Origin of the sequence: Staphylococcus sp. LKG3-1 (assembly GCF_048568385.1) — a bacterium.
Taxonomy (GTDB): domain Bacteria; phylum Bacillota; class Bacilli; order Staphylococcales; family Staphylococcaceae; genus Staphylococcus; species Staphylococcus saprophyticus.
The window spans coordinates 1,384,115-1,441,785 of record NZ_CP183796.1; the positions used below are offsets into that span (position 1 = coordinate 1,384,115).

The following is a 57,671-nucleotide window of genomic DNA, read 5'->3' on the forward strand; positions in this document are numbered from 1 at the left end:
AGATTTAACATATCATCATTCATATCTACGCCAATAACTTTACCTGTTTCACCGACAATTTGAGAAACTATATAAGGAACTTTTCCTCCGCCAGAACCTAAATCCAAAACGGTATCTCCTTCTTGAATCTTACCTAAAGGATCGCCACAGCCATAATCTTTTTCTATGATTTCATCGGGTATGATTTTTAAGTATTTCGTATCATACTCTACTGGACAACATAAATTTTCTTCATGATTTTTTGCAGCATTTCCATATCTATTAATTACTGACGTTTCTGGATTCATTAATTTATCCCCCTTAAATTTAAATAATCATATTAACAATTAGTCCTGTAGCAATGGCTACAACTAAAATTGCGATAACGAATGATATTACAAATTTTTTCTTGAATAACTTAGATAGCAATACGACTTCTGGAATACTTGCGCCAGCACCACCAATTATTAATGCTACTACTGTTCCTAGCGACATACCTTTTGATACTAATGCTTCGGCTATAGGTAACATTGTTTCTGGTCTGATATACATAGGGATACCGATAACAGAAGCAATAAAGACCGATATAAAACCATCACCACTTGCATACTTAGTTATAAATTCTTCAGGTATGAATCCGTATATAAAGGCGCCAATAAATACACCAATAAATAGATAAGGTAACATTGGGTATAAAAATGCCCACGCATCGTTTAATGCTTGTTTAAAACGAGATCCTGATTTATTAGCAAAAAAGCCATCACCTTTAACATTGACCCCTTTATAACTTTCAGCTAAATTCATTTTTGAAAACACTAAACCTGTTAAAATACTGAAAATTGCTAGTACTACAAAATAAACAACAGCTACTTTCCACCCTAATAATGCCCATAACATAAATATCATTAATGGATTCATTAACGGTGAAGCAATTAAGAAACTCATTGCTGGACCAAAAGGAACTTTGGAATTTAATAGACCTGCAAGTATTGGAATAGTTGAACAAGAGCAAAATGGTGTAACAGCACCAAATATCATACCTAATATATAATTGACGGCTTTATTAGGTTTGCTCAAAAGCTTTTTAATTTTTTCTTCTGAAACAACTTGTTGAATCAGACTTACTATAAAACTCACTACTATAAATAGTAATAATAATTCAAAAAATAACATCAGAAATGTTTTTATGAATTCCATAATTGAATCTACCATTAGTATAACGCCTCCGAATTTATTTAATCAACTTTTCTTGATATAATAATCAAAAAAAATTGATTAATTCTATGTTAAAAAGAAGATACTTAAAGTATCTTACAGCAAGTATCTTCTTTTAAAACCACCTGTATTTGTTGCTCATTAATTTTATAATAATTCCATGTGCCATGCTTTTCAGCAATAAGAATATTTGCATCTACTAATTTTTTTAAATGATAGGAAAGTTTAGATTGTTTTAATGCTAATAATTCTTCTAGATCACAAACACATAAAGATTTTGAATCACTTTGACGTATTGAATGTAGAATTTTAAGTCTGATTTTATCAGCTAGCGCATTAAACATCTGTTCATAAAAGTCTAATTGTTCTTCCTCAGTTCTATTAGGACTGGACTGAATAATTTCCATTAAATAATCACCTCTCTTATATATAGATATTTCTATTTTTGTTTGAGTTCTTGTATTGCTTGATTAAAATGAGTTTTTGTTATTTTACCATACATGTCAGGTTCACCTTTAAAGAACTCATTTTTCATATATGATATAGCTTCTTTTAAAGAAACTTCTCTTGATATCATAATTAGATTTAAGTAGCTAACAAAATAATCAACAGATAATGTACCTGCATGATTTATTCTCATAAAATCGAACTCCTTTATAAAATACTAAAACAATACATCAATTTTTTTTGATGTATTAACTATAAATTATTAATGCAACTTTTGCAAGTTATTAAATTCTGTTATTTAGGGTTTACCCTAATCGAACAATAAAAAATACTTGTAAAATGCTATTTTCATTTGTATGATTAGGGTGTATGAAAAAGGGGTGCTAAAAATGATAGTTGGTTATGCAAGAGTTTCGACCATTGATCAAAATTTAGATAGGCAAATTGAAAATTTGCAATCTTTTGGTGCTGAGAAAATTTTCACAGAAAAACAATCAGGTAAATCTATAGAAAACAGACCTGTTTTTCAAGAAGTATTAAATTTTTTAAGAATGGGAGATCGTTTAATTGTTGAATCTATTGATAGACTAGGAAGAAATTACGAGGAAATAATTCAAACAGTTAATTACTTAAAAGATAAAGAAGTTTAGCTCATGATAACGAGTTTACCTATGATGAATGAAGTCATTGGAAATCCACTACTAGATAAATTTATGAAAGATTTAATTATTCAAATTTTAGCAATGATTTCAGAACAAGAAAGAAATGAAAGTAAACGTCGACAAGCTCAAGGGATTCAAGTCGCCAAAGAAAAAGGTATATATAAAGGGAGACCTGTTCTGTATTCTCCCAATGCTAAAGACCCACAAAAGCGTTTAGTTTATTACCGAGTTGTTGAATTACTTGAACAGGGTAAATCTATAAGTACTATAGCTAAAGAAGTTGGTATTACACGTCAAACTATATATAGAATAAAAAATAGTAAATAAAATAACATAGACAATAATCTATATAGATGTTAATCTATTTAATGTCTAGGAGGTTTATTCATGTCTTATAAAGAACTATCAACAATATTAAAAATTTTATCAGATCCAAGTAGGTTAGAAATATTAGATTTACTTTCTTGTGGTGAGCTATGCGCTTGTGACTTATTAGAACACTTTCAATTCTCACAACCTACACTAAGTCATCATATGAAGTCATTAGTAGATAATGAATTAGTTACAACACGAAAAGACGGCAATAAACATTGGTATCAACTTAATCATGCTATTTTAGATGATATTATCCAAAACTTGAACATCATTAATACATCTAATCAAAGATGTGTATGTAAAAATGTGAAATCAGGTGACTGTTGATGACTATTTTAGCAATTGTAATTTTTCTTTTAACTTTAACCTTTGTGATTTGGCAACCAAAAGGTTTAGATATTGGTATTACAGCTTTAATTGGAGCTGTTGTTGCCATCATTACAGGAGTCGTAAGTCTTTCTGATGTATTAGAAGTAACAGGTATTGTTTGGAATGCAACTTTAACTTTTGTGGCTGTTATTCTTATTTCATTAATATTAGATGAAATTGGTTTTTTTGAATGGTCTGCGATACATATGGTCAAGGCTTCAAACGGTAATGGCTTAAAAATGTTTGTTTTTATTATGTTACTTGGGGCAATTGTAGCAGCATTTTTCGCAAATGATGGTGCAGCTTTAATCTTAACGCCTATTGTATTAGCGATGGTAAGGAATCTAGGATTTAATCAAAAAGTGATTTTCCCCTTTATTATTGCCAGTGGTTTTATTGCTGATACTACATCACTTCCCTTAATTGTAAGTAACTTAGTTAATATCGTTTCTGCAGATTACTTCGATATTGGATTTATTGAATATTTTAGCCGAATGATCATTCCTAATATATTCTCTCTGATTGCTAGTATTCTCGTTTTATGGTTATATTTCAGAAAATCCATACCTAAAACGTTCGATACAGAAAATCTATCAGATCCTAAAAGTGCAATTAAAGATTCTAAGTTATTTAAGCTTTCATGGATAGTATTAGCAGTACTACTCGTTGGATATCTTGTTAGCGAGTTTATCCAAATTCCTGTATCAATTATTGCTGGTATTATTGCTTTTATCTTTGTAATATTAGCTCGTAAATCTAAAGCAGTTCATACAAAACAAGTGATTAAAGGTGCACCATGGAATATCGTTGTATTCTCTATTGGTATGTATCTTGTTGTGTTTGGACTAAAAAATGTAGGTATTACAACGATCCTTGGGGATGTTTTAACAAACATTTCAAATTATGGGTTATTTAGCAACATCATGGGTATGGGCTTTATAGCTGCTTTCTTATCTTCGATTATGAACAACATGCCAACTGTTTTAATAGATGCAATAGCGATTGGCCAATCCAGTGCTACAGGAATATTAAAAGAAGGCATGGTTTATGCGAATGTCATAGGTTCTGATTTAGGACCTAAAATTACGCCAATTGGTTCTTTAGCAACATTATTGTGGCTACATGTCTTAACACAAAAAGGTGTGAAGATTTCGTGGGGAACATACTTTAAAACTGGAATTATCATCACTATTCCAGTCCTATTTGTAACACTCTTAGGTTTATACCTTACACTAATCATATTTTAAGAAAAGGGGCTTTAATTATGGATAAGAAAACAATTTATTTTATATGTACAGGAAACTCTTGTCGTAGCCAAATGGCTGAAGGTTGGGGAAAGGAAATATTGGGTGAAGGTTGGAATGTCTATTCTGCTGGTATTGAAACACATGGTGTTAATCCTAAAGCAATAGAAGCTATGAAAGAAGTAGATATTGATATATCAAACCATACGTCAGACTTGATTGATAATGATATTTTAAAACAATCAGATTTGGTCGTAACGTTATGTAGTGATGCAGACGATAATTGTCCTATTTTACCACCAAACGTTAAAAAAGAGCATTGGGGTTTTGATGATCCAGCAGGTAAAGAATGGTCAGAATTCCAACGTGTTAGAGACGAGATTAAATTAGCTATAGAAAAGTTTAAATTGAGATAATCATAAACACCTCTTATTTAGTTAATAAGAGGTGTTTTGCCATTTAAAGAACAAAATTTGTGCCATATAACTCCAAAACTGACATATATATATAGATATAAAAAGAGAGTGTACAGAAAATGGTTATTTTCTGTACACTCTCTATAATAATGTATAATATTTATTAAAAGATATCTTGTTAATTATGTTAGTTGAATAATTTTAATACCCGAGGAGTGGAATACTTTGGATGAAAAAATAACAGATATACGTATAATAAAATCAAGAGAAAAGATAGAAAGTGCTTTAGTAAGCTTATTGAATACATATAACTTTGATGAAATATCAGTAAAAGATATTTGTAAAAGGTATTAAAGAAAATTCGGCCTTTCTGGTACGTCCAGATTGTTATGTGTCTGTAACTACTGATGTTCAAAATCTGGAACCAATAAAAAATATGATTCATAAGTATAGTATTCGTCACTTAAACTAAATAGTCCAAAATAGAGAGAAGAGAATTGCAATGTTCAAATTGCATTTCTCTTTCTTATTTATTAAGTAAAAATATTCTCATATATCAAGTAAAGTGGCACCAACGTGTTAGAGATGAAATAGGTAATACAATTAAAGATTTTAGTAAAAACATCAAGTAGATACTTGATGTTTTTTACTACTACTTCACTGATTTCAAACTTAATAAATTAATTGACAAGAGTATTTACACATATTAAAATCGAATTACGATATCGTAATTCGATTTTAAGTAAGGAGAGATATATTGAAAAGTAAAATACAACGAAAACTATTTTTAGGATTTATCTATATCCATATATTACATCATGCAAAAGAAGATAAAATATATGGGGCTTGGATGATTAAAGAATTAGAAGAACATGGTTATAATATGAGTCCTGGTACCCTTTATCCAATATTCCATACACTAGAAAACGAGAACCTTTTAAAAAGTACCACGAAAACTGTAAATGGAAAAAATAGAAAATACTATTCAATAACTCCAGAAGGTGAAAAGTTTTTAGAAGAATCTAGAGAAAAATTAAAAGAGTTAACCAACGAAATATAAGGAGACCTTTATGTATAAATATATAAATATTTTTTTTGTTGCATTAAAACTTGGTTTATTATCATTCGGTGGACCTACTGCCCATTTAGGCTATTTTTATGATGAATATGTAAAAAAAAGAAAATGGCTTGATGAAAAAGAGTATTCTGATTTGGTAGCACTATGCCAGTTTTTACCTGGCCCTGCAAGTAGCCAAGTAGGTATTGGTATAGGAACTATAAGAGCCGGCATCGGAGGAGGTATTATCTCATTTATCGGATTTACGCTCCCATCTGTAATTATACTAATGATTTTTTCAGCGCTATTTACAAATAGTGATGTAAGTTTCACTTGGATGCAAGGTTTAAAACTAGTAGCTGTTGCTATTGTAGGCCAAGCTATTATAGGAATGGGCAAAAAATTAACAAATACCAAAACCACTATTGCATTAGCATTATTTGTTCTTATATTATCGTTAGTAATAAATAATCTTTATATACAAGTCATTGCACTATCAATAACTGGTGTATATGGTCTCATCTTTCTAAAACAAACATCAACAGATAGAACCAAAATAAAAAACAAATCATTTAAGTTACCTAAAAAATTAGGTTTTGTTTCATTATTATTATTCTTTTTACTATTAACTGTATTACCTATCGCTAGTTCTATGACAAATAATCTATGGTTAAAAATGTTTGATAGTTTTTATAGATCAGGTTCTTTAGTTTTTGGAGGAGGACATGTTGTCTTACCTTTATTGAAAAATGAGTTTGTACCATCAGGATTAATATCACCCGATAACTTCATAACGGGTTATGCTGCTGCTCAAGCTGTACCCGGACCGTTATTTACGTTTGCTTCATACATTGGTATGTCTATGGAAGGGATTGGAGGAGCAATTTTGGCTACTATTGCTATTTTCCTACCAGCATTTCTTTTGTTATTTGGAATTTTGCCATTCTGGGATAATATTAAATCTAATATTTATGCTGAAGGATTTTTAAAAGGGATAAGTGCAGGCGTAGTCGGTATTCTTATTGCTGCTTTTTATAACCCAATTTGGACTTCAACGATTAAATCAGAATTAGATTTTGCTTTAGCCAGCTCATTGTTCATATTATTAATGTATTTTAAATTGCCTTCTTGGGCTATTGTTTTGATAGGTATTATTTTAGGTGTTTTATTTTATTAATATAAATCAATGAATATAAACAATAATTAAAATACTTATATTCTATACGAGTCTGGGACATAAATCCCAGGCTCCTTTTATAACTTTATAAACTAAACACTATAGACAATATTAATTTATTTAATATTATTTATGCCATTTAAAGAACAAAATTTGTGCCATATAACTCCAAAACTGACAATGTTTTCAACTTGTAATCTATAACAACTTTTAGCTATTTTGAAATGGCTTTATTCCCTTTTCTATAAGATAGCCCATATGTTAATCCAAATGCTACGATAAAGGCGATTAACATGCCTATCCCATAATGTAACCAGCCATTATGTTGGCCACTTATAGAAATAAAACCAGGGATTCCTGCCGTACCTAACGCGATTGCTTTCACTTTAAAGAAAGATATATAGGCTGCTCCTATACCTGAACCTACTATCGCACCAATAAAAGGATATCTAAGTTTTAAGTTAACACCAAACATAGCTGGTTCGGTAATACCTAATAATGCTGATATACCCGCTGCAGATGCGACGCCTTTAAGTTTTTTATTTTCTTTAACAATAAAGAAAGCTGCTAGTGCTGCTGCACCTTGCGCAATATTCGACATTGTCGCAATTGGGAAAATAAATGACCCACCTGTTGAAGCACTATCTGCAATCAACTGTGTTTCAATCGCAATAAAGCTATGATGCATACCAGTAATTACAATAGGCGCATATAATAATCCGAAAATCAGACCGCCAATCGCACCACCAAATTCATACAGCCATGTTAAACCATCTGACAACCAATAGCCTAATGTCCGTGTAATTGGTCCTACAAATGAAAATGTAACAAATGCAGTAACTAATATAGATAATAATGGCGTAAGTAAATTATCTAAGACAGTTGGTACTACTTTACGTAGTGCTTTTTCAATTGTCGCAAGAATATATGCAGCCACTAACATAGGAAGCACTTGCCCCTGATAACCAACTTGGTTAATGTCTAAACCAAAGAGATTCCAGTGAGGGATTGCCTTACCTTCTTCTACAGCTTTCGGATAATCATAGGCATTCATTAAATCGGGATGTACCAATATCATCCCTAAAGCTGCACCAAGAAAGGCGTTGCCTCCAAACCGCTTCGCAGCACTAAAACCTATTAATATAGGTAACAATGTAAATGGTGCATTAGCAAAGACATTGATCATCTCAGCTAGCCCTTTAAACTGGTTATGTACGTCAATTAATGATTGACCATCATAAAAAATACCTGGTGCTGTTAAAATATTATTAATACCCATTAATAGACCACCAGCTACAATTGCCGGTATGATTGGTACAAAAATGTCCGATAACATTTTGACAAATCGCTGAAATGGATTCATATTTTTATTACCTTGTGCTTTCACTTCAGAAGTTGTAGAAGCTTCTTTACCTGTTATGTTTTCTAATTCATTAAACACTTTATTGACAGTACCAGAGCCAATAATAATTTGATATTGACCACCTGTTGAAAACGTTCCCTTAACGACATCCATATCATTCAATACTTTCTCATCAACTAAACTTTCATCCTTAAGAACAAGTCGTAAACGCGTAGCACAATGCGCCATTGCGTCTAGATTGTCTTCTCCTCCTATTGCATTTAATAGTTCTTCCGCAGACTTTTTATAATTCAATTAAATCCCTCCTCATTAAATGGAACCGGTACCAAAAATCTTTATCCTTATTGTAACCGGTTCCAACTAAGAACGCAATATCCTACTTTAATTATTTATTATTACATCTATGGCAACTACAACATATTACCCTACCGTTTTTAATTCTTCATCTGATATATAACTAGCATAGGACTTAATTCTTTCAATAAAATAATCTTGTAATTTTTGTATCGTTTGCTGATTTGTTTCTACGTTACCTAAATGAATTTTCCACGCTCGTGCAGGACATTCAGTGTCAAAAAATTCCTTATGCAATCTCACTGTTTCACGGTTTATAGGTAAATGATATTTGTTCAATATAAGTGCAGCCATTTTGAAACTAGCTTCTTCATTTCTCATAAATGCCTCATCATCTAAAACACCATTTATTTTAGATTGGCAACGTTCTATACCTACATAATGTGAATTAGCAAATGCGTTACCACAGTGCCATTCTATATATTCAGATGGATGAAACCAATAGCACGTATTAGCGTCTACATAGAGACATGCCCAGCCTTTCTCTAATTCATTTCTATTTATTCTGCGCTTCAACCACTCAATGTATGCTTTAGCTGTATAATTTTCAGCATCATCATGAAGTACTACGCCTAATACTTGTAATTTAGGTTCTGTGATCTTTTCTGTTTGTCTATAAAATTCAGAATAAATATGTTCCATTGTGAATCCTCCTTCGTATTTTTGAATTCATTTTAAAAATTAACTCTCTTCATTCGGAAAAATTATCCAACCTTAAAATTAAATTGTGGTAAATTTAATTTTAAGCTTTAAATCACTTTGTAAGATTTAAAATTATTTATATTTAAAGGATTAAAATTTTCAACTTTTTATAATATAATGTATTTTGTTCAATATATTTATAGCATGTTATTTTATTATCAGGAGTTGCTTTTACGATGGATAATACAACTTTATGTATTCATGAGTATTTAAACACCATTACACGCCGTTGTATCAATCAAGTGATCTTATTGTTTTCACTGAGTAATCATTTAGACATAACTTTAAATGGAAGAAAAATCTCAGCTGGAAATAACATTATTATCATTAACCATAGTGATTTATATCAAATATCGAATGCACAACAAGTAGTTGAAATATGCATACCTATTAGACATTTTATAAAATTAGAAAAACACTTTTTCAATTCCAATTATAATTTTAAATTACTAAATTCTGAACCATATTTAAAATATCAAATTTTGACAATGGCGCAACAATTAAACCAATCATTTACTATTGATACTTCTCTAATGACAGAAATTATCACGAAATTAAACAAAGAAGCCAGAGTCGAATATGATACGCCTTATATTCCAACGATAGACACTGAAAATAGTTTATTAAATAAAATTACTGAATTTATTAAAGCTAATATTTCACTACCTCTTTTATCTAAAGACGTGTCCAAATCATTCTATATCTCGGCATCTTATATTTCAATTCTGTTCAAAAAACATCTAGGCATGAGTTTTAAAAATTATATTACGAGCTTGAAAATTGCCCTTTCACTTTCCGAACTTGTTCAGAATAAGCAAACCATTTATCAGGTTTCCGAACAGTTTGGTTTTAATCATTATTCAAACTATACGCAACAATTTAAACATTTTATGCAAATGACACCAAATGAATTCAGAAAAAATGTTCAATCTAATCCTAAAATGATTGTTCAACTTGTTAATGAAGATATTAGCCAGTATCAAAGTGCTATAGATACTTATACCTCAGATAAACCGCAGACCATAAATCAAATCAACATTGAGTTAAATCAATTAACTTTTAATGATGCTATTAAATCACCTACTGTTTTTATACACGTTGATAATTTGATGGATATTGTGCAATCTGACTACAATACAAAGTTTAGCTTTAAAGATTTAACGAATGCCTATATTTTAATAAATAATAGTCGTAATTTAGCATTAGAAAATCTAAGTCTTACAGGTATGATTGACTTTATCGATGCTTTATTTTCAAATTATGTTGGTATTGCCATAAGAATTAAATCCTTAAATCAGTTTGATGTCATCGAGGATAGTATCTTTCAATTTTTAAAATATAAACCTGAGTACGTCAAACAAAATCGTGATTATAATTTCCTATTGTTACTAGATGCGACACATTTATCTCTAACAGATATTAATCGTTTATACATTAAAATCAAAAATTTCAATGTGAAGCTCAATATTAAAGTTGGCATCACAGTTGAAGGTGTCATAGAGCAGACACACTCATTAAAGAATGCGTCAAAATTATTAAATCGGTTTAATTTTGATTTTCATTTCATCGATATTGAGCAAGACAACGTACAAACATTACTTAACAAAAAAAGTACGCATTTCAATAACTCAATGAGTCATTTTGAATACTATAATAAACTCATCGAAGAAACACAAATTGATGCTTCAAAATTTGTTTATACGAAATTATCTAAAAAAGGTTTTTTACTTTATGACGGAAAACATCCCTTACAAATTACAGATTTAATGTGCCATATGCTTATCATGTTAAAAAGAGGTAGTGGCGTCGGCTATGAATTAATACGTAAAGAAAAATATGATATCGCCTTAATGAATAACCATGGTATTTATGAACCATTAATGTACTTATATCAATTTGTTAAACCTTTCATTAGTAAATATACAGCCATTCACCAAAACTATATTATTCTGCATGAAGATCATTCTATTCATCTTTTATTGTTTAACGCACCATATCAAAGATCATCAACACAAGATGTTCAAAAATTCATTTTAAAAGAAAAACATCTACCAGCTAAAACAACGTTGTTCATTCAAACATTGAACAGAGAGCATGGATTTGTTGATTATGCATTACCTTCTTCATTTAATGACACTTATATTGAAAGATCATTATTACGCTATATTGAAGATTCCACAATTCCTAAAGCTGAAATAAGACACTTCTCTCGTTCAGATTCACCATTATACTTCACTTTACATCATGATGAATTGAAATATATACGTATTTTACCATCTTAGAATCACACTAATGTTAAACTTAACTTAATTTACATCTCAATGAATCTGTACAATTATAGATTATTAACACGGTATCTGAATCATTTCATTTTGAATGGCAATGTTATAGAATGTTATTTGTAACAGAAACAAATAGTTTGAAAAGGAGCGTTGCACATTGAAAAATAGTAAAGTATTTGCTATATCGTTAAGTGTAATCATGTTAGTTATAGCTGTTATATTGATTATAATGATGTTCACAAGTGGACAAAAAGAAACTTATTACGGATATATGAAAGATGCTACGACAGCTGATAAAGTCATAAGTGAAAAAGATCATAAAATTGAGAAGAATGTTAAGTTACCATCAAAGTCTGATTTTTCACCTAAAAAAGGAGACTTTGTTAAATTAGTAAAAGCTGACGGTGACGACACTTATAGTAAGATGGAAGTTGTAGATCATGACGATATTCCACATGGCTTAATGATGAAAATCCATGATATGGGCGGCATGAAGGGTATGTAAATATATTTTCCACATATCAAATTCGATATACTAAAATAGCTATGAAGAAATCTATAGTAGTAGATTTTTTCATAGCTATTTTTACATTTATAGAAATATGTCTCGTTCAAACTAATTATAAAAGCGTGAGAAGTAAAGTCAGTTTAGGAACTAAATGGTTTTCCACAACCGCTTTTTATAATTAAATCGATTTTAAATATGCTTGTCCTTTTTCTTTATCATAAGCATTCTCCCATTTTGCTATAACAATTATAGACAATGCATTCCCCATGACATTTACGCATGTTCTAACCATATCTAATATACGGTCAACACCTATAATTAACGCAAGTCCTTCTGCTGGTAAGCCCATAGATGTCAATGTTGTTATCAATACAACTATAGAAACCCCTGGTACACCTGCCATACCTTTAGACGCTACCATCAAAGTAACCATCAACATGATTTGCTGCCCTATGGACATATCGATACCATACATTTGTGCTACAAATAATGCTGCAATTGATTGATATAATGCTGATCCATCTAAGTTAAATGTATAGCCGATTGGTACGACAAAAGAGGTAATGTCTTTCGGTGAGCCAAAGCGTTCCATTTTTTGCATTATAATAGGTAGCACTGATTCAGAACTAGAAGTTGAAAAAGCTAAGATTAATTCGTTTTTCAAGATTTTCATTAAAGCAAAAATACTGACACCACATATTTTTGCAACAATGCCTAATATGACTACTACAAAAAATATCATAGCGCCTATAACAACTAATAATAATTTTAACAATGGAATTAGTGCTGATGCACCAAACGTCATAATCGTTGTACAAATAAACGCAAACACACCAATAGGTGCAAGTTTAAGTATCTTGTTTATCATCCAAAAAACAGCTTCTAATGTACCTGATAAAAAGAGCTTTACAGGTTTAGCTTTTTGACCTATTGTCGATAAAGCAATACCAAAAAATACTGCAAAGAATATAATTGGTAACAATTCACCACTTGTCAAAGCTTCAAAAATATTGGTCGGTACAATATTGACAATCGTATCTATAAAATGGTTGCCATATGTAGATTGTTCTGCAGCTTTTGCTGAACTTTCATAATGACTTATATCCCCTTTAGGTAACTTATTTGGATCTAAGCCTGCGCCTGGTTTAAAAATATTAGCAAATATAATGCCTAATCCAATAGCAATTGTTGTTATAATTTCAAAATAAAGAATTGTTTTAAAACCATAACGACCCACTGTTTTAGATTCACCAACATTAGAAATAGATAAAGCTAGTGAACAAAATACTACTGGTATCACTATCATTTTTATTAAATTTAAAAAGATGTCCCCAAATGGTTTAATATAATTAGCAACGTCACTATGACCATAGAGCAATAAACCTACTATGACACCTAATACCAAAGCAATCATAACTTGCATTGGTAAACTTATTTTCTTAAATATTGTCATGATGTTTCTCCCCTTTTATAATATCGACTAATTATACCAAATTAAATCTTTTTTACACATCTATTTTTTCTACATTTTAAAACTTTATACACTTAAAATAACTTAATTCATTTTTAATTATTATTTAAGTTACATAATTAAACCTTTACGACAATCAATACAAAGGCTTTAACAATAACATGCTTTTTTTCTTAACTTTAACTCTTTTTAGTATATATAGTAATTATGCGATGGAATTGAAATTTTTCTATTTAATTTTATATTTGAGTAACATAAAAAAACCATACTTCTTATATATTTAAAAGCCAGAAATTCTAACAAAACAGTATATTTACAAAAAAGAACGAATCCATAATAAATGGATTCGTCTTTTTTAAATATTAACTTTTAAGCGTGCTTGATAATCTACAGAAGTAACTCATATAATCATTTGATTTCTGTGTTATTCCTATTTTTAAAGGCTTTCATACTTCAGCTATTTTATGAGCTAATCCTTAGGTTTGTAATCTTGTTTAAATGCATTGTGCTTCGCATCTTTAACATTTTTATTCGTTTCACTATCAAAACCTTGAACTAATATGCCTTTATAAGTACTAATCGGTTGAACAACATAAGTGTATTTTGGATCATCCTTAAACTCTACTTTTTTATAATACAATCCTTTTTTGGCACTATAAAGTGTCTTTTCTGTCTTAATTTTTTCTGTTAAATGCTTTTCGTCCATATAATGGTCAACTAATTCCAAATTTTTATGACCTTGATACGTTCTCATACCAAAGAAAAATACGATAGCAATAATCAGTGATATGACCAATAGCCCTATGATTTTTAAAAATGTTTTCATCATTAAACTCCTTTTATTAAAACATAACCTTCTATAAACAATGATTAATCATAATTGTTGTAACTTTTTTATACATAAAACGATATGTATATATTAAAATCCATAATGTTATTATTATGACTGATTACAATTCATTAATAAAGTATTAAAGCACTTTTGTAACAAAATCTTCTTAAATTCATTACTCATTATAAGTAAATTACGCCCTGTCATTTGTTAAGAATAAATCCTATCAAATGAGTTGGTTTTCTATATATTGTTTTGCATTATGTATTATATATAAAATATTATAACGAGAGTGTAAAAGAGGCGCACAACTGTTGCTTGACAATAGACAACGTTCATAATAAGGTTAACTTTCATAAGGGGTGATTTATAATGGAGGAAAAAGACAACACGTTAGAACGACAACTATGTTTTCTTTTTTATGTTTCTTCTAAAGAGATAATTAAGAAATATACATCTTATTTAAAAGAATTCGATTTAACATATACAGGCTACATTGTTTTATTGGCAATCGGAGTGGAAGAAAAATTAAATATTAAAACACTAGGTGCACGTGTTTTTCTAGATTCAGGTACACTTACACCATTATTAAAAAAACTAGAGAAAAAAGGTTACGTGACTAGAACACGTGAAATTGATGATGAGCGCAATTTACAAATAGCGCTTACAACAAAAGGTAAAGATATTAAAGAACCACTTTCTAATATATCTAAACAAGTCTTTAGCGAATTTGATATGGAAGTTGATGAAGCGATTGACTTAAAAGAAACATTACAAAATTTTGTTAACAAGCATTTCCAACAAAATATTTAATTTACGATGGATAAGTTAAAGTTAGAAGTACATTTTATAATTATTTTTGACTTTACTTATCTTTTTTTAACTACCACTGTATTTCACTATTTTTGCCATATGTAGTTGTATAAATCTATTTACATATATTTATTTAATGAACGCCCTATTACAAGTGGTGTTTTTTTATGTCTAATGCTTTGACTTTGACTTTCTTTGACTATAGTATTATACTGTAGTTGTAAGGTTAAAGGAGAGGTGATTAGAGATGATACAAAATACCAGTAATCTTCCACAAGATTTATTAGAAAGTTTATTATCAAATCATCATGAATTCAAAGTAAACGTTTATCAGTCAGATAATCAATACACAGTTGAAGCTGAGCTCCCTGGTTATCAAAAAGAACATATTTCAATCAATTATGAAGATAAAACACTAACAATTACTGCAAAACATTCAGATGCACAGCAAGATGAGATGACATATCTTATCAAAGAGCGTAGTACTGATGAACAAAGCAGACAATTTATATTCAAAAACATCGATACAAATGCTATTAAAGCCACAATGGATGATGGCATTTTATCTGTTATGCTACCAATCAAACAAACAAAAACACAAATTTCAATAGACTAAATTTTTATAAAATAATATTTAAAGGAGAGATGTACGATGGCTTTTGATATGAGACCGTTTAACAATTCATTTTTTGAAGGAAATCCTGGAGATTTATTTAAAGATTTTGGACGTCAGTTTTTTGAGCAATTCCCAGATAGTACAAGCATTAAATCAGACGTAAAAGAACTAGATAATGCCTATGTCGTGGAAGCTGAACTCCCTGGTTTTCAAAAAGAAAATATTAGTTTACAGTTTGAAAACAATGTTTTAACTATTGAAGGAAAACAAGTTATTGAAAACAATGAGGAAGATGAAGCAGGTCGTCTAATTCATCAAGAACGTAGTACGAGCAACGTCAAACGTCAATACCCATTTGAAAATGTTGATGAAAATGCTATTAAAGCTTCATATGAGAATGGCATGTTAAATGTAACATTACCTAAAAAAACACAAGAAGAACGTTCTTCATCTAATATTCAAATAGACTAACGATAATGAACGTTTACACGAGTTAATTTTTATAGTAAAAATCATAACGGTAGAGTCACTTTATTGGTGACTCTACCGTTTTTCTTTATGTTGATCTATTGGGTTTCCCCTACTTACACATAAGCTAATAATTAAGGACATATAAGCATATTAAAAAACCATCTCCAAAAATTTATGGAAATGGGCAATAACTTTATTTAGCTTATTGGTAGTTTAGACAGCTAGATTTCTATTTTCGGATTCGTCTACGCGCATTAAATGATCAACAATACCAGTATAAAATTGTTCTAATTCTTCACCAGTGCGTTTATAATCTGTAGGATCCATACCAACAAAATCCATATAATCCCAATCCTTTTTAACTGGTAAGACTTGCCAAATACCTTTTTCATTAGCTGAACTAATATCTGTTACATTTTTATAGGCTTGTCCATTTGGATATAAGGATGAAATAGTAGGTACAATACCATCATTTAATCTCAATTGCTGATTCTTATCTTTACCAATGATCCGACTTGTTAAATCCATTAGTGGATATTGTCTAATATTTGGAACATATTTGCCAGATAATGTTGCATGTGAAGCTTCCCCAGCATATGACGTATAAACAATATTAGGGTTCAGTGAGGTATTTTGATTTAATTGTTCCGAACCTTCGGCTGTTAAGTCGGTTAATGCATTATCCTTTGTATCCCATAAAAGACTATTCTTTATACGTTTTGAGTATTCGATATAACTTTCATTTGGATGCTGTTTGAATCCCCATTGACTAAAACCTAAATCTAAATTTGAAAAACGATTACCGCTGACTTTACCAATATCATTTAGTATTTTTTTCGCAAAGTCACGATTACCTAAATTATCAGATGCGGGCGAACCATTATGAGGTGTTACTAAAGTGGTTATAGAAGATATCATATTATCCTTTTGCCCTTTGAAAAGTGGTGAAATCTCTCCACCATGTTCCTTTTGATAAGCTATTTCTTCGGGATTACCGTAACGTAACATTTGTTCAAGTAGACGAATGGTTTGACCACCCATACTATGTCCAACTAAATGAACTTTTTGACCTGGTTGCCATTCTGGCATCACGCCAGTATATGTACGTCCGTATCTATCATGACCATATTTTTCAGCATGTGCTTGACCATAATCTACACGACCGCCTTTGATATAATAATAAAGTTCCGTTGCTCTATCATGGTTACTACTGAAAGTACCAACTGTAGCTTCATGTACTTCATACCCTGACTTTTCAAATTGCTCTTTGATATGGAATTTATCCCCACACCAATAATTAGGGTAAAAAACAGGTCTATTTTCACCTACGCCACCAAAGAAACCGTTTACTAAAATCAGCGGGTATTTGTTTTTATATTCACCTTGTTTTGCAGTTTTTGAATCTTTAAGTAACTTATCCGCTTCTACTTCTTCAGCATCAGCACGTTTTCGAGGTGTAGCTGTTTCATTTTCAACTTTATCTTTTGCTTTATAAGAACTATCTTTCGCGTTTGGATCTAAATCTACTTTTTCTGTATCAAATTTTTTTTTGTTTTTAAATTATTCTTATCGCCATTATTTTCTATACGTTGTGGTTCTTGTGTTGTTTCATCTTCTGTGAGGCTTTGTTGGTCTTGTTGCTCATTTTTTGTGTCTTCTTTTGAATTAATATCAGGCGCAGTTTCTGGTTTAGCTTTATCTTCTGATGAAGTTGGATTCGCTTTTACGTCTGCTTGATCATCTACTTTTTCATTTTTAACATTTGATGTTTCTGTTGAATCTTCTTGAGTTTCAACTTCCCATGATTGACGTTTTTCTTTTTGTTCATCACTTAAATTAGATGAACTTGCTTGATGGTCTATCTCACTATCATTTTCATCAGCCGTTGATTGTTTATCTGCTGTATTTTCATTTAGTTTACCTGTATCAACTTTATTATCTGATGAATGCTTATCAGATGCATTAGGAGTACCCTATTCACCATCTTTTGCTTGAATTTGTTCTATTGATGGATTAAATTCTGTTTTTTCTGAATTTTCATCTTCTACTTTATTGCTATCTTCTTTCTTTTCTTGATTATCATTGTTTTGGTTTGATTCAGGAATTTTTCCGTCTTTATATCTTCGGTCGAATTTTCTTGATTAATTGGTGGTTGTTGAGATTTAGACTCTACTTTTGTAGACGTATTTGAGCTATCATTGTTAGCTTGTGATTGGTTTGTATTTTGAGATTCATCTTGTGGTTGTGCTTGAAGATTTTTTGTTTGGTCATCCGTTGATTTGACATCAGTAACACTACTTGCGTTTTCATTTGTAACTGACGGCGATATTGGACGATTTGACTCGTCTTTCGCTGAAGTTTGTTCATTCTTTAATTCATTACTTGAAGATTCACTTGCAAATGACACATTTCCGCTAGCAATAAAAAATGTAGCCGCTAATACAGATACTGTGCCGATAGAATATTTTCTTATACTGAATCTTTGCCTCGAATTACCATTTTTTTGGATATTGTTTTTCTTCAAAAAATCACCTCTAAATTATTTTTTGTGAAACTACATCCCTTGTTAATAATTTCCGCAAAAATTATAAATAACTGTATATATAAGATAATATATTTTATATTGAAGTAAATTAATTTCTATTATTAATACATTTCTTTAATGCATAATTGATCAAAATCTCATTTAAAAAGCAACTTTTGTATAGTTAAATGTAATTGCTAATCATTGGAAAAATTAAGGTTTATTTCTTTATAAAATTAAAAGTAAACCTAAATGCGATTTCGATATCATTTGTTGTGTTTATCAGTTTTATCTTATATAAAATCATCAAAAAAGGAATCCTCTTATTCAACTAATAAAAGGATTCCCTGATTCATATATTTATTAATGGAATGGTGGTTTTCCCAACACATCTTCATCGAATCTTTCTGGTATAAGTACTTTTCTCATGATAACACCTAAATCGCCATCTTCACTTTCATGTTCATCATAAATTTCATATCCACGTTTTTTATAAATATCTAGAAGCCACGGGTGTTTACGGGCTGAGGTACCTAAAGTTACAGCTGGTACTTTAAGTGTATCTCGTAAAAATGTTTCTTCTACATATTTTAACAATTTACTACCTATCCCTTTACCATCATATGAAGGCTTAGTTGCAAACCACCACACAAATGGATATATGGAAATACGTCGTTTACTTTCCCATGGAAAACGCACTGTTATAGTTGAAATGATTTCTTTATCATCTTCTAATACAAATGTAGTATTTTTTGTTAGATTATCTTTTACCAAAGCTAAATCAGCATTGACAGATGGCCAATCAATTCCCAATTCTCTTAATGGTGTAAAAGCCTCATGCATAAGTTGTTGTAGCGCTTCTGCATCTGACTCTGTTGCAATTCTTATATTGTAATCAGACATGTTGTCACTCCTATCATTCCCAAGCTTATTAAGTCATTAAAATAAAATGATTTTCATAAACTTACTTTTAAATTATATAAATACAATATGTCTTCTTTATAATCGAGTCAATTGATATGTTTTAGAATATAGATCCAATACATACGTGAAGGCAAAGCAATCACACTTTGCTATCATGTTTTCGTGAATCTACGTCAACATTAATTGCTGTTTATAGCGTCACAAGTGTTAAAGCTATTGTGTATACATTATGTATTTGTAAATCAATCAGTTATAGCACTATTGATTAAATTTTAGAGATACTAACTGTTTTCATAGATGCTCATTTTATGATTTACTATGCCAACTATCCCTTCTACCATTCAAATATGCATAAACTAAACCTACGAAAATACCTCCACCGATAAAATTACCAATAAACGCGCAGACAATATTTTTCAATACATGTAACCATGCTACCGCGTCGAAATCATAAAAAACCATACCTGAATACAACCCAGCATTAAACACAACATGCTCGTATCCCATAAATACAAATACAATCACTCCACAAGCGATGAAAAATGCTTTGGATAAACCATCTTTAAATTGAATTGATACATAGATGCCGATATTAATAAAGAAATTACAAAAAATCGCTTTTACTAAAATCGCATACCAACTACTATCAATGGTTTTGCCGTCGACCATACTAGTTAAGCTACTGATCATTTCTGGTGTCATAATAGGTGTGAATTTCATTAATGCAAAAAGTATAAAACCACCGATTATATTAAATAAGAAACAAACCAACATAATACCTAACGCTTTATTCATACCAATGATTTTATAATACCATCCCACTGTCAGATACATAAAATTACTAGTTAATAATTCTGAATTAGTTAACACAATCAACACCAATGCTAAACTAAAAGAAATGGCGCCCATCAGATTCACTAAACCTTCATTCGTTCCTGCAAATTGTGTTTTGATACCTAGCATAAATACTGTAACAATAGCTAATAGAAATCCTGACATAATGGATTTTAGTGCATAGCGTCCTGGAGTTTGACTAAACATGACTTCTTTCATTTGTACTTGATTATTAATATTTTCAATTGTTTCTTTTGACGTATATGTATCGTTTATAGACTTGCCATTATCAACCATAAATCATTCGCACCCCTTATCAATTTTTAAAAAATCAAATTTTCCTAACAATATTATTATAAGAGTTTATACCTATACTTAATAGTCGTTTTAGAACATTTTATTAAATTAATACATTGCACGTTTAAATAATATATCGTAAACTCTACTTGTAACTAAAATTTACACAAGCACTAGCAAAAGGAGTCTTAATCTTGAACACTCAATTTTCTGTGTCCATACACATTCTTACACTATTAGCCACTGAAAAAGAACCAGTGTCTAGTCAATATATAGCAGATAGCATCAATAGTAATGCCACACTAGTTCGTAAAATATGTCGTTATTTAAGAGACGGTCATTATATTCAAAGTAGTCAAGGTATCTCGGGATACAGTCTATCTTCTTCCGCAAATGAGATTCACTTAGGCGACCTATACCAGCTTATCTTTTCAGAAACAATGCATTTCGCAAAAATTCATAAAGATACCAATCAACATTGTCATGTAGGTAAAAATATTAGCCATGCGCTAGATGAAATTTATAGTGAAGTTGATACAACCATAATTAATAAACTAAACACGTATACAATCCAATCGGTCATTGATCATTTTTAAAAATGCTTACGTAACTTACTTTTTAATGGGTTATACACCATGGAGAATCATTGATATTATTTCATTTACAACTGGAGAAATGAAAAAACGTTATGGTCTCATTTATGTAGATAGAGATAATGAAGGACATGGTACTTTAGAACGTAAGAAAAAAGCTTCCTTTGATTGGTACCGTAATGTGATTAAAACAAATGGTGAGTCCCTCAATCAATATGATAAATAAAACAGCCTGAGACAAAATAGATGTCTCAGGCTGTTTTCAATTAGGCAGTAGATGACTGACTTAAAATATAAAGACTCACTTGTTTAAAGAAATGATTTTTCCATTCCCATGGAAACGAGACGCTCTAATGCATAAGCCAAAGCCTATATACCACATGAAATTTCTAGAAAGACATATACATGAGCATTAGTTCAGGTGAACCTTTATACAAGTCATCGTTGCCTTGATTGCATAGGTGGGAGTACGAAATCTCTATTAGAAAATTTGATTTCTGCCCCTCCCCTTTTTGGTTAAACAACTATAGTATTATTGTTTAAATTTACTTAAAAAATGTAGACCATAGGCAAAAATACCATATCCAGCTAATGTACGTAAGAACCATTTAAATGTATGACTACTTAAGGTTTTTTCATTTAATAATAGTGTAGGAATTAATGTACTAAATGAATACAAACCAAGTACTTTCATGTAACGTTTATTCAATACACACACCTCTTTTCAATACTATTATATCGAAAAACGCTAAATGATTACTATGCCAATTCCAACATTTTTTTGAAGTTTTACTGTTATAAAGTTTCTAATAATGTCTCTAAGTTATCAAACGTACTATTCATACCTTCTTCGACACCCATATCTAATAATTGTTGTGCCGCTTTAGGGTCGGGTAATACAGCAACTGAAGTAAGTTTTGCTACACCATTATCGTTATCTTCAATATGAATCGTATTGTGCATACCAGCCATTTTTTGATCAATATTACCATCTTTATCTGCAAAATAATCATTATAATCAATCAGCGTGGGTTGTATCACTTCGTTATATTGCGTTACAGTATAGCTCGTACCTTGTGGTGCGCGTATAGCAAAAAAGGCATTCCCACCCGTTTGTACATCAAATTCATACACTTCTGTAGTGGCACCTTGTGGGTGAAACCATTTTTCAAATAAATTTTGGTCTGTATATGCTTTAAAAATTTGTTCTGCAGTAGTTTTAAATTCCCTCGTAAATATGATGTTATTTTCTACAATTTTTACACTCATTTATGATTCTCCTTCATTCATTATTATATATGATGTTATTGATTTAACTTTGGCATCTTTACGGTGACTTGTAAATTCAAACATATCAGCAAAATAAATCGTTGTACCATTTTCCAAAATCTGCGTACCATGCAATGCACCAGATTTACCGTGACTTATATTCATTTTCACATCTATGGATACAATAGTTTCTTTGTGGTCTTCAAGCTCTTGATAAAATGCGTCAAATCCAGTTAATTGAAATGCGTCTACTACTTCCCATTTAAAGTCCTCTGCAACGATCGCTTGCAATTTGTCTTTATCCACAAGTGCTGAGCCAATTAAAAAATCTAGCATGACTCTTCTCTTAGGTGCGTTATCACATTTCAAATCACCAGTTAAGTTAAATGGCACATCAAATCCAATATCCTCTTTAAAATTCATGTTATGTTTTTTCAAATTATCTTCCAATATATCCATTGCTTTCGGTCCTACACCATGTATTGCTAATAATGTCGTTCTATCATATCCAGCAACATCTTCTAATGTTTTTACCCCTATATGGTGTAATGCATTCGTCGCTGGTTTCCCTATTTTAGGTAAATCTATCGTCATTTTATCAACCCCTTCTTTTTAATAGCTATACCCAATTTAAAAAGTGATTAATTTTTAAACAACTATCTTTTATTGAAAGATAGTTGACCTTAATCAAAATTTATACTATCTTTTATTATAAGATAGTGAAAAGAGGGATTATATGTCAATATCTGATCAAATGATGAAAGGATTGTTAGATGGAGCTATTTTAGGTTTAATTGCACAAGGCGAAACATATGGCTATGAAATATTAGACAAATTAAAATCACAACAATTTCCAGAAATCAGTGATGGCAGTATTTATCCAGTATTATTACGCTTAAATAAAAAAGGTTATGTTACAAGTGTTTCTAAAAAATCGATGACTGGTGGACCTAAACGTAAATATTACTCAATTACTGATACTGGTAAAAATGAATTAAATCAATTTAAAGCAAATTGGCATTATTTGAATAATGGTATGAATAATTTGATGAGGAGTGTAAACGATGTTAACTAAAAAAGCTGAAGATTTTTTACTAAAGCTGCGTATCGAATTATTATTTCGTGGTAAAAACGAAAAAGATGTTAACGCGATTGAAGAAGAATTACGTGACCATATTACCACTGCTGAAGCACAAAACGAAAATGTCGATGACTTATTGAATACACCTATAAAAAACTATGCCGACACATTTTCAAAGGAACTAAATTTAACACAAGGTATTTATAAATATATATTTTATTTCATTTCTTTCATGATTATTATGGTAGTCATTCCTAGGATGCTTGATAACTCATTTTAACTAACGTTAGCGCTCATGCTTTATATACTATTTATATTTATAGGTTCTTTCGTACTTATATTATTTGTCATTAAAAAATTAATTATGACATGGGGAGATAGTAAAAAGACTTATATTGCTGTTGGTTTTTCATCAGCTATCGTCTTCGGTATTTATATATTAAGTGAGTATTTATTACGACATTATCCAATATTTATTTTTTGGTCACCTAATCAAACTACTAATTTTATTATTGCATAATACTTTTATTACTAACAATGGCCATTTGCTTGCTATTAAAGAAAAAATATTTTGCTGGTCTTATTTTAATCTTATGTCTGCCTAACATAATAAGCAGGATATTTACTGGCGGCGATTACTCTAATAAAAATTTCTTAATCATTTCATCTATTGTATTAACAATTATCTCTTTATCTTTCATTGCTTATATTGTTGTACAATATTATCGTGACAAAAAATCAACCGACAATAATTAAATATAAAAAGCTACTCGATTAACAATTTGTTTCAAATATAGACCAAGCTACTACATTAATTTTGTGTTAGTTTGGTCTATTTTTATATCGTTTGCGTAATTCAATGTAATAAACATTATGGCTTTTTAATTTAGATATTCTCATGTTTTTAATGTATTGGCATTTATTTGGACCGACTCCTACGGGAAAAGCACTAGCCGAAGACTACAGGTTATGGCAGTGCCAACGGAAAGCGTGCACAAAAAAACTGCCGACAAAGTCAAAGACTTTGTCGGCAGTCTGAACCTACTCGATAATCTAGTAGTTTTTTATATAGTTTAGTCTTCTAATGCGAATTCTAAACTCACTTGGAATTTCACATCTTTACCAATCATTACGCCACCAGTTTCAAGTGCTTGGTTGAACGTGATACCATATTTTTCGCGGTTAATTGAACCGTTAACAATAAATCCAACCGTTGTTGCACCGTTCATTGGGTTTTTACTTTGGCCTTCATATGATAAGTCAAAAGTTTCTTCATTCGTTTCGCCTTTAATTGTTACATTACCTGTGATTGATTTTTCATCTACTTTAGTAATTTCAAATTTGATTTCTGGATTATTTTCTACATCTAAGAAATCTCCACTACGTAAATGCGCATCACGATCATCTACACGTGTATCAATAGAGCTCGCATTAATTGTAAAATCACCTTTAATTGTACTTAAATCGTTAATGTCGCCATCAATATTTGCATCAAACTCTGTAAATCTACCTTTAATATTTGAAATCATTAAATGTTTTACTGAAAATTCTACTACTGAATGTGCTGCATCGAAATTAAATTTTGTCATTATCACTATACCTCCAAAGTATTATAAGTTTTATTGATACATTTATTATACCAAGTATATAAAATACATCAAACAAAAAGCTTAAATATTTTCTTCTAAATTCATTATTCCCATTTCTGAATAAAGTATTCATTTGAAGATTCAAACAATTGTGAAGGTTTATTGAAAATTATCATTCTTAATGAGCTAACATTTCCTCTTTAATTTCCTCGCTATTTAACGAATTTGGATAATATGTTGGCCAATTATCTAATTCTTTTAAAATCTTATCTTTATTATTGCCCATAAAAATATGGAAATGTGCAGCTTTTTTCGGTGCAATATTATGATCACTGAACTGTACATATTTAGGTAAATGACTATTTTGATCTACTAATTTAAAAGTATATCTCACACCTCTGTTACCTTTTTCATATTTTAAAATATCTTTGCCATCATATACATATTTCCCAGTTTCTTTTTTACCATCTTTTTCAAACGTTATTGTATCGTTTGAAATAGTAATATGACTTATATCTGTTTTATAACCTTTTTCATAATATGACTTATATGCTTTAGCAGACATGGAATCATCATCTTCTGCTTTATGTTCCATAACTTCATCCAAAGTACCATCTTTTAAGTAAGGATAAACTGATTGCCAGTTGCCTTTATAATCACCCAATGTTCTATCTTTAACTTGGCTATCTTTAAAATAACCGTCAGAAATCGCTTTATCATATTTACTCTGTTCCTTATCGTCTTCAGTTTGAATAGAATCACTCAATGCTTTATCCATATTTGTAATATTTTTCTTCATCAATGATTGATAACTCAACTTATGATCTTGTTGCTGCGATTTATTTAAAGATTCCATATTATAAAATTTTAAAGGTTTTGCCTCTGTTTCTTTACGTATTGTGTCTGTCACTTTATTTGATACATTATCTTCATAAAAAATGTATTTAGCTCCAGAATCTTTAATTTCTTTCACAATGTTCGACAATGATTTTTGTGAAGGATCTTCAGCATTCATATTTTGTACACCTTTTTGAACAAAATCATATCTTTCTGCAAGATATCCAATAGATTCATGAGATATAAATATCGTATTACCTTCTTTATTTTCAGTAATAGATTTCAAATCTTTATCTATTGCTATTAAATCTTTATTTAATTTTTCATAGTTTTTTTCATATGTTTTCTTGTGTTTAGGATCCTTCTTAATTAGTTCATCTTTAATCTCTTTAGCAAATGTCTGATCAAATTTAGGATCTAACCAAACATGAGGATCGTATCCGCCATGATGGTGATGTTCATCATGGTCATGTCCTTCTTCCTCATGACTATGTTGGTCCGTAAGCAATTGAGATTTATCTAATTTATCTTCAAGTGCTAATTTTTTATCATCTTTTTTAATTGTACTTGCTACTTTTTTAGCAACTGGATCTAAATTATCACCAGTATATAGAAATAAGTCCGCTTTTGATGCATTAATTATATCTTTTTGTGTAGGTTCGTAATTATGTAAATCTGTTCCAGCTGGGTAGATAGAATTCACCTCTACGTGTTTACCACCTATTTGTTCAGCAAATGACTTCAAAGGGAAAACAGTTGTATTTATTTTTATTTTTTCATTCGATTTTGTATTATCGGACTCTCCTTTTCCACAACCGGCTAGAACTACCATGAATGCCAGAACCATAATACTAATGTATGTAATTTGTTTCAATTTTAAAACCTCCTAAATAGTAATTGTTACGATTTATAATTATATGCTTTCTTCCCCATAAAAACAATACTAAATATAAAATTTTCGTAATTATTACGATTTAATGCCGAGAAAAAACACAGACAAGTAAAATCAAAAATGTGATTATACTTGTCTGTGCTCATTTCAACTTTTAGTTAAATTTCTACTCTTTTTCTAATATTTTTTTGTAATTCTCAAAATCATAAGGATCTTCTACTTTTTGGCCATGGACGAAAACAGTAGGCGCTGTTTCAATATGGTTATCTTTATATTGCTTTTGATCCTTTTTTGCAGCTACCCAAGATTTACTGTTTTCTTGTTTATAGTCGTCTTTGATTTCTTTTTTAAGCGTCGTATTAATTTTAAGTTTATCTATTTGTTGATCAACTATTTGATTTGTAATCCATGCTTTTTCTGAATTAGGTTGTTGTTTAAACATTAATTCTTGAAATTTTAAATATTGTTCTGGTGCTAGCCTTTGTACAGCATGACCTGCTCTTGAACCAATAATAGAATCATCACCTAAAAATGCCATATTAACAAATTGATAGTCCACTTTATCTGTATCAATATAGTGCTTTTTCAATTTTGGCATTACATTTTTTTCGACTTTTTTACAATATGGGCACTTAAAATCTCCATACTCAATAATCTTTATTTTCCCATCAGACGTTGTTTTATCATCTTTATGTGTATCTTCTGGGTTGGTACAAGCAGTTGCTAATACAAGTGTAAGCACTAGCACGATTGATAACCATGCTTTTTTCATTTATTACACCTCAATTTCATTTACTCGTTATTCGTCTAAATCCATATTTTCTTCTTTATAGTCTGGGTCATGTTTCTGTATATAGCCTTTTGAATTAAAATCTTTTTTAAATGTTGTTTTACCATCTTTATATTCATAAGCATAATAATGAATCTCTTCATCATTCTTAATAGGTTTATAGGCAATGATTACAAATTTGCCTTTTTCATATACATATATATTGGCATCTTTTTTGTCAAATTTGCGTTCAATATCACCTTTGTGTTGTTCTGCAAGTTTTTTCTGATAATGTTGTTGTTTATTTACTGCTTTATCTATTTTATCTGCATATTTACCACTACTACACCCAGCAATCATTAATGTAGAGATGACAATTAGCGTTATAATCTTTTTCATACTTTATTTCACTCCTAAAACAATCCTCTTTTTAAATTAAATACTTTGATATACATTATAACCGTAAGTAATATCATACACTGAATTAGCAAAATGTACTATAGTATTTTTAAAGTATATAGCCTACCAATGTGATACACTATTTAATAAAAATATTTTTAATATTACAATCTGTTTTTTTGTAAAACATGGTATTTAATAGTAAATTTGGTATACTACTTATAAGTTGTCCAACTCAATTTCAAAATAAACGTTGCCATTTAAGGAGGCAAAATATATGTTCTTTGTGAATCTTACCCCTGAAGAATTCCAAACATTCACACAAAATCACTTTTCACATTACACACAATCACGTGTTAATTATGAAGCTCAATACAATGCACACTTGTTAGGTGTTAAAGACGACAATGGCGAAGTCATTGCTGCTGGTATGTTTACAGAAGCACGCGCGCTAAAATTCTTTAAATATTTTTATAGTCAACGTGGACCTATCTTAGACTATACCAATTTGTCACTAGTTGATTTTTACTTTAGCGAATTAACAAAATATCTTAAACAACATAATTGCCTATACGTATTACTTGATCCGTATATCTTAGAAAACTTGAGAAATGCTGATGGCGAAATCAAGAAATCTTACGATAATCGTATGCTTATAAGCACTTTAGAAAAACTAGGTTATAAACATCAAGGTTATCCTGTAGGTTATTCAAAAACGAGCCAAATACGTTGGCTATCTGTCTTAGATTTAAAAGACAAATCAGAACAACAATTACTTAAAGAAATGGATTACCAAACGCGACGTAATATCAAACGTACTGAAGAAATGGGCGTTAAAGTACGTCAACTTCCTATAGAAGAAACCAATCGCTTTTTCAAACTATTTAAGATGGCTGAAGAAAAACATGGCTTCAGCTTCCGTGACGAACCATACTTTGAACAATTACAAAAAGATTATCAGAGCTTTGCTTCAATACAATTAGCATATATTGATTTAAGCGAATACGTTAACGGCCTTAAACAAAAACTAGACACATTAAATCATCAAATGAAAGACGTGGAAGCTGCATTACAAGAAAGTCCAAATTCTAAAAAACAAAAAACGAAACAAACACAACTTAATCAACAAATTGTCAGTACACAACGCAAAATTGATGATACTAATAAGACAATTACGACGGATGGCCCAGTCTTAGACTTAGCAGCTGCTATCTATATTTATAATGATTATGAAGTATATTATTTATCTAGTGGTTCTAATCCAGACTATAATGCCTTTATGGGTGCTTATAAGCTGCAATGGGAAATGATTAAATTTGCAAAGAATCACAATATCGATCGTTATAATTTTTACGGGATCACTGGTGACTTTAGTGAAGACGCCATTGATTATGGCGTTCAACAGTTCAAAAAAGGCTTCAATGCAGATGTTGAAGAATATATTGGAGATTTTGTTAAGCCAATCAAACCATTACTCTACAAACTAGGAAAACGAATTGGAAAATTATAGCCTCATTGTGTAACTATGAAATAAAAAAGGTTTAGGACATGTTTTAATGTCCTAAACCTTTTTTCATGTACTAAGTTATGCTTTTACAAAATACATTTCTCTATTATGGAACTAAATGTATTTCAATTGCTAATGCACCCAAATGAAGTTCGTCAGTTTGATTATATATTTGATAGATAGATGCTAATTTTTGAGATAATTGCATCTCATCACTAAAACCTACTTCTTTATTTGAATAATGTTGTAGTAATGCTTGGAACGAATCGTACACTTTAACATTATCCACTTTCACCTTCACTTGTTCACCTGTTGCTAAATTAGTAAATTCTATGAAATCGCCTATTTGCACTGCTTGTCTTTTCTCATCATTCAATCTAACTTCTACAGTTTTTGTACTATTACTTACTAACCGAAATGGTTCTTCATATAAGCCCATCGAATGTTCTATAAAGCCTTTCACCCTTTTCCTATAAATCTTATGATGTAACATTAAAAATACCATAATCCTGTCATTTAAAACACTAAATTCGTCTTGCTCGATAATAATATAAAAACTGTCGGCAACATACACGCTGCAGACAGTTTCGGTCTTTTAATAATTATTTGCTTTGTTGTTGTTCGAGTTCTTGTTGCTCTTGATTTATTTTACGTTTACTTTTAAGCATAAATACACTGATTAAACTGATAATAGAAATGATTACAGCAAACCAAAATGCTGCGTGATAACCGCTTAACAATGCTTCATGTTGTATTTGCATTGCCATTTCTTTTTTACCCATTCCTTTATAATCACTCATATTAGGTGAAAAGTCTTTTGCTACTTGACTCATAATTGTTATTAAACCTGCCGTCCCTATGGAAGCTGATATCTGTTGAACTGTATTAGTCATAGATGAGCCATGCGCATTCATCTCTCGTGACAATTGGTTCATTGTATGCGTCATAAGTGGCATTAAACCAAGTGCTATACCAATCATTCTAATAGCGTAAATTGTCGCTAATATAGCTGATGATGTGTTTTCATCCATAAATATAAAGTATGAACTTGTTACAACGACAATCAGCATACCTATAAATGCAAGTATTTTTGCACCATATTTTTCATATAGGAAACCTGAAGCTACTGACATAATACCCATCACAATTGCACCAGGTAATAATATTAAACCAGACTGTAATGCTGTATCTTTCATAATATTTTGCACAAACATTGGTAATACTGTTTCCGAACCTATCATAGCAATCATCGTAAAGGCCATGATAACAATTCCCACTGCAAATTGACTATTTTTAAATACTGAAAAATCAAGTAACGGGGTTTCTAATCTTGTTTGACGGAAAATGAATAACACGACTAATATTAAGCCGCCAATAACTGTTGTCAGTACAACAGGATCATTCCATCCATCTCGAGATAAAGAACTTGTCCCATAAAGTAAACCACCAAAGCCTAAGACTGACAAGGCTATAGATAATATATCAATAGGCGCTTTCCTGTTGGTACCAACATTTTTCACAAATTTTATCGCACCAAGAAATGTTAGCGCTGCAATCGGCGCAACGACATGAAATAGTGAACGCCAATCAAAATACTCCACTAAATAACCTGAAAGCGTTGGACCAATGGCAGGCGCTAAACCGATAACTAAACCAAAGGTACCCATGTATTTACCACGTTCATGTGGTTCGAAAATATCTAAAATTGTAGTCATCATTAATGGCATCATAATACCTGATCCCATTGCCTGCACAATTCTTGCACATAATAAAACCGTAAAATTCGGACTAAATCCTGCAATGATTGTACCGATAAAGAATATAAAAATTGCAGTTAAGAAAACTTGTCTTGTTGAAAAACGTTGTATAATCATTGCTGATAACGGAACAACAATGCCGTTTGTTAATAAAAAGGCAGTTGTAAGCCATTGTACTTGCGTATAATCTATATCAAAATCTTTCATTATACTCGGTAATGCCGTTGTTAACAGTGTTTCATTTAATAGTCCAAAGAAACCACCAAACAACATCATTAGAATCATAATTATTTTTGTTTTTTGAGTCATTTTTATCTCCTATTTACACATTCGTCTTTAGCACATTTATTTGTCGCATTTATGCATTATACATATAAAATGTTTATCTGACATTAAAATAACTCAAAAAAATGGTGATTTTTACAAATTAGGTTATTAGATAAAAAATTAATTTTAAATCGTAATAATTACTATTTACAAAACGTACTTTTTAATTCATAATCAATTTCTATAAAGGAGGTTTTATGTATGAAATTAGACTTACAAACAGCACGTAGAAATTTAAATAGTCCTAATATCAAAACACGTAAACGCGCACGCAAAATTATTCAACAACATAAGCGTAGTAAATAATTTATCTTCATAGCATGTCGCTGTCATTTTAAACATGCCACGTTATTTTTAATATCCAACTATTTTTTCCACAATTAAAAGAGTCTAAGACATCTATTTTTGTCTCAGACTCTTTTAAACATATGCATAATAATTATCTTCCTTTAGATAACCTATTTGATTAGCTATCCTTGGTACCCTACTACTACAAACTCTTATTAAAATTATTTTTTCTGACTGGTTTGCTTTTTAAAGGCTATTTACTATTACTTTCAATTATAAGTAATATTTGTCTATAACTTGTAAGTCATCTGTAAGTTCATATATTAATGGTGCACCTGTTTTAATTTCATATCCAACGATATCTTCATCAGAAACATTCTCTAAATACTTAATCAATGCACGTAATGAATTACCATGAGCTGATACTAACACTGTTTTACCATCTAAAAGTTGTTGAGAAATTTGATCGTTCCAATACGGTATCACTCTTACTAACGTATCTTTTAGGCTTTCAGATTCAGGCATGACACGTCTATCCAAATGTTCATATTTACGGTCATTTAAATAACCTTCTCGTTGTGCTTCATCTTGTTTTGGCGGTGCAACATCATATGAACGTCTCCAAATATGTACTTGATCTTCACCAAACTTTTTACGTGCATCATCTTTATTTAGTCCTTGTAAACCACCATAATGTCTTTCATTTAATCTCCAAGATTTAATTATAGGAATAAATAATTGATTAGATTCATTTAATAAGTGATAAGTTGTTTTAATCGCACGTTCGAGTAGAGATGTATAAACTATATCGATTTCAATGCCTTGTGCTTTTAATTTTTCACCAGATGTTATGGCTTCATTTTCGCCCTGTTCTGATAGATCAACATCTGCCCATCCTGTAAATAAGTTTTCTGCATTCCACACACTTTGTCCATGTCTACATAAAATTAATTTTGGCATAATATTCCTTCTTTCATTAAGTGAAATTAAATTTTTTGCGATATTTACAGTAATATTACAATTCGCATATGCACAACATATCCCATAAATACTTTAATAATCGCATTTATGCTGTCGTCTTTGCTTTGATATATTAAAATTATAACAATTTACAATAGCTTTTGAAATAATTGTAGTCCTTTATTCACAAAAGATACTTTCTTTTTATTTTACTGTAACCTACGTTATAAAATTAGGTGTTATAGTTGTAATCGTTGAAAAAAAGCAAAGCAAATAAGGCAGTAAATTAAATAAATAGTACTTTAAACAAATTAGAACACAAACCTGTTCATTATATTAAAACAGACAGGTACATTCATTAGGAGGATTTTTAAACTATGAAAAAATTATTATTAGCATCTTTCGCATCAATTACAATTGCAGCTACTGGATACGGCGTAACATCAACAGCGGATGCTGCAGAAACACCAGTACAACAATCATCTCAATCTAATAGCGATGTATACAGCCAATTTATCGAAGCTGGTGGAACTAAAGCATTATGGGACAATATTGTAATGCCTGAATCAAGTGGTAATCCTGATGCAGTAAATGAATTAGGATATAGAGGTTTAGGACAAACGAAAGAAGCTTGGGGAACAGGCTCAGTTGAAGAACAAACTAAAGGTATGATTAAATATGCTGAAGACCGTTATGGTTCAATAGATGCAGCAATTGACTTCCGTTTAGCTAACGGTTGGTGGTAAGTATCATGTCACGAGAGTGACTTTAAAATAAATAACTTAGACTAATGAAAACAGCAATTTCTATTTTATTACAATAGAAATTGCTGTTTTTTTACGATGACATCAAATCATTATTGATTCTAATTAGGCCTGTATTTAAAGCTACTCACGAATGCAATAAATACCTTTGTAAGAGCATAACTGATTTTGATAACATCATTTTTATATACAAAATAACTGATAGTTAAAATATGAATATTTAGATCTCAAACGCTTTTACAGTCAAGTCACATATTGACACGCTCATTTTTCATTGTATGGAAACAGGTTCTGGATGTACATAAACTGAAGAAATACCTTTTTCATGCATGTGATGTTCTACTTTGTCACAAATATGATGAGCTTCTTCCAAAGATAAATCAGATTCCACTACAATAGTGACATCTACAAAGATGCTACTGCCATGATATCGACCTTTAATTGACTGAACATCAATAACCTCTTCTATTTCTAAGACATAATTTTTATATGCTTCTAATTCTTGCTCATTGAATCCATCGCTCAAAGTGAAGATAGATTCTTTAAAAATTCCAAAGCCTGTATATATTATAAGTAGGCCTAAGATTGTCGCTAATATGATATCCACAATTGGAAAGCCGATTTGTGTAAATACTAAGCCAATAGCCGTACCAATACTGACCAAAGCATCAGACAAGTTATCTTTTGCTGCAGAATTTAGAGAACTACTATTTGTACGTTTAGCTAATTTTTGATTAATAAAGAAGACTATGATCATGATGACACCACTGATAACACTGACATAAATCGTGATTGCATTTGGTGTTGCATGTGCTCCTGAAAAAATTCGAGGGAAATTTTCTATAACAACTTGAATACCAACAAACATGATAATAAATGAAACAAGCAGTGTGGAAATATTTTCTGATTTTAAATGACCGTATGGATGATTTTTATCCGCAGGTTTTATTGAAATTTTCAATCCTATAATTACAGCTAGCGAAACGATAATATCCGTCATATTATTTAAACTATCCGCTCTTACTGCTGCTGAGTCATATACATAACCAACAAAATACTTTACTATAGACAGAATGATATAAACAATTAAACTAAGATATGCGCCTTTTTGAGCGATTTTTAAATTCTCACTTTGTGTCATGTCTGTTTCCACCTTAATTGATATTGGATAATATATTATGACGCATCAAAACAACATTTACAACATTTTTATTATAAAATTATTTAATATAATTATTTTAATTATTTATTTAGCCTTTCCTAAAAATCACTATCAAATTGCATAAAAATAAAGGAAATAATCAAGAAATTAATTATTAGAAATTGATTTCTTGGTTGTTTCCTTCAACTAAAAAGATTAAATAAAGTTGGTATTCCCTTTTATAACAGGAACTTTGTATCACTCGTCTCTTAATATATATTTTGATAAGACAAAGGTAATTGGAATCGTGATAATTAATCCAGCAAACGGTGCAATGACCGATGATATATGAAACCATTGTACAAATACGTATAATAAACCTGTTTGCATTCCCATATTTACAACCTGTGTCAACGGAAATTGTATAAATTTTCGCCATGTAGGTTTTACTTTATAAACAAAATAGCAGTTCAAATAATACGAAATAATAAAGCTGACTACAAACCCACTTACATGACTGACTAAATAATTAATACCTAATAATTTTAATAATATTAAATAGACCACATAATAATTAAACGTATTTATGCCACCTACTATGATGAATTTAATTACTTCATATTGTGTTTTACTTAAGCTCATTCATTTACTCCTTTATAACCAAACATTATCTATCTTGTATCTCAATTGTGCGATTTAAATGATTCGTATTGTGATTCATTGTAAATATGCTACATTAAATTTATTCATAATCTATTGTATTATATAACAATGTTGATATCATGCAACATACATTGCATTTCGACAAGAAATTTTTCCATTGCATTTATCTTTACGTATGGGATAATAGTCTAGTTAAGAAATTATCCGCTTTTTCACACTATACTTTAATCCGATTTTTAAGGAGTATTATATATGGACAAAACTTCAAATCCCCGATTACCCATCATGGTCATCATTATGTTGGGAATCATGACTACCTTTGGTCCTTTAACGATAGATATGTATGTGCCATCGCTTCCAAATGTACAAAATGCTTTTGACACAACGGCTTCACAAGTACAACTCACTCTTTCATTTGCAATGATTGGTCTTGCAGTTGGACAATTTATCTTCGGACCATTATCAGACGCTTATGGTCGCAAAAAAGTAGCATTAATTATTATTTCATTATATGTCATCGCTTCATTAATAGCCGTGTTCACGACTTCGCTGTCTATCTTACTTACACTTCGTCTCATACAAGGGTTAACTGGCGGTGGTGTCATCGTCATTGCTAAAGCATCCATTGGCGATCAACATAAAGGAAAAGCGTTAGCTAAAGGCTTAGCGTCTCTACTTGTTGTTAATGGCATTATCAGTATCATTGCGCCATTAATTGGAGGATATGCACTAACTATCGCAAATTGGAAAGCAATATTTTTAATATTAACCATTATAAGTTTTGCAATTTTGTTATTTGCCTTTTTTAAAATGGAAGAAACAAGAAGTACACATCTCTCAAAACTTAACTTTTCAGCTATTTTTAAAAATTTTGGTTCCTTATTAAAGAAACCAGCTTTCATTATACCTATGTTACTACAAGGGTTAACGTATGTGATGTTATTTAGTTTTTCATCAGCTGCGCCTTTTATCACTCAAAAAATTTATGACATGACGCCACAACAATTCAGTATTTTATTCGCAATTAACGGTATCGGGTTAATTATAGTGAGTCAGTTAACCGCTACATTAGTTGAATATATAAATCGTTATTTGTTATTAATACTACTAACCCTGATTCAAATAGCTGGCGTTATTCTAATTTGCTTTACGCTTATATTCCACTTACCACTTTGGGTATTAGTCATTGCTTTCTTCTTAAATGTTTGTCCTGTTACTGGAATCGGACCTTTAAGTTTTACTTTGGCAATGGAATCTAGAACTGGCGGTAGTGGCAATGCATCAAGTTTACTTGGTTTATTCCAATTTATATTAGGTGGTATAATGTCGCCACTTGTGGGATTAAAAGGAGAATATAGTGTCATGCCTTATATAATCATTCTGATTATAACGACGATTTTCATTGTATTACTCGAAATCTCATTAAAATCATTTACCTTCAAAAACAGTTCTAATTAAAAATTCAAATAATGAGAGGCTGCGACAAACATAGATGTCCAGCCTCTTTTTATATTAGGTAATAGATGACTGAATTGAAAATGCAAAGTCTCACTTATTTAAAGAAACGATTTTTTCATTTTATAGAAACGAGTCATTCTGATGCATCAGCAAACGCATATATTGCCACATAAAAATGCTAGCAAGATTTATGCATGAGCATGAGCGTTAGCTTAGTTATACCTTTAACCAGGTCATCCTTGCATTGATTGCATAGGTAGGACTACGAAAACGCTATTAGAGACTTGGATTTCTGTCCCACTTGTGATTACTTTCTATTTTATTAAACAATAGGTAACCATATTTCTGTGACATAGTCATCTTCTCTAATGGCCCCTTCTTTGTATAATTCAAAAAATGGTGCATGTCTTATTTCATAATCCAATTTAGGTAAAATATCTTTGTTAATTTGTTGCATCGCTTTTTTAATTGACTCTGGTACAGGTCCTTTAGCATCAAATACTAAGTATCTGCCACCTTCCAATTCTATGTTTCGCCATTTGTCATCTTTATGTTCACTGGTTACGCCTATCAAATAATGCATCTCTCCACTATCATGGGGCTTGCAAACACCAAGTAAGCCCGGCAATTGATTATTTCCTAGCTCTAGTAATTGATCTTTTTTTCCACTATCATCAAATTCCATCCAAAACATAAAAATATTTTCTTGTGCTTTTTGTCCAGTGGCATATATCTTTTTCTCACCAATAACAGATAACGTTGGCAACTCTTCAATTCTATAATTCATTCGCATTCCCCACCCTCTTTTTTGCTATTATAACCAAAACATATATAGAATACCCATGACAAACTATTACTTCGAAATTCAAGCATCTTAATAGGCAATCTTTATGAATAGATATATAATAATAGCAATTAACTTCATTCACACTTTTGTTGAGTAAAATTTACTAGGAGATTTTCATCATGAATTCAAATATTTTATCAGTAAAACCCATCAGTCAATTGTTTCCAATTCCGATGATCATGGGTTGTGAGGGTGTTTCTGCAGCAATGATTTTACAATTTAACCACTTTAACATACCAGCCACTGAAATTATGCGTCACTGGCCGAGACATAGAAATAACCCCTATAAAGGATACGTAGGACATCATTTATGGATAAAACTAGGTTATCATCAGACTATTTTTCCAACTGCTCTCGTTCCACATCTTAGACGCTATTCAAATCATGTCGTTGATAGCACTGGTCAATCCTTAACTGATTTATGTCACATTATAGACCAAGGACAACCCGTTGTTATTTATCATACCGTACTGGGTAAAAGACCTTACCGTCGTACTTATAAATTAGATAACCAACCAACAAAGTTAGTAGCTAATATTCACGTCACCGTTCTCGTTGGTTATGATGCTCAACACTATTATTATATTGATCCCTTGTGGTCCCACTTAGGAAAATCATTTATCTTACCAGCTATAATACCAACCAAATATCAATTGATGAAAATCAAAAAATCAAAATTAGAGCAAAGCTATGATGCGCCTGGCCGCATGAGTTTTCATTTATCATAAAACTGCTAATAAAACGAGCGCCCAATCAAACATAAAATGATAAAATCACTTATGGTTGATCGGGCGCTAGTTCTCTTTTTTTACTAAACGACAATGAAATTAAACTCATTATCCTATTTATAGTTTCTGCATGTTTTAAATCTGAATGATATTTAGCGCATGATCTATTTCACGAGTCACATCATCTGAACGCCACTCTCGTTGATATCCAAGACACGGACAAATATAAGTGACACCTTGTTCATCAAAACGATTTCTAAAATGTACATGTCCCATAATACTATAACGAATTGGATACTTTTTATAAATTTCATCAAAATCAGATGTTCCAATAAAAGCATTGAAATAATCAAATAATCGATGTGGCATCGGCACTGCAAACTTTGGATGTGTCACAATATGGGTCATTAAAATAATTTGCTTATCTTTGACTTTTTCTATATCTTTAATGGCTTGATTTGCTGCAATTCTCGATAATTTTCTATCGTCCATGGGCCAATCAATTTTCACCTTATCTTGCCACGTTGCACCATAGTATTTTCTACGTGCAATGCGTTCAAGTGAAAATTCTGGACTTGCATATGAATAATCATACCACCCCGTATTTCCCACTATTGCCCAAGCGTCATTTAAATGGTATGGTTTACCGATTAAACAGGCTTCCATCCCCATATACTCTTCTAAGATTTCAGCTGATGTAGCATTCGTATCAGCAGACCAGAAATCATGATTGCCCGGAATAAATAAAACTTTTATTTGAGCTTGTGCTTCTACTGATTTAATAAAAGCTTGAGTTAACTTGTAATTATTCGAAATATCTCCAGCAATTAATAATAATTCTACTTGATTACGCTGTATTGCCTTGATGAGTTCGTCTTCATAATCCTTTGGCTTTAGAGATTTATGCCTATCAATATGTAAATCCGAAATAACACCAATGTTCATATTTATCACATTCCTCTATTAACTTAACATCACCATTATGACATATTCCGTTAAATAGTATTAAATGATGCGCCTAATCAATCCTTTGAAATACTTATTAAATTTAGTGACATTCTATTTATGACTATCTATGATTTTTATATAATGATAAGATATAATAATCAAAAAAATAACTAGGAGTCTTTATGCTATTACTAGAAGCTTTTCTAATCTTTATTATTGCTGTGATAATCAGTTCAATTATTCACAATAAATTCCCTAAAGTGCCAATGGCATTTGTTCAAATTGCGTTAGGTGTATGTCTTTATGTCCTTCCCATCCCCTTGCATTTTGAATTTGATTCAGAAGTATTTATGATGGCTGTCATCGCACCATTACTATTTGTTGAAGGCACACATGTATCAAGAACTAAGCTGTTAGAATATCGTAAACCTATCATTTTGATGGCTATGGCACTTGTATTTACTACCGTTATTGGCGTCGGCTACTTTATCGCTTGGATTTGGCCGGAACTTCCTATGCCAGCAGCATTTGCAATTGCTGCAATCCTCTGTCCAACGGATGCCGTTGCAGTTCAAGCAATCACTAAAGGTAAAATCCTACCAAAAGGGGCACTATCTATACTTGAAGGTGAGTCTCTGTTAAATGATGCTGCTGGTATTATTTCGTTCAAAATAGCAGTAACTGCTTTAGTAACAGGCGCATTCTCTGCATTTGATGCAATTGAACAATTTATTATTTCTACAATATTAGGGGTTGTAATAGGGGTTGTTATCGGCATGTTAATTGTACGTTTGCGTATTTATTTATCAATGAATAAAGGGCTTAAAGATGGTAATACAATGATTTTCATTCAATTACTGACTCCCTTTGCAGTCTATTTCGTCGCTGAAATGTTACACGCATCCGGTATTATCGCAGTAGTCATCGCTGGTTTAATTCATGGATTTGAAAGAGATCGTTTGATACGTGCTCAAACAGAGTTACAAATGAACTACAATCAAATTTGGAGTACATTAAGTTATGTGCTTAATGGCTTTGTTTTCGTAGTGTTAGGTTTCATCGTGCCAAAGGTCGTTTCTGAAATTATTAATAAAGAACCAGAAAATATTAAATTTTTAATTACGACAACGTTACTTATCGCTCTAGCCATTTATGTATTTCGTTTTATTTGGGTGTTCATCTTATTCAAACAATTTTACTATCCAAATAACATTCAATCCTATTTAAATGACAATCAAGAAACACCGCCAAAACGGCTGCATTACGCATTTATCATGACAATGTGTGGTATTCACGGTACGATTTCGCTATCTATGGCACTAACCTTGCCCACTTTACTAGCACAGCAACAAACGTTTACTTATAAAAATGACTTACTATTTATTGCCTCTTTGATGGTAATTATTAGTTTAGTCATGGCACAAATCGTTCTCCCAATAATTACACCGTCTGAACAACGCAAAGCATCAACTTCTATGAGTTATGTTGCTGCCAAAGTCTTTATAGTTCAAAATGTAATTAAACACTTTAAAGTTAAATCTAAAGAAGATGAGTCTATAAACTATAACACTGTTATATCAGAGTATTTTGATGAATTATTCTTTTTACTGCAAATGTCACCAGAAGATAATAATGCTAAGGAAATGAAGCGTCTTGAAGATATTGCCAATGAAGAAGAATCTGAGACGTTGGAACGCTTAGTATCTCAAAACAAAGTAGACCGTCAAACTATTTTAAATTACCGTTCTGCATTAGAAACTTCTAGACAATACAAGGACTCATCTGCACTTCATAAATTCAAAGTGGTATTACAGATGCTCATTTTGAGAATTAGAGCTAAAAAACATGCAGACACATCACAGATAAAACAATTTAAATCTAATTTCCAAGAAGTAAAAAAAATCATGCGTATTGTAAATCACAACGTTGCATTACGCTTAAAGTCTGAACAAACAAGTGACAACGTATTAGAAGTAAATATTGTTTTAAACCAGTATTACAATAGATTATACAGAATTAGAAAAAATCAAAATAAAAACAATCAAACACCCGCTTCTATTACAGAAGCGCACAAACTTGAAGGTTTGTACATGCAAAGAGCATTCTTAGATAAACTTGTACAAAATAATAAATTGGATGCACATATCGCTTCACAAGTTCGTGAAAATATAAATTATAATGAGATTGTTTGGGCATCAAAATAAAGCGATGGAATAGAAATCAATTTTTTTAAACGATTGCTTAATTAGACGCTCGTAGATAGATAGTGTCACAACATTAAAATCATCTCTATATGCTGAATGCGTTCTAGTGTAGGTTGTTAAGTCCTCGGTATCAACTTCACACTTAAGGTACTACTTTAATTTAGTCATAAGGCTATACTAAAGTGGTGCCTTATTTTTATACTTATGGATAAATATAATGCTTCCTATTTTTACTACTTTAAAAATACTTAAAAATCTCATTCAATTGTGTTAAATTTATATTTATATCAACACTAATTTAGAGGGATGAATGATGCGTATAAAGTGGCTATTCTTATTATCGATCCCCCTTTTCCTAACTGCATGCAATAAGTCACAACAAACTCATAAGCATGATCAAGGCATTTTCAATATGATATTCGTACAACCTATCGATAAGTTATTACATGCCTTAGGCCATTTGTATGGAGAAAATTATGGTTTAGCAATCATTACCATTGTTTTAATAATACGTGTGCTCTTACTCCCCTTTATGGTATTGCAAGTTAAAAATATGCACATGATGCGTGAAAAAACTGAAGTGGTACAGCCTCAAATTGATACATTGAAAGAAAATGTAAAGCTTGCTAAAACTCAAGAAGAAAAACTAGAAGCAAATAAACTTTTGATGGATACATATAAACAATATGATATTAACCCTTTAAAAAATATGCTTGGTTGTTTACCTATATTAATTCAGTTGCCTATCTTATATGGTTTAATTATCACTTTAAAATTCCCGAGTGATGGAGGCATTGACAGCCATCCACATTTTCTTTGGTTTAATTTAACTGAGCCAAATCTATGGATTTCTTTAATTGCAGCAGTGGTTTATTTTTTCCAACCTTTAGTAAATGCCATTCACTACCCAAAAGATCAGCGAAAAACGCACTATGTTTTAATGATACTATCTCCCGTATTTATCACTTATATTTCGTTACAATCTGCTTCCGCTTAAGGACTTTATTGGACAGTAGGTGGTTTATTCTTAATCATACAAATGCATTTTGCACATGCATATTATGGCAAAATTGCACGCAATGAAGCTTCATTACTTCAAGATGAATTAAAAGAAGAAACGAAATCATAAAATCGTTTATACTTTAATACAATGTATCTCCCATTTCTAATTACATACAATTTTGAATTGAAAAATTTCTTTTTCAAAAATAATGATGCTATAATAATATCAATTTAGTATGTAAGGGAGGCATTCTATGGAATTTACAATCAGAGCTTTAACTGAAGAAGATCGACATAGCAAAGCAAATGTCCATTATGAAAGTTGGTTGAGCACTTATAATGATATATCTGTAAATGACTATCTAGAAAATCTTGATAAAGCACAATTTATTAAGAAGTCCTCCTTGCATAACTTACCTACGTTAGTAGCAATTGTTAAAAATGAAATCGTAGGTTTTATCACTTATGGTAAAACAGAATCCATTTCAGAATCAGATGACTGGAGCGAAATTTATGCATTATATCTATTAGAAGCTTATCAGCGTCATATGATTGGTTACGCTTTAACGCAACGTGCATTAGAATTATCCTATCCTGATAATGTGACGCTATGGGTAGTTGAAGAAAACACAAATGCCATTCATTTCTATGAACAAATAGGCTTTAAAGCAACTGAGCATAAAAAGCCAACATACTTTGGTAAAACCTATAATGAAGTCCGCATGGATTATACACGTACAGAACATGATCATTAAAAAAGCGGCGCAAAATCATTGCTTGATCTACTTTTCCAATAAACAAATAATGAGACCGGGGCATCTATACATGTCTCGGTCTCATTATTTGTTTATTTTATTTAGTGTGTTTCACCTAAAGCGACTTTTATATCTTCTCCTGATTCAACAATTGCTTCTAAAGCAGCATATAAACCAATTCGAATCGTTTCTAATGACATAGACGGCTTTTCTGGTTTATCAGTAACTTGTTCAGGAACAAATGGTACATGAATAAAGCCAAATTTTATTTTTGGAAACGCTGTTGCCTGTAAATAACCTAGCTGATATAAAATATGATTACAAACAAAAGTGCCAGCAGTATTAGATAACCTTGATGGAATACCTTGTGCTTTAATCGCTTCTGTTATTCGTTTGACTGGCAAATTAGAAAAGTATGCTGCATTTCCATCAACTTGTATCACTTCATCAATCGGTTGATTACCTTCATTATCGGCAATGCGTGCATCATCCACATTAATCCCAACACGCTCAGGTGTTAATTCATATCTCCCACCAGCTTGTCCTATAGCCAAAACGATATCATATTCGTAACGCTTCATTTGAGATAGAATGACATCTTTACTTTTGTGAAAAACAGTAGGTATTTCTAACTTATCTATCTTATGTGCGCCAATTTCATCAGGTAATAATTTCACAGCTTCTAATGCTGGGTTAACACGTTCTCCACCAAATGGATCGAAACCAGTTATTAAAATTCTCATATAAATGTTCCCTTCTTAACCTTATTTTTTCTAAAACGCCCATACATACATTAAAGCGATATGTACCATAATCATTATTATTGCAATGGGTCCTTGCGCTTTAATCACACCAAACTCTTCTTTCATTTCTAGCAAAGCTACGGGTAACGTATTAAAATTAGCTGCCATTGGCGTTAATAATGTGCCACAAAATCCTCCTGTCATTGCTAATGCGCCTGCAATAACTGGATCACCACCTTGTGTAATAACAAATGGTATACCAATACTTGCAGTTATCACAGTAAATGCTGCAAATGCGTTCCCCATAAGCATGGTAAATAACACCATGCCTAAGACATAGGCTGTTGCACCAATTAAATGATTACCTTCTGGTAGTATTGTCGAAATGCCTTTAGATATCACATCACCCACACCACTAACCGTAAACAGCACACCTAAAGCTGCAAGAAATTGTGGTAGTATGCCCACCGTGCCAATTTGTTGTGTTAATCGATCGCTATCATAGAAAATATATTTCACTTTAGGTTTAATCACCATATATGCTGCAATTAGTCCCAATATAGAGGAAATGCCCAAACCAATTGCGCCACCCAATGGCGTCCAGTTTGAGACAGCAATAGCAGCAATCGCTAATATAAGTGCCGGTATAAATAATTTATTACCATATTTTTGTGCACCCATATCCCCTTCTTTTTCTGTAACATCAACGATATTTTTAATGGTCACTTGTTTAAATAAAGTCAATGCGCCCATCATTAATATGAATATGCCGTTAAAGACATTAGGTATATAAGGGCCAGCGATAAATATAATTGCTAATAAAATCCAAAATAATGCCGTACCATACTTTTTATGATGCTTAGAAGATTTAAGTATTCGAAAAGCAGTATAAAGTAATTGGAGACCTATTAATATGTAAAAAATTTCTAAAATATGATTTAAAATACTTTCACTCATCCTTATTCACCCGCTTTGTACCATATTTCTTATCTAAATATTTATCAAATCGTATATTATTTATCCATACAATTAAAAATACGATAATGGATATCGGTACAGACGCTAATACAAGTTGAACTGCGTCCACTTTAATACCTAAGGATTGAAAAGTACCAACCATCAATAATATACCAGCTGCACCAACAAATAAATTTTGACCAAAGAAATTACCATAGTTTTCCATTGCCGATGCCTGAGCTTTTATTTTCTCAATATCTTTGGCATCAATTTCTGTTTCATTTAAATTATAACGCGTCCTTAGTGCGCCCTGTACCATTGGATTTATCAATGGACGTACGAACTGTGGATGACCACCTATACGAATTGATGCTACTCCAGCAAGTTCCCTAATAATTAAATAAATCGTCAGTAATCGACCACTGGTCACTTGCTTAACCTTGCCAATCATATTAGAGGCTTGTTTCTTCAGTCCAAATCTTTCAATAAGTCCGACCATCGGCAACGTCAATATAAATAATGTAACTAAACGATTATCTACAAACGCTTTTCCTAATGTATCTAATATGGCATATAAATCTAAGCCTGAAACAAGTCCTGTCACGACAGCTGCAATTAAAATAACTGCAATGGTATCTATTTCAAGTAAAAACCCTAAAATGATAATTATAATACCTATTAATTTTAGCCATTCCATAAAATCCCTCCTTCAGTTATATGATAGTTTTCTTTTGTCTAAAAACAATGAATTTTCTGATTTTTTAAATGAAAAAACATGGAGATAGGAATCACATTTCATCATTATGATTTCCATCTCCATGCTTTATATTTTATAACCATTTTAATTGTGCATCTTCTACATTTTTCGAAGGTAGTAGTGTTTCTATCACTAATATAATAGTACAAATTATTGAAACAATGTTTAAGAAGACTGCTATACTGTCAACTTGGATAATATCAAAGATAATATTAACCACCACAGATAGAATAATTAATATGATCGCTGTTGTCCGCTTTCGACCAGCATCATAAAATCTACGCAAGGTCACTGCAGCCATCGGGACAATGTTCGCTAATCCAAACAACCCTATTAAAGCTGACAATACTGCTGCTACAATGAATATACCGACAATAAAACTAAACGCACCAATCAACGCAATGATAAAAATACTGATAATATGTACCAATACTGGCGTCCAAAATTCTAAACGATTCGATTTACCTTTAAAATCTATATATCTTTTCCAATAATCTTTATACGCCTCTATCATAGCATTACCTCTCTAATTTAATTATATGGTTCCTCATTTCTATATAATCTTAATATATCGTAATACCCACACCACACTCAACCCATAGATGATAATCGGAAATTAAATATATGATTTTATGAGTTTCTCTAACACAAATGGTAATTCTTCAAAAGCACTTTTTTTATGCAATCGTTCACTCAATTTATGCGCATCTTTGCCAATAGGACCACAAAGTAATGTCGGCGCACTGATTTCTTTAATCGCCTCAAATGGAATCGTATACGTTGCATTAAAATTCGGTGTGTTCTTTTCGTAAGTTATCATTTGAGACATATCTCCAGCAAAATTTAAATAACTACTATCACTGATACCGTTAAAATAATGTATACGTTTACTCTGACGTTGAAATTTTTCTTCAAACGTCTCTTTAACTAATGCGATGGTTTCCTCAATTTTTTGATTGTATGAAACATTTACAGCAGGATAATATGGTGTCGCAAAAAATGTCACAACTGCAGGTGCGATATTGCGACAAATTTGCATTAAGCGGTCTGTCACACGAATGCTCTGCATATGAAGCCCCGGCGTTTCTTTGATAACCTGTTGTATTTCTTTATCGATGCGTGATTCGCCATATTGTTTAATCGCATATTGTTTTAACTGATCAAAGGTGAGGACGTTGATTTTTGTTTCAAATTCAATGTCTTCGTTCTCTAATATTTTTAACCAATCACTTTCACAACGCTCTGTCGCACGAATGACCGTATCTATAAATTGTCTATATAAATCCGCTGGCTTTTGCTTAAATAGAAACATGTTATATAACCCCATTGTCCTAAATGGCGTTTGAACATCATACGTTTGTTTAATATCTTTCGTCATAAGCGAAACAGGCAATGGTGTCGTTTCATTTTCAAATTCTTCTTTAAATAAATAGTTATACTCAATTGCTTGATTCATATAACTCATCATAAAATTAGAACTCAGACCATCTAATGGGTTACCTACATGTGTTTCTTTTCCGTAGCACAATACCCCAGGCATAATTTTACCTATAGAGCCAGAATAGATATAATGTTGTTCATCTGCACTTGCTTGTTGAAACGTTGGCTCACTATTCAAATGTAGTTGAATTTCTAATTGAAATGTTTGTTTTATTGAAGCTATCGTTTCCACTGCTTTTCTCATACCTGATGAATTTACTTCTTCATCTGGCACAGTTACTAATATCAAATTGATATCCCATACTTCTATACTTGCTAATTCGATTAATGATAAATGCAACATTAACCCAGCCTTCATATCCATCACGCCCCGACCAAAGAGGTAGGTGTCATTTTTTAAATCTTCAATAGCATCTGTACTTAAATAACTGCTGTATTGTGTGAAATCATATTTTAGTTTATCTGGGTCAAACGCATCTTCACGAAATGAGCCATAATCATCTACATCTACTGTATCGAAATGACTAATTAACACAATCGTTTTAGTTGTCGTGGGCGCCTTATAAAAGACTACAACGGCCTCTTTATTATCTTCTGTAGTCTCAAGTAAAATTTGTGACTGATTTTTTTCAAAATAAGGAATCTGTAATAATAATTGCTTTATAAAACTCGGAAATGTTAATTCACCTTCCGTATTCGTCACAGTTTGATGATTTACTAAACGTTTTAATAAAATCAATCTGTCTTCATATGTTTGCCATAATAATTTAGTCAATTGATCACCTTCATATGTAAGCGTTTACTAGATTATAAACCGTTTTGAATTTCATAATCAATGCATTTAGTATTAAAATTTTTCAATACACTTATTTAACTATTAATTCATAAATTTCCTTGATAATAAAAATAGAGCGGAACAGCAATCAAATCTTCTAGAAATGATTTCTCTGTCCCGCTCTAATAACAATGACGTTCTATGAAAGATAAGCTTCCAGGATCAATTCATATCCCAGTTTGCATTCTATTTTAATTATTAAATTGATGTTTAGGCACGAGTAATAGAACAGCTAAAAATGCAATAATAGCTAATGCTGCATTAAATAACAAACCATACATGGCACCTACATGTATATTCGCAGTGGTTGTCATAACCGTAAATATTGTTCCTGACAACGCAACACCAAACGAATTACCTAAAGAGGACGCCATTTTATAGACACCAGAAGCGACACCTACTTTGTCATCAGGCGCTGTCGTAACAGCAGTGTCTGTGGATGGCGTTGCATACATACCTAACCCGATACCATAAATTAAGTAACCAAGTATACACATAACGATATACATCGGTGTAGGTAGGAATGTGAGTGAAATTAGAATAATACCAACAGCATTTAAACCCGCACCGATTAACATTGGACGTTTAGGTCCAACGTGTTGAAGTATTTTTTCTCCGACTCTAATCATTACAAGTACAGCCACAAGATAAGTAATCGTCATTGCGCCAGATTGGAATGATGTAAAATGAAGGCCTGATTGAAAATAAGTATTCGCTACAATTAAAGTACCGGCAACGGCATTTAATAAAAAGTTCGATACTGTTGCACCCGTGTAACCTTTATTTTTAAATATCCTAAAATCAATCAGCGGATTGTGTATTCTTGTTTCATAAAATAAGAATCCAATAACTGCAACAATAAAAATGAACATCAATGACAAAATGAGTGGTGAAAATAAACCATAATTTGAAGCTTGTGTAATAATCAAATTGACACTCAACATTGCAATAATTAAAATAATAAGTCCAATCGTATCAAATTTGGCACGTTTCGTTTCTTTTGTTTGAACCGCCTTTGTTTCTGGCGCATGCTTCATTAAATACATCGCTGCGAGTGCCACAATAATAGAGATAATAAAAATTGATCTCCAACCTACAAAGGTAGACAACATGCCACCGAATAATGAACAAATACCTGTACCGCCCCATGAACCAATAGACCAATAGCTCAGGGCGCGTTGACGTCGGCTTCCTATGTAATACTCGTTAATGATTGCTAACGTTGATGGCATAATACACGCAGCAGATAAGCCTTGTATGGCTCTACCAACTACTAACAATGGTATAAATCCAGGAATAATAATAAGTAATGAACCGACAATACTTAAAATCAATCCTATATATGTCATTTTAACTCTACCATAGCGGTCAGCTAGCCCACCAGCACCGACAACAAACAGCCCACACAATAATGCTGTGATACTAACTGCCACGTTAATAGTGCCATAATTTGTATCAAACGATGACTGAAGATCTGGTACGATATTTACAAGAGATTGTGCAAATAACCAGAATGTAATAACTCCTAAAAATATACCTACAAGAAGCCTATTATCTCCTTCAAATGATTGTGATGACTCCATATTCTTTTTTCCTCCTATGTCCCCCAAAAAGCATTGCATCACTTCAAAAAAGATATACACGTTTTTAAACTCAAATTAAACATATTCTAAAAAAGTCTATATCTATTTCAAAATGAATCTTTTAAAATGAAATTAAGCTTTATTTATTTGTGAAAACATCAGACAATTATTTATTATATAATTTCTTTCGTTTTCACAAAATATTTAAAAACCCAATATTAACAAAATAACACTTAGCTATAGATATTGCTAAAAAACAGCGTTAAATGTGTATTTGTAAACTTAAAGAGTAATGTTCTCTTTAAAATTCATCGAATTATACTAAAATTTTATCGCTTAAAATGATAATTACTTTTCTGCAATAACATATAGCTAAAAAATTTCTGTATACTATATTAAGACAAACTATGATAAGGGTGCATTATGTTAAATTTATTTATACTACTTCTTGAACGTGTGGGCTTAATCATACTTATTGCCTATATACTAATGAACATCAACCATTTTAAAACAATGATGAATGAGCGCGAGAAACGACGTTCACAATGGCAATTAATTATTATTTTTGGTTGCTTCTCTATGATTTCAAACTTCACTGGTATACAAATCCGAGGCGATGAAATAATTAATGGAACTGTTTATAACCATCTAGACTCTGATGCTTCTTTAGCAAATACACGTGTTTTGACTATTGGCGTATCAGGACTTATCGGTGGTCCATTTGTAGCATTAGCAGTTGCCGTCATTTCAGGTATGTATCGTGTTTACATTGGTGGTGCTGATGCATATATTTACTTGATTTCATCTATTTTCATCGCTTTAATTTCTGGCTATTTTGGCTATAAAGCGATGCGTGCTAACCGTTATCCTACGATAGTCAAAGGTGCGTGCATTGGTGGTACAACAGAAATAATTCAAATGCTTTGTATTCTTTTATTTTCTGATAATACTGAACATGCATGGACATTAGTAAAACTCATCGCTATCCCTATGATTTCGATTAATTCCATCGGTACAGCAATATTTTTATCTATTATTTTATCTACTATTAAACAAGAGGAAGAAACGCGTGCGATACAAACACATGATGTGTTACAGCTTGCTAACCAGACATTGCCTTATTTCCGCTCTGGTTTGAATGAGCAATCAGCGAAAAAAGCAGCAGAGATTATACTTAATTTAATGCGCGTATCTGCGGTAGCAATTACCAACCGTAAAGATATTTTGACTCATGTTGGCGCAGCGAGCGACCATCATGTTGCCCAAAAAGCAATTATTACTAATTTATCTAAACGAGCCATTCAATCTGGCACTTTAAAAGAAGCATATTCTAGTGAAGAAATCGGTTGTAACCACCCAGGATGCCCTTTAGAAGCAGCAATCGTAGTACCTCTACGCGTCAAGAATGATGTTGTCGGGACATTAAAATTATATTTTACAAATAAATATGATGTTAACTATTCAGATAAACAATTAGCAACTGGACTTGCTGAAATATTTTCCAGTCAACTTGAATTAGGTCAAGCCGAAACACAAAGTGCCTTAATACGTGATGCTGAAATTAAATCACTTCAAGCACAAGTTAATCCACATTTTTTCTTTAATGCAATTAATACCATTTCTGCATTAGTACGTATTGATAGTGAAAAAGCACGTGAATTACTTTTACAACTCAGTCAATTTTTCAGATCTAATTTACAAGGTGCGCGTAATAACACGATTTCTTTAGAAAAAGAATTACAACAAGTAGAATCCTATTTATCTCTAGAACAAGCTAGATATCCGGACCGCTTCAATGTGTCGTTTGACATAGATCGTACTTGTTACGGCGCATTTGTACCGCCTTTTGCTATACAGATACTTGTTGAGAATGCCATTAAGCATGCTTTTAAAAATAGGAAATACAATAACGAAATTATCGTAAAAGCACACAAAGCTCAAACAGGTTTAGTCATTTCCGTATCCGATAATGGTCATGGTATCCCTTATGAAAAACTTGATAAAATTGGTAAAACCAGTGTCCATTCAGAATCTGGTTCAGGCAGCGCGTTAGAAAATTTAAATCGCAGATTAGATGGATTGTTTGGTTATGAAGCAAGTCTTCAAATTCATTCCGATCACCAAGGCACACAAGTGAGTTGTACGATTCCGTACCATAATTTAGAGGAGGAAAAAATTGAGAGCAATCATTGTAGATGACGAACCCTTAGCACGTAATGAACTTCACTATTTGCTAAATCAAATAAACCATTTTGAAAAAATTGATGAAGCAGAAAATGTTTCTGAGACATTAGAACTATTACTTTATGATGATTATGATGTTATTTTTCTTGATATTAATTTAATGGACGAAAGTGGTCTTGATCTTGCCAATAAAATAAAGAAAATGAAACATGCACCTTTTATCATCTTTGCCACAGCGCATGATACTTTTGCTGTAAAGGCTTTTGAATTGGATGCCATCGATTATATCCTTAAACCTTTTGAGCAACAACGTATTGCACAAGCAGTTCACAAAGTAGAATAAGCTTTGGGGCAAACTACCGAACATCATAGTGATAGTTATACAACAGCTTCTATGGATACTCAAAACAACGAAAAAACAAAAACAAGTAAAGTGCTCCCTATTGAGGTAAATGAACGCATTCATATTATTAACTTAGATGATATTATTGCAGTTTCGGTCAACAATGGTATTACTACAATCAATACAACACTCGACGATTTCGAAACTTCAGAGCCTTTGAGTCATTATGAAAAGAAAATTGAAACGCAAAATTTCATGCGTATCCATCGTGCAACATTAATTAATAAATCCCATATTCAAACCATTGAACATTGGTTCAATTATACGTATCAACTTACCATGACAAATCAATTAAAGTTTCAAGTTAGCCGCTCCTATATGAAAACTTTCAAACAAATGATGGGGCTTAATTGATAGTCACATTTCAATTTATGCATTTCAGCTCTAACGTGTCGTAAGTCACATCAAAAACGCCCCATCGTAATCGCTTTCATTTTATAATTAACTCAAGATCATTTTGGGAGGCAATTTTAAATGGGAGTAGAAAAAGAACAACGCAAAACGCACAATAAAATCTCTAAAACATATAATTTTTTCCATCAAGCGCTTGTTATAGCGATTATTATGTTTATTTCAAACATCATCGAAAGTTTCATGCCGGTGCCAATGCCAGCTTCAGTAATAGGACTTGTCCTATTATTTATTGCTTTATGTACTGGTATTGTAAAACTTGGCCAAGTAGAAACTGTTGGAACCACATTAACGAATAACATTGGTTTCTTATTCGTACCAGCAGGTGTTTCAGTCATTAATTCATTAGGCATATTAAGCACAAGTCCAATCCTAATTATATTATTAATTATCATTTCAACATTGCTCTTGTTGTTATGTACAGGATTTTTATCTCAGTTGCTTATTACAAAATCCTTTATTCCGAAAAATTCAAAACAAAAAAATTGGCGGAGGATAAATTATGATTGAACATTTAGCGATTAATACACCTTATTTTGGTATTCTACTATCACTTATACCTTTTATCATCGCAACTTTTTTATTTAAAAAGACAAATGGCTTTTTCTTGTTCACACCATTGTTTGTCAGCATGGTCGTCGGCATTGCCTTTTTAAAATTAACTGGTATTGATTACGCAAATTATAAAATCGGTGGCGATATCATTAATTTCTTCTTAGAACCAGCAACAATATGTTTCGCTATACCTTTATATAAACGTCGCGATGTCTTGAAAAAATATTGGAAACAAATCCTAGGCGGCATCACATTAGGTACAACTGCTGCACTTGTTTGTATCTATCTTATCGCCGAAGCATTCCAATTTTCTAATGGCATCATAGCATCTATGTTACCTCAAGGTGCGACAACTGCCATTGCATTACCCGTATCTGCAGATATCGGCGGCATCAAAGAGTTGACATCACTAGCAGTTATTTTAAATGGTGTGATTATATATGCTTTAGGATCTAAATTAATTAAGTTATTTAATATAACAAATCCTATTGCACGTGGTTTAGCACTTGGTACAAGTGGCCATTCGTTAGGTGTTTCTTCTGCACAAGAATTTGGTGAAACTGAAGCATCTATGGCATCTATTTCTCTAGTTATTGTTGGTGTGATTGTTGTAATCGTAGCTCCAATATTAGCAACATTACTATTATAATTTAATAACCCGCACACGTATAAAGTTAAATGACGTGTGCGGGTTTATTTTTTAAAAACTTAAATCTATACACGTATATTTTATTACCTTACTGTACCCATTACAATTTAACCGCTAACTATATACTATTTTTATAATTTATCAGAAAATTTAAATTACCTATTTTCATATCCTTGTAATCTGATAAGGTTTATTGTATTATACACCTACTATTAATATTTGGAGGTTAAGATTTATGACATTATTTTTACTAGAAGCAAACGATTTGGCTTTTGCCTCAAATAAAAAAGAATTAGAAGATAAAGCTGCTCAATTAACAACTGGTGATGTACCTACTTTAATTGAAGTTCAAGCTACTGAAGACTTAACACATGGTTACTTTATTGTAGAAGCAAATAATGATACTGAAGCAAAACAATTTCTAGAAGATGCTTCAATTAATATAAATTTAGTTAAAGAAGTGCGTCTAGTTGGTAAAGAACTGGATGAAGTTAAAAAAGGCGATCCTAAAATTGACTACCTTGTAACTTGGAATATCCCAGAAGGTATTACAATGGATCAATATTTAGCACGTAAGAAGAAAAATTCAGTTCACTACGAAGAAGTACCGGAAGTACAATTCCAACGTACGTATGTTTGTGAAGACATGACAAAATGTATTTGTATGTACGATGCGCCAGATGAAGACGCTGTACGCCGTGCTCGTAAAGCTGTAGATACACCAATCGATGACATCGAAAAAATATAAAGAACTACTTTCTCAATAGAATTGAGATTAGTAGTTCTTATGCATTAGCTTTAGCTAATGTAATCCTTATATATTTCTCAATAGAATTGAGATTAGTAGTTCTTAGGGAGAGGGACAGAAATCATTTGTTTTAATAAAGATTTCGTAGTCCCACCCCGGCAAGGATGACTAGGGTTGAATAAGCTTAATATAAGCGCAATTCAATCCAGTCATCTACTGCCTTTTTACAAAGTGATTAATCACTAGATTTTCTAAAAAGTAAATTCATAAACAACCACTTCACGGGCTATGTACTTGCATAGCCCTTTAGTGTAAACGCAATTCTTATTAAAACGATAAGAATAATTGAGGTGTCTACCGTGATTCATATTAATCGAGTTCATCATCAATTTGGAGAGAATACTGTCATTAACGATTTCGAACTAAATATAGATAAAGGAGAAATCATCACTTTTATTGGGAAAAGTGGATGTGGCAAATCAACTTTATTAAATATTATTGGAGGTTTCTTAACACCCTCATCTGGTTCTGTTAATATCAATGGTCAAATTAAACAAACGCCATCTCCAGATTGTTTGATGATATTCCAACATCATAATCTTTTTCCATGGAAAAATATCTATGACAATATACGCATTGGTTTAAATAAGCGTATGAGTAATGAAGAAATTAACCATCATTTAAAAAGTGTCGATTTAAATAATAAAGGCTCAGCATTCCCTGAATCATTATCTGGTGGGATGAAACAACGTGTTGCACTTTGTAGAGCACAAGTACATCAACCGAAAGTTATTTTAATGGATGAACCACTTGGTGCTTTAGATGCATTTACCCGTTATAAACTACAAGATCAATTGATTCAATTAAAGCATCAAACTGACGCTACTATTATTCTTGTCACACATGATATAGATGAAGCATTATATCTTTCTGACAATATTATTTTACTTGGAGAGGGTTGTGAAATTATCGATCAATATAAGATTAAGCAATCACATCCTCGTAATCGCAATGATAGCCATTTATTAAATATCCGTAATACTATCATGGAAAAGTTTGCCTTAAATCATTATATGGCAGAACCGGAATATTATTTATAAGGAGGCAGCATATTGAAAAAATTATTAATCCTTTCTCTAATATTCCTAGTATTACTTTCTGCTTGTACACAAAGTAATAGTCAAAAACAATCCGATAAAAAAGAAACTATAAAAATTGGTTATTTACCTATTACACATTCAGCAAACTTGATGATGACCCAACAAATACAGCAACAAACCAAAAACGCGAATTACAACTTAGAACTAGTAAGATTTAATAATTGGCCTGACCTGATGGACGCTTTAAATAGCGGCAAAATCGATGGTGCATCTACCTTAATCGAACTTGCGATGAAATCTAAAGAGAAAGGTTCAAATATTAAAGCAGTTGCTCTAGGCCATCACGAAGGTAATGTCATTATGGGACAAAATAACGAAACAATTTCAGACTTCCATAATCACGAAGATTATAGCTTTGCGATACCACATCGGTATTCGACACATTACCTACTATTAGAAGAAATGCGAAAACAACTTCATTTAGACTCTGATACCTTTAGTTATCATGAAATGGCGCCTGCAGAAATGCCCGCAGCTTTAAGTGAAAATCGTATTTCAGGATACTCAGTAGCTGAACCTTTTGGTGCCTTAGGAGAAAAACTAGGCAAAGGACATACGCTAAAACATGGTAGCGATGTGATACCTGATGCATATTGCTGTGCACTTGTGCTCAGAGAGGATTTAATCAATCAACACCATCATACAGCACAAGCTTTTATGACTGATTATAAAAAAGCTGGTTATAAAATGAACAATAAAAAGCAAAGCGTAGAAGTCATGAGTAAACATTTTAAACAAGATAAAAAAGTTTTAAAACAATCAGCAGATTGGACTTCTTATGGAGATTTAACAATTGAAAAAGAAGGCTATAATAAAATCACTCATTTAGTCAAAGAACATAAATTATTTAACACACCTGACTATAAAGATTTTGTTGATCCAACATTATACAAGGAGGGCTAGTACGCATTGACACATGCATTAACTAAAAAATTCACTTTACCTATTATTAGTTTCATCATTTTCTTATTTATATGGCAATGCGTGATTTGGATAGGAAATTATCAACCTATCCTCTTACCTGGTCCTTTACTTGTTGCTAAGAGCATTTGGCAGTTCATCATTTCCGGGGAAATATTTTCTCATTTGTTTATTAGTTTATTTCGTTTCATAGTCGGATTTGTTCTTGCCATTTTAATAGGTGTTCCTATCGGATTTTTATTAGGTCGTGTAAATGCACTATTCCATGCCATCGAACCACTTTTACAATTAATTAGACCTATATCACCTATCGCTTGGTCACCTTTCGTTGTACTTTGGTTTGGTATCGGTAGCTTACCAGCTATGGCAATTATTTTTATCGCTGCTTTCTTTCCGATTGTTTTTAACACAATTAAAGGCATTAGACATATTGAACCTCAATATTTAAAAATCGCTTCAAATCTTAACTTAACAGGTTGGCAATTATATAAAAATATCTTATTCCCTGGTGCCTTCAAACATATTATGGGTGGTATTCATATGGCTGTAGGTACGAGTTGGATATTTTTAGTTTCTGGTGAAATGATTGGTGCCCAGTCTGGATTAGGCTTTTTG

58 protein-coding genes and 6 pseudogenes (2 of these 64 running past the window's edge) are annotated in these 57,671 nt (G+C 31.5%); 32 read left to right on the forward strand and 32 right to left on the reverse strand.

Annotated elements, in window-relative coordinates; genetic code table 11:
• The 4 genes and pseudogenes from ACM595_RS06960 to ACM595_RS06975 all read right to left on the reverse strand — a co-directional run.
• Positions 1-287, reverse strand: a pseudogene (locus tag ACM595_RS06960) (methyltransferase domain-containing protein); it reaches 766 nt to the left of the window's first position.
• 19 nt (positions 288-306) lie between these two features.
• A complete protein-coding gene (locus ACM595_RS06965) occupies positions 307-1,191 on the reverse strand; it encodes a permease (protein ID WP_041079216.1) in 885 nt (294 codons plus the stop codon).
• Between the two features lie 89 nt (positions 1,192-1,280).
• The gene (locus ACM595_RS06970) at positions 1,281-1,601 is read right to left on the reverse strand and encodes an ArsR/SmtB family transcription factor (RefSeq protein WP_031588348.1); all 321 of its coding nucleotides are present in this window, start codon (positions 1,599-1,601) and stop codon (positions 1,281-1,283) included.
• A gap of 32 nt (positions 1,602-1,633) precedes the next feature.
• Positions 1,634-1,834, reverse strand: coding sequence for a hypothetical protein (locus ACM595_RS06975; protein ID WP_031588347.1), 201 nt, complete (start codon positions 1,832-1,834; stop codon positions 1,634-1,636).
• 196 nt (positions 1,835-2,030) lie between these two features.
• Between ACM595_RS06975 and ACM595_RS06980 the strand changes: the two are divergent.
• The 6 genes and pseudogenes from ACM595_RS06980 (at position 2,031) to chrA (ending at position 6,941) form a co-directional block, all read left to right on the forward strand.
• Positions 2,031-2,630, forward strand: a pseudogene (locus ACM595_RS06980) (recombinase family protein).
• 60 nt (positions 2,631-2,690) lie between these two features.
• Positions 2,691-3,005 carry an As(III)-sensing metalloregulatory transcriptional repressor ArsR gene (gene arsR / locus ACM595_RS06985; protein ID WP_000120603.1) on the forward strand — a complete coding sequence of 105 codons (315 nt, stop codon included), beginning with the start codon at positions 2,691-2,693 and terminating at the stop codon, positions 3,003-3,005.
• Complete coding sequence (gene arsB, locus ACM595_RS06990) at positions 3,002-4,294, forward strand: arsenite efflux transporter membrane subunit ArsB (protein WP_162835587.1); 1,293 nt, start codon at positions 3,002-3,004, stop codon at positions 4,292-4,294. Before arsR ends, arsB begins: the two co-directional genes overlap by 4 nt.
• Positions 4,295-4,311: 17 nt before the next feature.
• A complete protein-coding gene (gene arsC / locus ACM595_RS06995; RefSeq protein WP_003756625.1) occupies positions 4,312-4,707 on the forward strand; it encodes an arsenate reductase (thioredoxin) in 396 nt (131 codons plus the stop codon).
• Positions 4,708-5,464: 757 nt separating this feature from the next.
• Entirely contained in the window at positions 5,465-5,767 is a 303-nt protein-coding gene (locus ACM595_RS07000; RefSeq protein WP_041079224.1) for a PadR family transcriptional regulator, read from the forward strand.
• Positions 5,768-5,777: 10 nt separating this feature from the next.
• Positions 5,778-6,941, forward strand: a complete 1,164-nt coding sequence (gene chrA, locus ACM595_RS07005; RefSeq protein WP_019467791.1) for a chromate efflux transporter — start codon at positions 5,778-5,780, stop codon at positions 6,939-6,941.
• A 214-nt stretch (positions 6,942-7,155) separates the two neighbouring features.
• On the opposite strand, the gene ACM595_RS07010 is transcribed toward chrA, so the two are convergent.
• A complete protein-coding gene (locus ACM595_RS07010; RefSeq protein ID WP_041079226.1) occupies positions 7,156-8,598 on the reverse strand; it encodes a sucrose-specific PTS transporter subunit IIBC in 1,443 nt (480 codons plus the stop codon).
• Positions 8,599-8,724: 126 nt separating this feature from the next.
• Complete coding sequence (locus ACM595_RS07015) at positions 8,725-9,300, reverse strand: N-acetylmuramoyl-L-alanine amidase (protein ID WP_002482463.1); 576 nt, start codon at positions 9,298-9,300, stop codon at positions 8,725-8,727.
• Between the two features lie 236 nt (positions 9,301-9,536).
• Here ACM595_RS07015 and rsp point away from each other — a divergent pair, with 236 nt between their 5' ends.
• Positions 9,537-11,642 (forward strand): AraC family transcriptional regulator Rsp, encoded by a 2,106-nt coding sequence (gene rsp / locus ACM595_RS07020; RefSeq protein ID WP_069826182.1) that lies wholly within the window; start codon positions 9,537-9,539, stop codon positions 11,640-11,642.
• A gap of 157 nt (positions 11,643-11,799) precedes the next feature.
• On the forward strand, positions 11,800-12,147 hold the full coding sequence (locus ACM595_RS07025) for a DUF4889 domain-containing protein (RefSeq protein ID WP_069826181.1): 348 nt from the start codon (positions 11,800-11,802) through the stop codon (positions 12,145-12,147).
• Between the two features lie 181 nt (positions 12,148-12,328).
• Here ACM595_RS07025 and ACM595_RS07030 read toward each other — a convergent pair whose 3' ends face one another.
• Together ACM595_RS07030 and ACM595_RS07035 are read right to left on the reverse strand one after the other, a co-directional pair.
• Entirely contained in the window at positions 12,329-13,603 is a 1,275-nt protein-coding gene (locus ACM595_RS07030) for a cation:dicarboxylate symporter family transporter (protein ID WP_069826180.1), read from the reverse strand.
• A gap of 487 nt (positions 13,604-14,090) precedes the next feature.
• Positions 14,091-14,447 (reverse strand): DUF3139 domain-containing protein, encoded by a 357-nt coding sequence (locus ACM595_RS07035; RefSeq protein ID WP_081326491.1) that lies wholly within the window; start codon positions 14,445-14,447, stop codon positions 14,091-14,093.
• Between the two features lie 378 nt (positions 14,448-14,825).
• On the opposite strand from ACM595_RS07035, the gene ACM595_RS07040 reads away from it, so the two are divergent.
• The 3 genes from ACM595_RS07040 to ACM595_RS07050 all read left to right on the forward strand — a co-directional run bounded on the left by ACM595_RS07040 (position 14,826) and on the right by ACM595_RS07050 (position 16,353).
• Positions 14,826-15,266, forward strand: coding sequence for a MarR family winged helix-turn-helix transcriptional regulator (locus ACM595_RS07040; RefSeq protein WP_037537787.1), 441 nt, complete (start codon positions 14,826-14,828; stop codon positions 15,264-15,266).
• A 247-nt stretch (positions 15,267-15,513) separates the two neighbouring features.
• A complete protein-coding gene (locus ACM595_RS07045) occupies positions 15,514-15,882 on the forward strand; it encodes an Hsp20 family protein (RefSeq protein WP_069826178.1) in 369 nt (122 codons plus the stop codon).
• Between the two features lie 36 nt (positions 15,883-15,918).
• A complete protein-coding gene (locus ACM595_RS07050; protein ID WP_011302459.1) occupies positions 15,919-16,353 on the forward strand; it encodes an Hsp20/alpha crystallin family protein in 435 nt (144 codons plus the stop codon).
• Positions 16,354-16,566: 213 nt separating this feature from the next.
• Here the strand turns inward: ACM595_RS07050 and lip are convergent.
• The 4 genes and pseudogenes from lip to ACM595_RS07070 all read right to left on the reverse strand — a co-directional run.
• A pseudogene (gene lip / locus ACM595_RS07055) lies at positions 16,567-17,829 on the reverse strand (YSIRK-targeted triacylglycerol lipase); the annotation flags it as partial.
• Positions 17,830-18,397: 568 nt separating this feature from the next.
• Positions 18,398-18,877: a YSIRK-type signal peptide-containing protein gene (locus ACM595_RS07060; protein WP_081327055.1), complete on the reverse strand. Its 480-nt coding sequence runs from the start codon at positions 18,875-18,877 to the stop codon at positions 18,398-18,400.
• Between the two features lie 363 nt (positions 18,878-19,240).
• Positions 19,241-19,780 carry a GNAT family N-acetyltransferase gene (locus ACM595_RS07065; protein ID WP_069826177.1) on the reverse strand — a complete coding sequence of 180 codons (540 nt, stop codon included), beginning with the start codon at positions 19,778-19,780 and terminating at the stop codon, positions 19,241-19,243.
• Positions 19,781-20,107: 327 nt separating this feature from the next.
• Positions 20,108-20,932 carry a formate/nitrite transporter family protein gene (locus tag ACM595_RS07070; protein WP_069819737.1) on the reverse strand — a complete coding sequence of 275 codons (825 nt, stop codon included), beginning with the start codon at positions 20,930-20,932 and terminating at the stop codon, positions 20,108-20,110.
• Positions 20,933-21,126: 194 nt separating this feature from the next.
• On the opposite strand from ACM595_RS07070, the gene ACM595_RS07075 reads away from it, so the two are divergent.
• Positions 21,127-21,528 carry an Rrf2 family transcriptional regulator gene (locus ACM595_RS07075; protein ID WP_011302455.1) on the forward strand — a complete coding sequence of 134 codons (402 nt, stop codon included), beginning with the start codon at positions 21,127-21,129 and terminating at the stop codon, positions 21,526-21,528.
• Positions 21,529-21,550: 22 nt separating this feature from the next.
• A pseudogene (locus ACM595_RS07080) lies at positions 21,551-21,751 on the forward strand (family 1 glycosylhydrolase); the annotation flags it as partial.
• 306 nt (positions 21,752-22,057) lie between these two features.
• Here the strand turns inward: ACM595_RS07080 and ACM595_RS07085 are convergent.
• From ACM595_RS07085 to ACM595_RS07095, 3 genes are all read right to left on the reverse strand, one after another.
• Positions 22,058-22,234, reverse strand: a complete 177-nt coding sequence (locus tag ACM595_RS07085; protein ID WP_037537755.1) for a hypothetical protein — start codon at positions 22,232-22,234, stop codon at positions 22,058-22,060.
• An 86-nt stretch (positions 22,235-22,320) separates the two neighbouring features.
• A complete protein-coding gene (locus ACM595_RS07090) occupies positions 22,321-22,794 on the reverse strand; it encodes an SRPBCC family protein (protein ID WP_069821560.1) in 474 nt (157 codons plus the stop codon).
• The gene (locus tag ACM595_RS07095) at positions 22,795-23,388 is read right to left on the reverse strand and encodes a DNA-binding protein (protein ID WP_069826176.1); all 594 of its coding nucleotides are present in this window, start codon (positions 23,386-23,388) and stop codon (positions 22,795-22,797) included.
• 142 nt (positions 23,389-23,530) lie between these two features.
• Here ACM595_RS07095 and ACM595_RS07100 point away from each other — a divergent pair, with 142 nt between their 5' ends.
• Genes ACM595_RS07100 through ACM595_RS07110 form a run of 3 tightly spaced genes read left to right on the forward strand, consistent with a single transcriptional unit; the run spans position 23,531 to position 24,395 of the window.
• On the forward strand, positions 23,531-23,869 hold the full coding sequence (locus ACM595_RS07100; RefSeq protein ID WP_041079233.1) for a PadR family transcriptional regulator: 339 nt from the start codon (positions 23,531-23,533) through the stop codon (positions 23,867-23,869).
• Positions 23,859-24,155 carry a hypothetical protein gene (locus tag ACM595_RS07105; protein ID WP_228160965.1) on the forward strand — a complete coding sequence of 99 codons (297 nt, stop codon included), beginning with the start codon at positions 23,859-23,861 and terminating at the stop codon, positions 24,153-24,155. The genes ACM595_RS07100 and ACM595_RS07105 overlap by 11 nt, the downstream gene beginning before the upstream one ends.
• A 15-nt stretch (positions 24,156-24,170) precedes the next feature.
• On the forward strand, positions 24,171-24,395 hold the full coding sequence (locus tag ACM595_RS07110; protein WP_419744238.1) for a hypothetical protein: 225 nt from the start codon (positions 24,171-24,173) through the stop codon (positions 24,393-24,395).
• Between the two features lie 553 nt (positions 24,396-24,948).
• On the opposite strand, the gene ACM595_RS07115 is transcribed toward ACM595_RS07110, so the two are convergent.
• From ACM595_RS07115 to ACM595_RS07130, 4 genes are all read right to left on the reverse strand, one after another.
• Positions 24,949-25,464 carry a YceI family protein gene (locus ACM595_RS07115; protein ID WP_002482445.1) on the reverse strand — a complete coding sequence of 172 codons (516 nt, stop codon included), beginning with the start codon at positions 25,462-25,464 and terminating at the stop codon, positions 24,949-24,951.
• A 178-nt stretch (positions 25,465-25,642) separates the two neighbouring features.
• Positions 25,643-27,148 carry a zinc ABC transporter substrate-binding lipoprotein AdcA gene (gene adcA, locus ACM595_RS07120; RefSeq protein WP_373995834.1) on the reverse strand — a complete coding sequence of 502 codons (1,506 nt, stop codon included), beginning with the start codon at positions 27,146-27,148 and terminating at the stop codon, positions 25,643-25,645.
• 211 nt (positions 27,149-27,359) lie between these two features.
• Positions 27,360-27,965 (reverse strand): DsbA family protein, encoded by a 606-nt coding sequence (locus ACM595_RS07125; protein ID WP_002482443.1) that lies wholly within the window; start codon positions 27,963-27,965, stop codon positions 27,360-27,362.
• Positions 27,966-27,992: 27 nt separating this feature from the next.
• Positions 27,993-28,361: a cystatin-like fold lipoprotein gene (locus ACM595_RS07130; RefSeq protein WP_037537751.1), complete on the reverse strand. Its 369-nt coding sequence runs from the start codon at positions 28,359-28,361 to the stop codon at positions 27,993-27,995.
• Between the two features lie 277 nt (positions 28,362-28,638).
• Between ACM595_RS07130 and ACM595_RS07135 the strand changes: the two genes are divergently transcribed.
• Positions 28,639-29,871 (forward strand): aminoacyltransferase, encoded by a 1,233-nt coding sequence (locus ACM595_RS07135; RefSeq protein ID WP_041079235.1) that lies wholly within the window; start codon positions 28,639-28,641, stop codon positions 29,869-29,871.
• 103 nt (positions 29,872-29,974) lie between these two features.
• Here the strand turns inward: ACM595_RS07135 and ACM595_RS07140 are convergent, their stop codons facing one another.
• Together ACM595_RS07140 and ACM595_RS07145 are read right to left on the reverse strand one after the other, a co-directional pair.
• Positions 29,975-30,307 (reverse strand): ASCH domain-containing protein, encoded by a 333-nt coding sequence (locus ACM595_RS07140; protein ID WP_080588838.1) that lies wholly within the window; start codon positions 30,305-30,307, stop codon positions 29,975-29,977.
• Between the two features lie 163 nt (positions 30,308-30,470).
• Positions 30,471-31,934, reverse strand: coding sequence for an MDR family MFS transporter (locus ACM595_RS07145; RefSeq protein ID WP_037537746.1), 1,464 nt, complete (start codon positions 31,932-31,934; stop codon positions 30,471-30,473).
• Positions 31,935-32,153: 219 nt separating this feature from the next.
• On the opposite strand from ACM595_RS07145, the gene ACM595_RS07150 reads away from it, so the two are divergent.
• Positions 32,154-32,258 carry a putative metal homeostasis protein gene (locus ACM595_RS07150; protein WP_011302442.1) on the forward strand — a complete coding sequence of 35 codons (105 nt, stop codon included), beginning with the start codon at positions 32,154-32,156 and terminating at the stop codon, positions 32,256-32,258.
• Positions 32,259-32,513: 255 nt separating this feature from the next.
• Here ACM595_RS07150 and ACM595_RS07155 read toward each other — a convergent pair whose 3' ends face one another.
• Complete coding sequence (locus ACM595_RS07155) at positions 32,514-33,200, reverse strand: 2,3-diphosphoglycerate-dependent phosphoglycerate mutase (protein ID WP_037537744.1); 687 nt, start codon at positions 33,198-33,200, stop codon at positions 32,514-32,516.
• Between the two features lie 377 nt (positions 33,201-33,577).
• Here ACM595_RS07155 and ACM595_RS07160 point away from each other — a divergent pair, with 377 nt between their 5' ends.
• Positions 33,578-33,946, forward strand: a complete 369-nt coding sequence (locus ACM595_RS07160; RefSeq protein WP_002482437.1) for a hypothetical protein — start codon at positions 33,578-33,580, stop codon at positions 33,944-33,946.
• A gap of 289 nt (positions 33,947-34,235) precedes the next feature.
• Here the strand turns inward: ACM595_RS07160 and ACM595_RS07165 are convergent, their stop codons facing one another.
• Both ACM595_RS07165 and ACM595_RS07170 read right to left on the reverse strand, forming a co-directional pair.
• Positions 34,236-35,105 carry a cation diffusion facilitator family transporter gene (locus tag ACM595_RS07165; protein WP_037537742.1) on the reverse strand — a complete coding sequence of 290 codons (870 nt, stop codon included), beginning with the start codon at positions 35,103-35,105 and terminating at the stop codon, positions 34,236-34,238.
• 258 nt (positions 35,106-35,363) lie between these two features.
• Entirely contained in the window at positions 35,364-35,747 is a 384-nt protein-coding gene (locus ACM595_RS07170; RefSeq protein WP_037537739.1) for a GtrA family protein, read from the reverse strand.
• Between the two features lie 273 nt (positions 35,748-36,020).
• On the opposite strand from ACM595_RS07170, the gene ACM595_RS07175 reads away from it, so the two are divergent.
• On the forward strand, positions 36,021-37,226 hold the full coding sequence (locus tag ACM595_RS07175) for a multidrug effflux MFS transporter (RefSeq protein ID WP_002482435.1): 1,206 nt from the start codon (positions 36,021-36,023) through the stop codon (positions 37,224-37,226).
• A gap of 322 nt (positions 37,227-37,548) precedes the next feature.
• On the opposite strand, the gene ACM595_RS07180 is transcribed toward ACM595_RS07175, so the two are convergent.
• Complete coding sequence (locus tag ACM595_RS07180) at positions 37,549-38,013, reverse strand: GyrI-like domain-containing protein (protein ID WP_069821647.1); 465 nt, start codon at positions 38,011-38,013, stop codon at positions 37,549-37,551.
• A 179-nt stretch (positions 38,014-38,192) separates the two neighbouring features.
• Here ACM595_RS07180 and ACM595_RS07185 point away from each other — a divergent pair, with 179 nt between their 5' ends.
• On the forward strand, positions 38,193-38,801 hold the full coding sequence (locus ACM595_RS07185) for a C39 family peptidase (protein ID WP_041079240.1): 609 nt from the start codon (positions 38,193-38,195) through the stop codon (positions 38,799-38,801).
• Positions 38,802-38,936: 135 nt separating this feature from the next.
• Here ACM595_RS07185 and ACM595_RS07190 read toward each other — a convergent pair whose 3' ends face one another.
• Positions 38,937-39,746 (reverse strand): metallophosphoesterase, encoded by an 810-nt coding sequence (locus ACM595_RS07190; protein WP_002482433.1) that lies wholly within the window; start codon positions 39,744-39,746, stop codon positions 38,937-38,939.
• Between the two features lie 185 nt (positions 39,747-39,931).
• Between ACM595_RS07190 and ACM595_RS07195 the strand changes: the two genes are divergently transcribed.
• The 3 genes and pseudogenes from ACM595_RS07195 (at position 39,932) to ACM595_RS07205 (ending at position 43,710) form a co-directional block, all read left to right on the forward strand.
• Positions 39,932-41,953 carry a cation:proton antiporter gene (locus ACM595_RS07195; protein ID WP_115338400.1) on the forward strand — a complete coding sequence of 674 codons (2,022 nt, stop codon included), beginning with the start codon at positions 39,932-39,934 and terminating at the stop codon, positions 41,951-41,953.
• Positions 41,954-42,263: 310 nt separating this feature from the next.
• Positions 42,264-43,082, forward strand: a pseudogene (gene yidC / locus ACM595_RS07200) (membrane protein insertase YidC).
• Positions 43,083-43,209: 127 nt separating this feature from the next.
• Positions 43,210-43,710 carry a GNAT family N-acetyltransferase gene (locus ACM595_RS07205; protein ID WP_069838184.1) on the forward strand — a complete coding sequence of 167 codons (501 nt, stop codon included), beginning with the start codon at positions 43,210-43,212 and terminating at the stop codon, positions 43,708-43,710.
• A 101-nt stretch (positions 43,711-43,811) separates the two neighbouring features.
• Here ACM595_RS07205 and pcp read toward each other — a convergent pair whose 3' ends face one another.
• From pcp to ACM595_RS07235, 6 genes are all read right to left on the reverse strand, one after another.
• Positions 43,812-44,453 (reverse strand): pyroglutamyl-peptidase I, encoded by a 642-nt coding sequence (gene pcp, locus ACM595_RS07210; protein WP_002482427.1) that lies wholly within the window; start codon positions 44,451-44,453, stop codon positions 43,812-43,814.
• A gap of 30 nt (positions 44,454-44,483) precedes the next feature.
• Positions 44,484-45,410 (reverse strand): DUF979 domain-containing protein, encoded by a 927-nt coding sequence (locus ACM595_RS07215; protein ID WP_037537734.1) that lies wholly within the window; start codon positions 45,408-45,410, stop codon positions 44,484-44,486.
• Positions 45,403-46,107, reverse strand: coding sequence for a DUF969 domain-containing protein (locus ACM595_RS07220; RefSeq protein WP_002482425.1), 705 nt, complete (start codon positions 46,105-46,107; stop codon positions 45,403-45,405). Before ACM595_RS07220 ends, ACM595_RS07215 begins: the two co-directional genes overlap by 8 nt.
• Positions 46,108-46,240: 133 nt before the next feature.
• Complete coding sequence (locus ACM595_RS07225) at positions 46,241-46,681, reverse strand: DUF805 domain-containing protein (RefSeq protein WP_002482424.1); 441 nt, start codon at positions 46,679-46,681, stop codon at positions 46,241-46,243.
• 102 nt (positions 46,682-46,783) lie between these two features.
• Positions 46,784-48,382, reverse strand: a complete 1,599-nt coding sequence (locus ACM595_RS07230; protein WP_002482423.1) for a M20/M25/M40 family metallo-hydrolase — start codon at positions 48,380-48,382, stop codon at positions 46,784-46,786.
• Between the two features lie 251 nt (positions 48,383-48,633).
• Positions 48,634-50,025 (reverse strand): MFS transporter, encoded by a 1,392-nt coding sequence (locus ACM595_RS07235; protein WP_115338399.1) that lies wholly within the window; start codon positions 50,023-50,025, stop codon positions 48,634-48,636.
• Positions 50,026-50,448: 423 nt separating this feature from the next.
• Between ACM595_RS07235 and ACM595_RS07240 the strand changes: the two genes are divergently transcribed.
• The 8 genes and pseudogenes from ACM595_RS07240 to ACM595_RS07275 form a co-directional block, all read left to right on the forward strand.
• Positions 50,449-52,224, forward strand: coding sequence for a sensor histidine kinase (locus ACM595_RS07240; RefSeq protein ID WP_115338398.1), 1,776 nt, complete (start codon positions 50,449-50,451; stop codon positions 52,222-52,224).
• Positions 52,202-52,966: pseudogene (locus tag ACM595_RS07245) on the forward strand (response regulator transcription factor LytR). Before ACM595_RS07240 ends, ACM595_RS07245 begins: the two are co-directional and overlap by 23 nt.
• Before the next feature lie 120 nt (positions 52,967-53,086).
• Positions 53,087-53,533, forward strand: a complete 447-nt coding sequence (lrgA, locus tag ACM595_RS07250) for an antiholin-like murein hydrolase modulator LrgA (protein WP_011302421.1) — start codon at positions 53,087-53,089, stop codon at positions 53,531-53,533.
• Positions 53,526-54,227 (forward strand): antiholin-like protein LrgB, encoded by a 702-nt coding sequence (gene lrgB / locus ACM595_RS07255; RefSeq protein WP_002482419.1) that lies wholly within the window; start codon positions 53,526-53,528, stop codon positions 54,225-54,227. The genes lrgA and lrgB overlap by 8 nt, the downstream gene beginning before the upstream one ends.
• A gap of 235 nt (positions 54,228-54,462) precedes the next feature.
• The gene (locus ACM595_RS07260) at positions 54,463-54,975 is read left to right on the forward strand and encodes a DUF4242 domain-containing protein (protein ID WP_002482418.1); all 513 of its coding nucleotides are present in this window, start codon (positions 54,463-54,465) and stop codon (positions 54,973-54,975) included.
• Between the two features lie 359 nt (positions 54,976-55,334).
• Positions 55,335-56,075, forward strand: a complete 741-nt coding sequence (locus tag ACM595_RS07265; protein ID WP_002482417.1) for an ABC transporter ATP-binding protein — start codon at positions 55,335-55,337, stop codon at positions 56,073-56,075.
• Positions 56,076-56,087: 12 nt separating this feature from the next.
• Positions 56,088-57,038 (forward strand): ABC transporter substrate-binding protein, encoded by a 951-nt coding sequence (locus tag ACM595_RS07270; RefSeq protein ID WP_011302420.1) that lies wholly within the window; start codon positions 56,088-56,090, stop codon positions 57,036-57,038.
• A 6-nt stretch (positions 57,039-57,044) separates the two neighbouring features.
• Positions 57,045-57,671: the 5' portion of an ABC transporter permease gene (locus tag ACM595_RS07275; protein ID WP_002482415.1), read on the forward strand. It continues 135 nt past the right edge of the window; 627 of the gene's 762 nt are visible here — the first part of the coding sequence; its start codon is at positions 57,045-57,047; its stop codon lies off the right edge, out of view.

Coding starts and splice junctions, on each gene's coding strand:
- ACM595_RS07105 (WP_228160965.1), top strand. CDS start 23,859: ATGTTAACTAAAAAAGCTGAAGATTTTTTACTAAAGCTGCGTATCGAA.
- ACM595_RS07135 (WP_041079235.1), top strand. CDS start 28,639: ATGTTCTTTGTGAATCTTACCCCTGAAGAATTCCAAACATTCACACAA.
- ACM595_RS06975 (WP_031588347.1), bottom strand. CDS start 1,834: ATGAGAATAAATCATGCAGGTACATTATCTGTTGATTATTTTGTTAGC.
- ACM595_RS07240 (WP_115338398.1), top strand. CDS start 50,449: ATGTTAAATTTATTTATACTACTTCTTGAACGTGTGGGCTTAATCATA.
- ACM595_RS07130 (WP_037537751.1), bottom strand. CDS start 28,361: ATGAAAAAGATTATAACGCTAATTGTCATCTCTACATTAATGATTGCT.
- ACM595_RS07070 (WP_069819737.1), bottom strand. CDS start 20,932: ATGGTTGATAATGGCAAGTCTATAAACGATACATATACGTCAAAAGAA.
- ACM595_RS07170 (WP_037537739.1), bottom strand. CDS start 35,747: ATGAGCTTAAGTAAAACACAATATGAAGTAATTAAATTCATCATAGTA.
- ACM595_RS07115 (WP_002482445.1), bottom strand. CDS start 25,464: ATGACAAAATTTAATTTCGATGCAGCACATTCAGTAGTAGAATTTTCA.
- ACM595_RS07110 (WP_419744238.1), top strand. CDS start 24,171: ATGCTTTATATACTATTTATATTTATAGGTTCTTTCGTACTTATATTA.
- ACM595_RS07015 (WP_002482463.1), bottom strand. CDS start 9,300: ATGGAACATATTTATTCTGAATTTTATAGACAAACAGAAAAGATCACA.
- ACM595_RS07065 (WP_069826177.1), bottom strand. CDS start 19,780: ATGTCTGATTACAATATAAGAATTGCAACAGAGTCAGATGCAGAAGCG.
- ACM595_RS07205 (WP_069838184.1), top strand. CDS start 43,210: ATGGAATTTACAATCAGAGCTTTAACTGAAGAAGATCGACATAGCAAA.
- ACM595_RS07175 (WP_002482435.1), top strand. CDS start 36,021: ATGGACAAAACTTCAAATCCCCGATTACCCATCATGGTCATCATTATG.
- ACM595_RS07260 (WP_002482418.1), top strand. CDS start 54,463: ATGACATTATTTTTACTAGAAGCAAACGATTTGGCTTTTGCCTCAAAT.
- lrgB (WP_002482419.1), top strand. CDS start 53,526: ATGATTGAACATTTAGCGATTAATACACCTTATTTTGGTATTCTACTA.
- ACM595_RS07195 (WP_115338400.1), top strand. CDS start 39,932: ATGCTATTACTAGAAGCTTTTCTAATCTTTATTATTGCTGTGATAATC.
- ACM595_RS07150 (WP_011302442.1), top strand. CDS start 32,154: ATGAAATTAGACTTACAAACAGCACGTAGAAATTTAAATAGTCCTAAT.
- ACM595_RS06970 (WP_031588348.1), bottom strand. CDS start 1,601: ATGGAAATTATTCAGTCCAGTCCTAATAGAACTGAGGAAGAACAATTA.
- ACM595_RS07100 (WP_041079233.1), top strand. CDS start 23,531: ATGTCAATATCTGATCAAATGATGAAAGGATTGTTAGATGGAGCTATT.
- ACM595_RS07190 (WP_002482433.1), bottom strand. CDS start 39,746: ATGAACATTGGTGTTATTTCGGATTTACATATTGATAGGCATAAATCT.
- ACM595_RS07185 (WP_041079240.1), top strand. CDS start 38,193: ATGAATTCAAATATTTTATCAGTAAAACCCATCAGTCAATTGTTTCCA.
- ACM595_RS07215 (WP_037537734.1), bottom strand. CDS start 45,410: ATGAGTGAAAGTATTTTAAATCATATTTTAGAAATTTTTTACATATTA.
- ACM595_RS06965 (WP_041079216.1), bottom strand. CDS start 1,191: ATGGTAGATTCAATTATGGAATTCATAAAAACATTTCTGATGTTATTT.
- chrA (WP_019467791.1), top strand. CDS start 5,778: ATGTATAAATATATAAATATTTTTTTTGTTGCATTAAAACTTGGTTTA.
- lrgA (WP_011302421.1), top strand. CDS start 53,087: ATGGGAGTAGAAAAAGAACAACGCAAAACGCACAATAAAATCTCTAAA.
- ACM595_RS07030 (WP_069826180.1), bottom strand. CDS start 13,603: ATGACAATATTTAAGAAAATAAGTTTACCAATGCAAGTTATGATTGCT.
- arsC (WP_003756625.1), top strand. CDS start 4,312: ATGGATAAGAAAACAATTTATTTTATATGTACAGGAAACTCTTGTCGT.
- ACM595_RS07095 (WP_069826176.1), bottom strand. CDS start 23,388: ATGACGATAGATTTACCTAAAATAGGGAAACCAGCGACGAATGCATTA.
- ACM595_RS07225 (WP_002482424.1), bottom strand. CDS start 46,681: ATGATAGAGGCGTATAAAGATTATTGGAAAAGATATATAGATTTTAAA.
- pcp (WP_002482427.1), bottom strand. CDS start 44,453: ATGAGAATTTTAATAACTGGTTTCGATCCATTTGGTGGAGAACGTGTT.
- ACM595_RS07045 (WP_069826178.1), top strand. CDS start 15,514: ATGATACAAAATACCAGTAATCTTCCACAAGATTTATTAGAAAGTTTA.
- ACM595_RS07235 (WP_115338399.1), bottom strand. CDS start 50,025: ATGGAGTCATCACAATCATTTGAAGGAGATAATAGGCTTCTTGTAGGT.
- ACM595_RS07040 (WP_037537787.1), top strand. CDS start 14,826: ATGGAGGAAAAAGACAACACGTTAGAACGACAACTATGTTTTCTTTTT.
- ACM595_RS07180 (WP_069821647.1), bottom strand. CDS start 38,013: ATGAATTATAGAATTGAAGAGTTGCCAACGTTATCTGTTATTGGTGAG.
- ACM595_RS07035 (WP_081326491.1), bottom strand. CDS start 14,447: ATGAAAACATTTTTAAAAATCATAGGGCTATTGGTCATATCACTGATT.
- ACM595_RS07090 (WP_069821560.1), bottom strand. CDS start 22,794: ATGAGTGTAAAAATTGTAGAAAATAACATCATATTTACGAGGGAATTT.
- ACM595_RS07145 (WP_037537746.1), bottom strand. CDS start 31,934: ATGACTCAAAAAACAAAAATAATTATGATTCTAATGATGTTGTTTGGT.
- ACM595_RS07125 (WP_002482443.1), bottom strand. CDS start 27,965: ATGAAAAAAGCATGGTTATCAATCGTGCTAGTGCTTACACTTGTATTA.
- adcA (WP_373995834.1), bottom strand. CDS start 27,148: ATGGTTCTGGCATTCATGGTAGTTCTAGCCGGTTGTGGAAAAGGAGAG.
- arsR (WP_000120603.1), top strand. CDS start 2,691: ATGTCTTATAAAGAACTATCAACAATATTAAAAATTTTATCAGATCCA.
- rsp (WP_069826182.1), top strand. CDS start 9,537: ATGGATAATACAACTTTATGTATTCATGAGTATTTAAACACCATTACA.
- ACM595_RS07140 (WP_080588838.1), bottom strand. CDS start 30,307: ATGGGCTTATATGAAGAACCATTTCGGTTAGTAAGTAATAGTACAAAA.
- ACM595_RS07155 (WP_037537744.1), bottom strand. CDS start 33,200: ATGCCAAAATTAATTTTATGTAGACATGGACAAAGTGTGTGGAATGCA.
- ACM595_RS07160 (WP_002482437.1), top strand. CDS start 33,578: ATGAAAAAATTATTATTAGCATCTTTCGCATCAATTACAATTGCAGCT.
- ACM595_RS07220 (WP_002482425.1), bottom strand. CDS start 46,107: ATGGAATGGCTAAAATTAATAGGTATTATAATTATCATTTTAGGGTTT.
- ACM595_RS07165 (WP_037537742.1), bottom strand. CDS start 35,105: ATGACACAAAGTGAGAATTTAAAAATCGCTCAAAAAGGCGCATATCTT.
- ACM595_RS07050 (WP_011302459.1), top strand. CDS start 15,919: ATGGCTTTTGATATGAGACCGTTTAACAATTCATTTTTTGAAGGAAAT.